This is a genomic window from Aciduricibacillus chroicocephali (genome assembly GCF_030762805.1).
GTDB lineage: Bacteria > Bacillota > Bacilli > Bacillales > Amphibacillaceae > Aciduricibacillus > Aciduricibacillus chroicocephali.
The window spans coordinates 2142559-2200229 of the sequence record NZ_CP129113.1; the positions used below are offsets into that span (position 1 = coordinate 2142559).

Annotated in this window: 62 protein-coding genes and 2 riboswitches (2 of these 64 only partly in view); of the genes, 5 read left to right on the forward strand and 57 right to left on the reverse strand. The window is 44.6% G+C overall.

Going from position 1 to position 57671, the window contains the following annotated elements; translation table 11 throughout:
* From QR721_RS11115 to QR721_RS11245, 27 genes are all read right to left on the reverse strand, one after another.
* Window positions 1–701, reverse strand: partial view of a S66 peptidase family protein gene (locus tag QR721_RS11115; RefSeq protein ID WP_348026936.1) — the 5' portion only. 220 nt of this gene lie to the left of the window's left edge; the window shows 701 of its 921 coding nt (coding positions 1–701); its start codon is at window positions 699–701; its stop codon lies off the left edge, out of view.
* A gap of 322 nt (window positions 702–1023) precedes the next feature.
* A complete protein-coding gene (gene murA / locus QR721_RS11120) occupies window positions 1024–2349 on the reverse strand; it encodes a UDP-N-acetylglucosamine 1-carboxyvinyltransferase (protein ID WP_348026938.1) in 1326 nt (441 codons plus the stop codon).
* Window positions 2350–2383: 34 nt separating this feature from the next.
* Window positions 2384–3100 carry a YwmB family TATA-box binding protein gene (locus QR721_RS11125; RefSeq protein ID WP_348026940.1) on the reverse strand — a complete coding sequence of 239 codons (717 nt, stop codon included), beginning with the start codon at window positions 3098–3100 and terminating at the stop codon, window positions 2384–2386.
* Between the two features lie 112 nt (window positions 3101–3212).
* Window positions 3213–3443: a DUF1146 family protein gene (locus QR721_RS11130; RefSeq protein ID WP_348026942.1), complete on the reverse strand. Its 231-nt coding sequence runs from the start codon at window positions 3441–3443 to the stop codon at window positions 3213–3215.
* 807 nt (window positions 3444–4250) lie between these two features.
* Complete coding sequence (locus tag QR721_RS11135) at window positions 4251–4649, reverse strand: F0F1 ATP synthase subunit epsilon (RefSeq protein WP_348026944.1); 399 nt, start codon at window positions 4647–4649, stop codon at window positions 4251–4253.
* 48 nt (window positions 4650–4697) lie between these two features.
* Window positions 4698–6110: a F0F1 ATP synthase subunit beta gene (atpD, locus tag QR721_RS11140; RefSeq protein WP_348026946.1), complete on the reverse strand. Its 1413-nt coding sequence runs from the start codon at window positions 6108–6110 to the stop codon at window positions 4698–4700.
* Between the two features lie 42 nt (window positions 6111–6152).
* Window positions 6153–7013 carry an ATP synthase F1 subunit gamma gene (gene atpG, locus QR721_RS11145; RefSeq protein WP_348026948.1) on the reverse strand — a complete coding sequence of 287 codons (861 nt, stop codon included), beginning with the start codon at window positions 7011–7013 and terminating at the stop codon, window positions 6153–6155.
* 39 nt (window positions 7014–7052) lie between these two features.
* Window positions 7053–8570: a F0F1 ATP synthase subunit alpha gene (gene atpA, locus QR721_RS11150; RefSeq protein ID WP_348026950.1), complete on the reverse strand. Its 1518-nt coding sequence runs from the start codon at window positions 8568–8570 to the stop codon at window positions 7053–7055.
* A 13-nt stretch (window positions 8571–8583) separates the two neighbouring features.
* Entirely contained in the window at window positions 8584–9129 is a 546-nt protein-coding gene (locus tag QR721_RS11155; protein ID WP_348026952.1) for a F0F1 ATP synthase subunit delta, read from the reverse strand.
* Entirely contained in the window at window positions 9122–9652 is a 531-nt protein-coding gene (gene atpF, locus QR721_RS11160; protein ID WP_348026954.1) for a F0F1 ATP synthase subunit B, read from the reverse strand. Before atpF ends, QR721_RS11155 begins: the two co-directional genes overlap by 8 nt.
* A gap of 86 nt (window positions 9653–9738) precedes the next feature.
* Window positions 9739–9957: a F0F1 ATP synthase subunit C gene (atpE, locus tag QR721_RS11165; protein ID WP_348026956.1), complete on the reverse strand. Its 219-nt coding sequence runs from the start codon at window positions 9955–9957 to the stop codon at window positions 9739–9741.
* Between the two features lie 61 nt (window positions 9958–10018).
* The gene (gene atpB / locus QR721_RS11170) at window positions 10019–10741 is read right to left on the reverse strand and encodes a F0F1 ATP synthase subunit A (RefSeq protein ID WP_348026958.1); all 723 of its coding nucleotides are present in this window, start codon (window positions 10739–10741) and stop codon (window positions 10019–10021) included.
* Window positions 10731–11132 carry an ATP synthase subunit I gene (locus QR721_RS11175; RefSeq protein WP_348026960.1) on the reverse strand — a complete coding sequence of 134 codons (402 nt, stop codon included), beginning with the start codon at window positions 11130–11132 and terminating at the stop codon, window positions 10731–10733. Before QR721_RS11175 ends, atpB begins: the two co-directional genes overlap by 11 nt.
* Before the next feature lie 257 nt (window positions 11133–11389).
* Window positions 11390–12166, reverse strand: a complete 777-nt coding sequence (motB, locus tag QR721_RS11180; RefSeq protein ID WP_348026962.1) for a flagellar motor protein MotB — start codon at window positions 12164–12166, stop codon at window positions 11390–11392.
* Window positions 12150–12953, reverse strand: coding sequence for a flagellar motor stator protein MotA (gene motA / locus QR721_RS11185; protein WP_348026964.1), 804 nt, complete (start codon window positions 12951–12953; stop codon window positions 12150–12152). Before motA ends, motB begins: the two co-directional genes overlap by 17 nt.
* A 131-nt stretch (window positions 12954–13084) precedes the next feature.
* Entirely contained in the window at window positions 13085–15322 is a 2238-nt protein-coding gene (locus tag QR721_RS11190; RefSeq protein ID WP_348026966.1) for a S8 family serine peptidase, read from the reverse strand.
* A 95-nt stretch (window positions 15323–15417) separates the two neighbouring features.
* Window positions 15418–16536, reverse strand: coding sequence for a non-hydrolyzing UDP-N-acetylglucosamine 2-epimerase (gene wecB, locus QR721_RS11195; protein ID WP_348026968.1), 1119 nt, complete (start codon window positions 16534–16536; stop codon window positions 15418–15420).
* A 38-nt stretch (window positions 16537–16574) separates the two neighbouring features.
* Window positions 16575–17204: a uracil phosphoribosyltransferase gene (gene upp / locus QR721_RS11200; protein WP_348026970.1), complete on the reverse strand. Its 630-nt coding sequence runs from the start codon at window positions 17202–17204 to the stop codon at window positions 16575–16577.
* A 313-nt stretch (window positions 17205–17517) separates the two neighbouring features.
* Window positions 17518–17787, reverse strand: a complete 270-nt coding sequence (locus QR721_RS11205; protein ID WP_348026972.1) for a DUF4176 domain-containing protein — start codon at window positions 17785–17787, stop codon at window positions 17518–17520.
* Window positions 17788–18572: 785 nt separating this feature from the next.
* Window positions 18573–19358 carry a hypothetical protein gene (locus QR721_RS11210; RefSeq protein WP_348026974.1) on the reverse strand — a complete coding sequence of 262 codons (786 nt, stop codon included), beginning with the start codon at window positions 19356–19358 and terminating at the stop codon, window positions 18573–18575.
* 24 nt (window positions 19359–19382) lie between these two features.
* Window positions 19383–20816, reverse strand: coding sequence for an LXG domain-containing protein (locus QR721_RS11215; RefSeq protein ID WP_348026976.1), 1434 nt, complete (start codon window positions 20814–20816; stop codon window positions 19383–19385).
* A gap of 53 nt (window positions 20817–20869) precedes the next feature.
* Window positions 20870–21148 carry a YwqI/YxiC family protein gene (locus QR721_RS11220; protein ID WP_348026978.1) on the reverse strand — a complete coding sequence of 93 codons (279 nt, stop codon included), beginning with the start codon at window positions 21146–21148 and terminating at the stop codon, window positions 20870–20872.
* Window positions 21149–21369: 221 nt separating this feature from the next.
* On the reverse strand, window positions 21370–22611 hold the full coding sequence (locus QR721_RS11225; protein ID WP_348026980.1) for a serine hydroxymethyltransferase: 1242 nt from the start codon (window positions 22609–22611) through the stop codon (window positions 21370–21372).
* A 310-nt stretch (window positions 22612–22921) separates the two neighbouring features.
* Window positions 22922–23494: a TIGR01440 family protein gene (locus tag QR721_RS11230; RefSeq protein WP_348026982.1), complete on the reverse strand. Its 573-nt coding sequence runs from the start codon at window positions 23492–23494 to the stop codon at window positions 22922–22924.
* A gap of 369 nt (window positions 23495–23863) precedes the next feature.
* A complete protein-coding gene (gene rpiB, locus QR721_RS11235) occupies window positions 23864–24307 on the reverse strand; it encodes a ribose 5-phosphate isomerase B (protein WP_348026984.1) in 444 nt (147 codons plus the stop codon).
* A 139-nt stretch (window positions 24308–24446) separates the two neighbouring features.
* Window positions 24447–25736, reverse strand: a complete 1290-nt coding sequence (locus QR721_RS11240; protein ID WP_348026986.1) for a methyl-accepting chemotaxis protein — start codon at window positions 25734–25736, stop codon at window positions 24447–24449.
* An 11-nt stretch (window positions 25737–25747) separates the two neighbouring features.
* On the reverse strand, window positions 25748–26308 hold the full coding sequence (locus tag QR721_RS11245; protein WP_348026988.1) for a low molecular weight protein arginine phosphatase: 561 nt from the start codon (window positions 26306–26308) through the stop codon (window positions 25748–25750).
* Between the two features lie 231 nt (window positions 26309–26539).
* Here QR721_RS11245 and QR721_RS11250 point away from each other — a divergent pair, with 231 nt between their 5' ends.
* A complete protein-coding gene (locus tag QR721_RS11250; protein WP_348026989.1) occupies window positions 26540–27343 on the forward strand; it encodes a histidine racemase CntK family protein in 804 nt (267 codons plus the stop codon).
* Between the two features lie 86 nt (window positions 27344–27429).
* Here the strand turns inward: QR721_RS11250 and QR721_RS11255 are convergent, their stop codons facing one another.
* On the reverse strand, window positions 27430–27990 hold the full coding sequence (locus tag QR721_RS11255; RefSeq protein ID WP_348026991.1) for a DUF4256 domain-containing protein: 561 nt from the start codon (window positions 27988–27990) through the stop codon (window positions 27430–27432).
* A gap of 135 nt (window positions 27991–28125) precedes the next feature.
* On the opposite strand from QR721_RS11255, the gene QR721_RS13920 reads away from it, so the two are divergent.
* Window positions 28126–28242 carry a putative holin-like toxin gene (locus QR721_RS13920; protein WP_431189502.1) on the forward strand — a complete coding sequence of 39 codons (117 nt, stop codon included), beginning with the start codon at window positions 28126–28128 and terminating at the stop codon, window positions 28240–28242.
* Window positions 28243–28437: 195 nt separating this feature from the next.
* Here the strand turns inward: QR721_RS13920 and QR721_RS11260 are convergent, their stop codons facing one another.
* The 3 genes from QR721_RS11260 to QR721_RS11270 form a co-directional block, all read right to left on the reverse strand.
* The gene (locus tag QR721_RS11260; protein ID WP_348026993.1) at window positions 28438–28920 is read right to left on the reverse strand and encodes a hypothetical protein; all 483 of its coding nucleotides are present in this window, start codon (window positions 28918–28920) and stop codon (window positions 28438–28440) included.
* Between the two features lie 62 nt (window positions 28921–28982).
* Window positions 28983–29225, reverse strand: a complete 243-nt coding sequence (locus tag QR721_RS11265; protein ID WP_348026995.1) for a hypothetical protein — start codon at window positions 29223–29225, stop codon at window positions 28983–28985.
* Between the two features lie 188 nt (window positions 29226–29413).
* Window positions 29414–29938, reverse strand: coding sequence for a ferritin (locus QR721_RS11270; RefSeq protein WP_348026997.1), 525 nt, complete (start codon window positions 29936–29938; stop codon window positions 29414–29416).
* 260 nt (window positions 29939–30198) lie between these two features.
* Between QR721_RS11270 and QR721_RS11275 the strand changes: the two genes are divergently transcribed.
* Complete coding sequence (locus QR721_RS11275; RefSeq protein ID WP_348026999.1) at window positions 30199–31245, forward strand: BMP family protein; 1047 nt, start codon at window positions 30199–30201, stop codon at window positions 31243–31245.
* A gap of 295 nt (window positions 31246–31540) precedes the next feature.
* Here the strand turns inward: QR721_RS11275 and QR721_RS11280 are convergent, their stop codons facing one another.
* From QR721_RS11280 to QR721_RS11305, 6 genes are all read right to left on the reverse strand, one after another.
* Window positions 31541–31831, reverse strand: coding sequence for an immunity 22 family protein (locus tag QR721_RS11280; RefSeq protein WP_348027001.1), 291 nt, complete (start codon window positions 31829–31831; stop codon window positions 31541–31543).
* Between the two features lie 420 nt (window positions 31832–32251).
* Window positions 32252–32701: an SMI1/KNR4 family protein gene (locus QR721_RS11285; protein WP_348027003.1), complete on the reverse strand. Its 450-nt coding sequence runs from the start codon at window positions 32699–32701 to the stop codon at window positions 32252–32254.
* A 32-nt stretch (window positions 32702–32733) separates the two neighbouring features.
* A complete protein-coding gene (locus QR721_RS11290; RefSeq protein WP_348027005.1) occupies window positions 32734–32955 on the reverse strand; it encodes an HNH/ENDO VII family nuclease in 222 nt (73 codons plus the stop codon).
* Between the two features lie 24 nt (window positions 32956–32979).
* A complete protein-coding gene (locus QR721_RS11295; RefSeq protein WP_348027007.1) occupies window positions 32980–33384 on the reverse strand; it encodes a T7SS effector LXG polymorphic toxin in 405 nt (134 codons plus the stop codon).
* 210 nt (window positions 33385–33594) lie between these two features.
* Complete coding sequence (locus tag QR721_RS11300; RefSeq protein WP_348027009.1) at window positions 33595–34407, reverse strand: ATP-binding protein; 813 nt, start codon at window positions 34405–34407, stop codon at window positions 33595–33597.
* Between the two features lie 12 nt (window positions 34408–34419).
* The gene (locus QR721_RS11305; protein ID WP_348027011.1) at window positions 34420–35235 is read right to left on the reverse strand and encodes a hypothetical protein; all 816 of its coding nucleotides are present in this window, start codon (window positions 35233–35235) and stop codon (window positions 34420–34422) included.
* A 358-nt stretch (window positions 35236–35593) separates the two neighbouring features.
* A riboswitch (Lysine riboswitch) is annotated at window positions 35594–35782 on the forward strand.
* A 131-nt stretch (window positions 35783–35913) separates the two neighbouring features.
* On the opposite strand from QR721_RS11305, the gene QR721_RS11310 reads away from it, so the two are divergent.
* Window positions 35914–37395, forward strand: a complete 1482-nt coding sequence (locus tag QR721_RS11310) for an amino acid permease (protein ID WP_348027013.1) — start codon at window positions 35914–35916, stop codon at window positions 37393–37395.
* Between the two features lie 66 nt (window positions 37396–37461).
* Here the strand turns inward: QR721_RS11310 and QR721_RS11315 are convergent, their stop codons facing one another.
* The 10 genes from QR721_RS11315 to QR721_RS11360 all read right to left on the reverse strand — a co-directional run bounded on the left by QR721_RS11315 (window position 37462) and on the right by QR721_RS11360 (window position 47042).
* On the reverse strand, window positions 37462–37917 hold the full coding sequence (locus QR721_RS11315) for a DUF2691 family protein (RefSeq protein ID WP_348027015.1): 456 nt from the start codon (window positions 37915–37917) through the stop codon (window positions 37462–37464).
* Between the two features lie 129 nt (window positions 37918–38046).
* On the reverse strand, window positions 38047–39150 hold the full coding sequence (locus QR721_RS11320; RefSeq protein WP_348027017.1) for a 5-methyltetrahydropteroyltriglutamate--homocysteine S-methyltransferase: 1104 nt from the start codon (window positions 39148–39150) through the stop codon (window positions 38047–38049).
* A 118-nt stretch (window positions 39151–39268) separates the two neighbouring features.
* Window positions 39269–39368, reverse strand: a riboswitch (SAM riboswitch).
* 125 nt (window positions 39369–39493) lie between these two features.
* A complete protein-coding gene (locus QR721_RS11325; RefSeq protein ID WP_348027019.1) occupies window positions 39494–40099 on the reverse strand; it encodes a LysE/ArgO family amino acid transporter in 606 nt (201 codons plus the stop codon).
* A gap of 248 nt (window positions 40100–40347) precedes the next feature.
* The gene (locus tag QR721_RS11330) at window positions 40348–40902 is read right to left on the reverse strand and encodes a manganese efflux pump MntP (RefSeq protein WP_348027021.1); all 555 of its coding nucleotides are present in this window, start codon (window positions 40900–40902) and stop codon (window positions 40348–40350) included.
* A gap of 119 nt (window positions 40903–41021) precedes the next feature.
* On the reverse strand, window positions 41022–42047 hold the full coding sequence (locus QR721_RS11335; protein ID WP_348027023.1) for an L-threonylcarbamoyladenylate synthase: 1026 nt from the start codon (window positions 42045–42047) through the stop codon (window positions 41022–41024).
* Window positions 42048–42348: 301 nt separating this feature from the next.
* Complete coding sequence (locus QR721_RS11340; protein ID WP_348027025.1) at window positions 42349–42750, reverse strand: hypothetical protein; 402 nt, start codon at window positions 42748–42750, stop codon at window positions 42349–42351.
* A 59-nt stretch (window positions 42751–42809) separates the two neighbouring features.
* The gene (gene spoIIR, locus QR721_RS11345; protein ID WP_348027027.1) at window positions 42810–43406 is read right to left on the reverse strand and encodes a stage II sporulation protein R; all 597 of its coding nucleotides are present in this window, start codon (window positions 43404–43406) and stop codon (window positions 42810–42812) included.
* Window positions 43407–43486: 80 nt separating this feature from the next.
* Window positions 43487–44347: a peptide chain release factor N(5)-glutamine methyltransferase gene (gene prmC, locus QR721_RS11350; RefSeq protein ID WP_348027029.1), complete on the reverse strand. Its 861-nt coding sequence runs from the start codon at window positions 44345–44347 to the stop codon at window positions 43487–43489.
* Window positions 44348–44349: 2 nt separating this feature from the next.
* Entirely contained in the window at window positions 44350–45420 is a 1071-nt protein-coding gene (gene prfA, locus QR721_RS11355) for a peptide chain release factor 1 (protein ID WP_348027031.1), read from the reverse strand.
* Window positions 45421–45587: 167 nt separating this feature from the next.
* Window positions 45588–47042, reverse strand: a complete 1455-nt coding sequence (locus QR721_RS11360; protein WP_348027033.1) for a SulP family inorganic anion transporter — start codon at window positions 47040–47042, stop codon at window positions 45588–45590.
* A gap of 145 nt (window positions 47043–47187) precedes the next feature.
* Here QR721_RS11360 and QR721_RS11365 point away from each other — a divergent pair, with 145 nt between their 5' ends.
* Window positions 47188–47730: a recombinase family protein gene (locus QR721_RS11365; protein WP_348027035.1), complete on the forward strand. Its 543-nt coding sequence runs from the start codon at window positions 47188–47190 to the stop codon at window positions 47728–47730.
* Between the two features lie 51 nt (window positions 47731–47781).
* Here the strand turns inward: QR721_RS11365 and QR721_RS11370 are convergent, their stop codons facing one another.
* From QR721_RS11370 to argS, 10 genes are all read right to left on the reverse strand, one after another.
* Window positions 47782–48414, reverse strand: a complete 633-nt coding sequence (locus QR721_RS11370) for a thymidine kinase (protein WP_348027037.1) — start codon at window positions 48412–48414, stop codon at window positions 47782–47784.
* A 223-nt stretch (window positions 48415–48637) separates the two neighbouring features.
* Window positions 48638–48880, reverse strand: a complete 243-nt coding sequence (locus QR721_RS11375; RefSeq protein WP_348027039.1) for a type B 50S ribosomal protein L31 — start codon at window positions 48878–48880, stop codon at window positions 48638–48640.
* 504 nt (window positions 48881–49384) lie between these two features.
* Window positions 49385–50656: a transcription termination factor Rho gene (gene rho / locus QR721_RS11380; RefSeq protein WP_348027041.1), complete on the reverse strand. Its 1272-nt coding sequence runs from the start codon at window positions 50654–50656 to the stop codon at window positions 49385–49387.
* Between the two features lie 267 nt (window positions 50657–50923).
* Complete coding sequence (gene glpX, locus QR721_RS11385) at window positions 50924–51889, reverse strand: class II fructose-bisphosphatase (protein ID WP_348027043.1); 966 nt, start codon at window positions 51887–51889, stop codon at window positions 50924–50926.
* Window positions 51890–51950: 61 nt separating this feature from the next.
* Complete coding sequence (gene murA / locus QR721_RS11390) at window positions 51951–53237, reverse strand: UDP-N-acetylglucosamine 1-carboxyvinyltransferase (protein WP_348027045.1); 1287 nt, start codon at window positions 53235–53237, stop codon at window positions 51951–51953.
* 66 nt (window positions 53238–53303) lie between these two features.
* The gene (fsa, locus tag QR721_RS11395; RefSeq protein WP_348027047.1) at window positions 53304–53945 is read right to left on the reverse strand and encodes a fructose-6-phosphate aldolase; all 642 of its coding nucleotides are present in this window, start codon (window positions 53943–53945) and stop codon (window positions 53304–53306) included.
* Between the two features lie 235 nt (window positions 53946–54180).
* A complete protein-coding gene (locus QR721_RS11400) occupies window positions 54181–54549 on the reverse strand; it encodes a response regulator (protein WP_348027049.1) in 369 nt (122 codons plus the stop codon).
* A 285-nt stretch (window positions 54550–54834) separates the two neighbouring features.
* Window positions 54835–56439: a CTP synthase gene (gene pyrG, locus QR721_RS11405; RefSeq protein ID WP_348027051.1), complete on the reverse strand. Its 1605-nt coding sequence runs from the start codon at window positions 56437–56439 to the stop codon at window positions 54835–54837.
* 192 nt (window positions 56440–56631) lie between these two features.
* Window positions 56632–57159, reverse strand: a complete 528-nt coding sequence (rpoE, locus tag QR721_RS11410; RefSeq protein WP_348027053.1) for a DNA-directed RNA polymerase subunit delta — start codon at window positions 57157–57159, stop codon at window positions 56632–56634.
* A gap of 195 nt (window positions 57160–57354) precedes the next feature.
* Window positions 57355–57671 carry the end of an arginine--tRNA ligase gene (gene argS / locus QR721_RS11415; protein WP_348027055.1) on the reverse strand. 1354 nt of this gene lie beyond the right edge of the window, so 317 of the gene's 1671 nt are visible here — the last part of the coding sequence; its start codon lies beyond the right edge, outside the window — the gene reads right to left on this strand; its stop codon occupies window positions 57355–57357.

Here is a 57671-nt window from a genome sequence, read left to right on the forward strand (position 1 = left end):
CCTGCAGCTTCGGCGAATTTGCCAGCGTACGTCATCTGTTGCAGCATACTGTCTATTTTATATGGCGGTTCATTAACGTCTTCAAGGAGAATGATTTTATTCGTTGTGTCCAGTTCAAAAGGGGTACCGAGCATGCTGGCAATTACACTTAAGTTACCGCCGACAAGTTCACCTTCAGCCTCGCCACCTGCAAGTATGTATAGAGGGTTGCCTTCTGAATGTTCGATAACTGTCGGTCTTGGTACGAATAACTGATGGAAGCTCGTGAGTACTTCAAGTGGGTGTTCACTCCTGCCGAGGTCAGAGGCAATCATCGGACCATGGAAAACGGCAAGACCAGAAAGCTGGCGAATAGCTGACAGCAAGTAAGTCATGTCACTATAGCCCCAATAGATTTTTGGATGCTTTCGGATGAGACGGTAGTCGATAAGTGGAGCGATACGTCCGCTTCCATAACCACCACGGGCGAAGAATACGGCACGGATTCTAGGATCTGCGACCATCGTATGAAAGTCTGCGAGTCTCGCATCATCAGTCCCAGCAAGATACCCGGCCACTTCATATATATGACGCCCCGTTTCCACTTGCAGTCCAAGAGATTTAAGCAGGCAAATGCCCCTTTCCAGTTCTTCTGGACATGGCGGGCCCGCTAATGCAACGACGCCAACATGATCCCCTGGTTTTAACCGTTCCGCCAGCATATGTGCATTCCCCTCCCACTTTTTTTGAGAAAATCTGATTCTTATGTTTATAATCTGGCAATCCGGCAATAATGGCTAAAGAAGCCGGACGCATTCCCCCTTGCTGAATCCGGATCAAGGCAGATCTGCAGACACTCCCCCTGTCTCCTGATCTGCCTTTTCTTCTATCAAATCATATGAAACGATTCAACTAGATATGCGCACAACAAAAAACAGATGGCGCATCCGGAAATGCTCCACCTGTTCTGATGTTTCTGTATATGCTGTATGAATGATAGCAAAGTTATGGTAAAAGTCGTTTCGTAATCGTTGGAATAGATGATTAGGAAAGTTCAGGAGCAATGTTAAAACCCACATCAATACCAGGTTTTCCTTCAACTTCTTCCTCATTCTCACTGATACGTTCAATATCAGCACCAAGGCTTGCCAATTTACCCGCAAAGTCCACATATCCACGGTCTAGATGCTTCAGTTCTGTAACACGTGTTACCCCATCAGCTACAAGTCCCGCAAGAATTAGAGCTGCTGCTGCACGCAAGTCTGTTGCTGCAACTTCAGCACCTTGCAAATCAGATGGACCTTCGATGATTACACTTCTGCCTTCGATACGTGTCTTCGCATTCATGCGACGGAATTCTTCCACATGCATGAAACGATTCTCGAATACAGTTTCAGTAATGACGCTCGTTCCTTTTGAACAAAGCATAAGAGCCATCATCTGAGACTGCATATCTGTCGGGAAGCCAGGATGCGGCAATGTTTTGATATCAACTGCTTTCAATGGTTCAGGAGCAGTGATACGAAGACCGCCATTTTCGTTTTGAACTTTTACATTCATTTCTTCAAGCTTGGAAATGACAGAACGTGAATGTTCCGCAATCGCATTCTCGATGAAAATATTACCGCCAGTAATCGCTGCAGCAACCATGAATGTGCCTGCTTCGATACGGTCAGGAATGATCGCATGTTCAGCACCATGAAGCTTCTCCACACCATCAATGCGGATTGTTTCTGTACCGGCACCGACAACTTTTGCTCCCATTTTATTCAGGAAGTTTGCAAGATCGACGATTTCCGGTTCTTTTGCACAGTTTTCCATAACTGTTTGGCCTTCTGCAAGTGCAGCTGCCATAAGGATGTTCTCCGTAGCTCCGACACTCGGCACATCAAGATAGATCTTGGCGCCTTTCAGACGGCCTTCTGATTCCAGTTCAACAAATCCGTTGCCGACATGGACTTTTGCACCCATTGCTTCGAAACCTTTCAAATGAAGGTCAATCGGTCTTGTGCCGATTGCACAGCCACCAGGCATGGCCACATTCGCATGGCCATAGCGCGCCAATAGTGGACCCAGGACGAGTACGGATGCACGCATCTTGCGTACATATTCGAATGGTGCTTCTGTTTTTAGTTGACCAGAGGCATCAATGACACAAGTATTGTCGGCAAATTCCACCTCAGCGTCCATATTGCGCAAAACTTCATTGATTGTGTACACATCAGCCAGTTCAGGCACATCAGTCAGTACACTCTTTCCCTCGCTAGCGAGGATGCTTGCAGCAATGATCGGGAGCACAGCATTCTTTGCCCCTTCCACTTTGACAGTGCCGTTCAGTTGCCGCCCGCCTCTTACAATGATTTTATCCATAGTCCAGATCTCCTTCAGAAACTCTTGTCACTTATTAGTATTCATGCAGCAGGATAGGTGTGCCTATCACGAGCTTGGAGCCGCTGCCTTTATTGTTTGTTATTACCGCTTGCATATTCATTCGTTGTTCCGCTATTGTCAAGCTTGCGGGCCACAATGGTATATACCCATAAAATATTTTTTTATTCACAGTGTTGCCAATGTTTTCTTCCTGCTCTGTCAACTCTTTTATGTTAAGTTTGTCTTTTAATTTGGTTAAAATTTCTCCAGCATCCATAATACCATCATTTGCGGCTACCAGACAAGCAAATGACTTGACACTGTCCGTAAAAAACTCATTTAATCGCCTATTTTTGATATTTATGTATTTCTGGGCCGACTTTTCGTCCCAATGCTCACCTCTCAATTCAATTGTCAGTTCAATTTGTTCGCCATTCGACGGAACGATGACAATAAAGGATTCGGCATACCCTTCTGCTTTGTGTACGTTCTCAGCAAAATATTTGTCTGCTTTTTTTCCTTTTGTCTTAGTAACTTTCGCATAACGCTCAATGTTATCAATTATACTATATAATTTTTTTTCGGGGATGCTTTCTTTGAATGTCATTCTCCATTCTTCAATCCCCATATCCAGTTCGTTTGCAAGCATTGCCATATCGTCTATTTCGTTCACAGCTTGCTCTTTTTGTGACCATGCAGCTCCTATAAGTACAAAGCAGGCAATCCCTGCTAAAATGATTGCTTTTTTCATAATAAAAACCCCCTGTTCATATCTGTTAAACAGTATGAACAGGGGGCTCAGGCATCATACAAAACAAATCCCGACAAAAGAATTCGTTTCTTTACTATGGTCATGTCTTAATTTAGAACAGATAAGTAAGATCGCGCGACCATTGTAAGAAATCGAGGAAAAAGCGACTCACTCCTGTGCCGACTACAATTGTGACAAGCAGGATCAGTACCTGAGCCTCTTTTTCCCTTCCTCTGCGGATAAGCGGGTCGAAATTGATACAGATCATGAGCCGCCACGTTATATAAATGAAAAACAGATGCGAAATCATGCTGATTATCGCCGTTTGTCCGATTGAGAACATCGTTGCACCTCGCTTTTATGGAATTCAAGTAAGACATTTGGTTGATTCAGAGACTTTACGTGCTGTTTGCACCTAGGCAGCCTTAAGCTCAAAAAGAAAAAGATGCTTTAACTAAATTAAAAACTCGCTGTCAAAATACATCAACATATATTTAGCTATCAAGTTGAAGTCTAGTGCGCTGCCGGATTTCCGCTCCAGGCGAACGCTTTAACCCAAGGGCTCAAGGGTGACATCTGTTCAAGTTCCTTTCACAGTGTCTACTTTGCCACGGGCATGGCTTCTGCTTCCGACGAATAGGACATTCTAGTGTCGATGGTGTCACAGGACGTGACGGTCACCATCGACCTCGCAGGCAAAATAGCCCTACTGCGGGATCTTCAGCTCATGCTATTCCCGCGACGGACACGATGTCCTAGTCCACAGGACGTGGCGTTATGTCGGCTAGGAGTCGTCGCCTTCCGCTACAACCGTGGACAATAGAATAACTAAGCGGAGAAAAGAGCCGAGACTCCCGCGGGAGATGGCTAACATCGGTCGCATCCTGCGACCAACACCATCACTAGGCAAACTGCCGTCGAAACAAGCGTACTGAGACCCTGCAGGAGAGTAGTGACGAAGCGGCTCAGTGCTTGCCTGCAGGTAAAGAAGACACTGATAAAGCGACTGAAAAGGAAGCTTGAACAGATGTCGCACTTATGCCCATGAGTGAAAGCGAGATTCTTTTCTGAGCGACGCCTATTGTAACCTCTTAATTCTTTTCAAAACAGAGAAAACCCTCATACATAATATGAGGGTTTTCCTGTTGTATCAGCTTCTGCCGACGTTGAGCCGGTTGATTGCTCTTCTCAAAGCGAGTTCAGCCCGATGGTGATCGATGGCGTCCTTCTGACTTTGCAAGCGTTCTTCGGCGCGTTTTTTGGCAGCTTCGGCTCTTGTCAGATTAATATCTTCCTGCTTCTCCGCGGCTTTAGCCAGGATCGTCACCTGGTTGTCGCTCACTTCGAGAAAGCCGCCGCTTACTGCAATACGTTCTGTTTCATTGTCTCTCTTCAATCGGATGGCACTGATGGCGAGCGGGGCAACGAGCGGGGCGTGCTTCGGCAAGATACCGAGTTCGCCGCTCTCCGCCTTACAGCTCACCATATTGAAGTCCCCTTCAAGGACCGGACCATCCGGAGTTACCACACTGACCTGGAGTGTGCTCATCTGAATCCCCCCTCGGGCCAATTGATTATCGGTCGAAAAACAGCCCGATTACTGCTGCATTGCGCCCGCTTTTTCGATTACTTCTTCAATCGGACCGACGAGACGGAAGGCATCTTCCGGTAGATCATCGTACTTGCCGTCCAGAATCTCGCGGAAGCCGCGGATTGTTTCTTTTACAGGAACATAAGACCCCTTCTGCCCTGTGAACTGCTCGGCAACGTGGAAGTTCTGTGACAAGAAGAACTGAATGCGACGTGCACGTGCAACCGTCTGTTTGTCTTCATCAGACAATTCATCCATACCGAGAATTGCAATAATATCCTGAAGCTCTCTGTAACGTTGCAATGTTCGCTGCACTTCAGTCGCAACGGCATAATGCTCTTCTCCGACGATTTCCGGATCGAGTGCTCGTGAAGTCGATGCGAGTGGATCTACCGCTGGATAGATACCTTGTTCTGTCAATTTACGATCGAGGTTCGTTGTTGCATCAAGATGCGCAAACGTTGTAGCCGGAGCTGGATCCGTATAGTCATCCGCTGGTACATAGATTGCTTGAATTGATGTAACAGAACCTTTTGTAGTTGAAGTGATGCGTTCCTGAAGCTTACCCATTTCCGTTGCCAATGTTGGCTGGTAACCTACCGCGGATGGCATGCGTCCAAGAAGTGCCGATACTTCAGAACCCGCCTGTGTGAAACGGAAAATGTTATCGATGAACAATAGTACGTCCTGGCCTTCTTCATCACGGAAGAATTCCGCCATTGTAAGACCTGTAAGGGCTACACGCATACGTGCACCAGGCGGCTCATTCATCTGTCCGAATACCATTGCTGTCTTCGCAAGTACGCCGGAGTCTTTCATTTCAAAGTAAAGGTCGTTTCCTTCACGCGTACGTTCCCCAACACCTGCGAATACGGAAATACCACCGTGTTCCTGGGCGATGTTGTTGATCAGTTCCTGAATTAGTACTGTTTTACCAACACCCGCTCCACCGAAGAGGCCGATCTTTCCGCCTTTTATGTAAGGAGCAAGAAGGTCAACGACTTTGATGCCTGTTTCAAGAATTTGCGTTTCTGTTGCAAGTTCGTCAAACTTTGGCGGTTCGCGGTGAATCGGATCTCTGCGTGCCTCAGCCGGAACTTTATCAACAAGGTCAATTTCTTCACCAAGCACATTGAATACACGTCCGAGTGTTACATCGCCAACTGGCACAGAAATCGGTTTGCCAAGGTTTTCAACAATAGCGCCTCGCTTAATGCCATCTGTTGAAGACATTGCGATTGTGCGTACAGTGTGATCACCCAAATGCAGAGCGACTTCCAGTGTCAAAGTGCGTGCTGCTTCGCCTTCTTTTGCTTCTCTCACAATTGTCAGCGCATCATATATTTCCGGGAGCGTGCCTTCGTCAAACTTGACGTCAACGACAGGTCCCATTACTTGTGTTACATGTCCTGTACTCATAGGCTTTCCTCCTCCAAACCTTTTCCGCTCCTATGAAAGGAACTATTCAAGCGCTGCCGCTCCGCCAATGATCTCAGTAATCTCCTGAGTGATGGCTGCCTGGCGAGCTCTGTTATAGGAAAGGGTCAGATCATCAATAATTTCATTCGCATTGTCAGTCGCACTCTGCATTGCAGTCATGCGTGCTGCATGCTCACTCGCCTTGCCATCGAGAAGCGCACCATAAATGAGGCTCTCAGCATATTGAGGAAGCAAGGATTCCAAAATCTTCTCTTCGCTCGGTTCATATTCATAAACACTTCTTGCACCGCCGCTCGCTTCCCAGGATTGTTCAATCGGAAGAAGTGTCTTCTTCGTCACTTCCTGAGAAATCGCGCTGACATAGTGATTGTAGATAATTGATAGTTCATCAATCTCTTCATCGACATACATCTGGACAGCTTCTGATGCAAGAGAATTCACGTCATTGTAACTCGGATGGTCAGAGAGACCGATCATGCTCTTGATGACCGGCATATTGCGTTTGCGGCAATATTCATAACCAATTCGACCGATGACGATAATTGAATATTCATCCGGGCTGGAGTGCTTTTCACGGATTGTCTGCTGCAATTTACGCAGTACGTTCGCGTTGTACCCGCCAGCAAGCCCTCTGTCCGACGTGATAAGCAAGTATCCCGTCTTCTTCACATCACGCTTTGTGAGCATTGGATGCGAGTGGCTTGAATGGGATGCGATATGCGCGACGACTTGGCGAATTTTCTCACTATATGGAATGAACTGCTTGGCGTTCTGTTCCGCTTTGTTCCGTTTTGACGCGGAAACCATGTGCATGGCTTTTGTAATCTGTTTCGTCTTCTTCGTTGATTCAATTCTATTTTTAATATCGCGCAACGATGCCATGGGCTTAGTCCCCCTTTCAGCCGAGGTTTTGCCGATTGCTTACTGTGCAGATTCCGTTGTCAGGAATGTGCGCTTGAAACCTTCAATCGCCCCGTTCATTTCCTGCTCTTCAGGAAGATTGCCCGTCTTGTTGATGGAATCAAGCATTTCTTTATGATGCTCATCAAGATAATCGAAAAGCTCTGCCTCAAAACGCTCTACATCATGAACTGGTACATCATCGATATAGCCATGAGTAAGTGCGTAAATGATTGCGACCTGCTTCTCAACTGCAAGTGGTTTGTGCAATCCTTGTTTCAGTACTTCAACTGTACGTTGACCGCGGTCGAGCTTCGCCTTAGTTGCTTTATCCAAATCGGAACCGAACTGAGCGAATGCTTCCAACTCACGATAAGAAGCGAGGTCGAGACGCAATGTACCGGCTACTTTTTTCATTGCCTTGATCTGTGCAGCTCCCCCTACCCGCGATACGGAAAGTCCGGCGTTGATTGCTGGACGAACGCCTGCGAAGAAGAGATCGGACTGCAAGAAGATCTGGCCATCTGTAATGGAAATAACGTTCGTCGGGATATAAGCGGAAATATCTCCTGCCTGAGTCTCAACGAATGGCAATGCTGTTAGCGAGCCGCCGCCTTTTTCATCACTGAGTTTTGCTGCACGTTCAAGAAGACGTGAGTGCAAGTAGAAGACATCCCCTGGGAAAGCTTCACGGCCTGGCGGTCTGCGAAGAAGCAAGGAAAGTTCACGATATGCGACAGCCTGTTTTGAAAGGTCATCATATACGACGAGAACGTTCTTGCCGTTGTACATGAATTCTTCACCAATTGCTACTCCGGAATATGGAGCAAGGTAAAGAAGCGGTGCCGGCTCTGATGCACCAGCTGATACGACGATCGTATAATCAAGAGCACCATAACGGCGGAATGTTTCAACTGTGCTTCTTACTGTAGAATCTTTCTGACCGATGGCGACATAGATACAGATCATGTCTTTGCCTTTCTGGTTCAGAATCGTATCAACAGCAAGCGCTGTTTTACCTGTCTGTCTGTCACCGATTATCAATTCACGCTGACCGCGGCCAATTGGTACAAGGGCATCAATTGCCTTGATACCTGTCTGCAATGGCTCACTTACTGATTTACGGTCCATGATGCCAGGTGCTTCAGCTTCAACAGGACGAGTCTTGGAAGTGTTGATTGCGCCTTGACCGTCAATCGGCTGACCGAGCGGATTGACGACGCGGCCGATCATTTCTTCACCTACAGGCACTTGCATGATGCGGCCTGTTCTTCTTACTTCATCGCCTTCTTTGATCTCTGTATATGGTCCAAGAATGACGACACCGACATTGGATTCTTCCAAGTTCTGTGCCATCCCCATGACACCATTGGAGAATTCAATAAGCTCCCCTGCCATGACTTCATCAAGTCCATGGACACGGGCGATTCCGTCACCGATTTCAATGACAGTTCCGATATCTTTTACTTCGAGATCGGATTCGAATGTTTCGATCTGCTGCTTGATCAGAGAACTGATCTCTTCGGCTTTGATCGCCATAATGTCACCTCGCTTAGATTTTGCGCGTGCGAATCAATTGACTGAGACGGTCGAGCTTGCCTCGTACCGATCCGTCATAGATTGTATTGCCTACTCTTACTTTCAAACCGCCGATAAGCGACGGGTCTATTTTGTTCTCAATTTGTATATGCTGTTTTCCCAGTCGCTTTTTAAAAGCCTGGACAAGCTCATCTTTATTGCGATCATCCACTGGCTTTGCAGAATAGACTTCAAGTCTTGCAATCCCGCTTTCTTCCAAGACGCGTTCCTCGAACTGCTCTGCAATCAATGGTAGATTGTCAATGCGATGGCGCTCAATAAGCAAATAAACAGTGTGAAGCAAATCTTCGTTCAAGCCTGCAAAGATTTCACGGGCAAACGCTTTCTTCCTTGCTTGTGATAAGCTCGGATTCCCGAAAACTTGGACGAGCTCTTTATTCTTTAGAAAAACGTCACGCAGAACATTCAGCTCTTCGTGAAATGTTTCAAGCGTGCCGCGTTCTTTACCAAGTTGGAAAATGGCTTCAGCATAGCGGTTCGCAACTGTAACATCACTCATTTGTCTCACCCAGCTGCTTCACATAATCGTCGATGAGACGTGCCTGATCTTGGTCGGACAGCTCTTTTTCGATGACTTTTGTTGCAATGAGTACAGAAAGTGATGCAACTTGATCCTGCAATGCCTGGATGGCCTTTTCCTTTTCGTTGCGGATATCGGCTTGGGCCGCTTTCTTCAAACGTTCCGATTCCAGACGCGCCTGTTCAATGATTTCCTGCTCCTGCTTGCTTGCAATCGTGCGTGCATCATCGATAATTCTCTGCGCATCCTGTTTCGCTTCCTTCAGACGCTCTTCCGATTTCACGGCAAGTTCGGCCGCTTCCTTGCGACTTTTTTCAGCCGCTTCAATTTCGGAAATGACATAGTCCTCGCGCTTTTTCATCATATTCATGATTGGGCCCCAGGCGAACTTTCTTCCGATTACAAGAAGAATGAGGAAACAGATGAGCTGAACGAGAATATCGCCGATATGCAGGCCACCAAGACTTGCGAATATGTACGGCGTTCCAATCGTTGCGGACATGGGTGTCGCTCCCTTCTCTTGTTACAATATTTCCAAAAAACGGCTGAAGGCAATGGTCCATGGGAGGGCCATTGCATCACGCCGGCTTATCTGAATACGAACATGTCAAGAAGGGCAACAACGACGGCGATGATCGGCAATGCTTCAACAAGACCGATACCGAGGAACATTGTACCTTGCAATTGGCTCTTCAATTCTGGCTGACGGGCGATCCCTTCAATTGTACGACCTACGATTAGACCGTTACCGATACCGGCACCGACCGCTGCGAGGCCGATTGCGATTGCAGCTGCTAAAAGTTCCATAATATAAAATCCTCCCTTTTTATCTTAAAGCGATTTGTTTCAATATTTGTATGAAAACGGTTTAATGTTCGCTTGAAATCTTGTGCGAAATATAAACCATCGTCAACATTGTGAAAATATAAGCTTGGATTCCACCAATGAATATGCTGAATCCTTGCCAGGCGAGCATTGGAATGGCTCCTCCGATGAGTCCGAATATATTCGTCGTCATCAGGCCGGCTAGCAGGGTAAGGAGTACTTCCCCGGCATAGATGTTACCGAACAGTCGCAGACCAAGTGTAAGCGTGTTCGCAAATTCTTCAATGATGTTGATCGGCAGAAACACCGGGTATGGCTGGAAATAGCTTTTCAGATAATTCTTCGTGCCTCTCACCTTGACCCCGTAGTAATGGGATAGAAGTATTACAAAAACAGCTAGAGACAACGTGATGCCCGGATCGGATGTCGGCGATTTCCACCATAGTTTGTCACCTATAGAAACCATTGTGACAACTCCAAGCAGGTTGGCGGTCAGTATGTATGTGATGAGCGCCAATCCAAGTGGCAGAAAGACTTTTGCCATCTTCCAATCCATCGAGTCGCTAATGAGCCCTCTGACGAACTCAAGGATCCATTCCATGACGTTCTGGACACCTTTTGGCCGCATTTGCAAACTACGTGCACCGAGAATGATCAGCACGAGCACAATCACCGTTGTCACAATGATCATGAGGACATTGGACAAGTCGAATGAGAGCCACGGAATGCCGAACGCATTTTCCACTATCGGTGCTTCATGTTCCATTTGATTCACCTTCTTTTATTTTGGATTTGTGCAGCTCAAACAGAAGATAGTCCGCGACGATGACAATATATGACGTGAGCAGACCAAGGATGACAGATAGCACATCCAAATGCATAACATACTTGCCTGCAATCGCTATTGCCGCAACTGCTGAAGCGAATCTCGCTGCTGTACCGAGCCCTTTTGGCCTTTCGTTCCGTTCGACGGCATCACCTAAATACTTCACCCTGCGCTGCAAAAGCCACATATTGTAGAAGCTGAAAACAGTACCAAGAAGAAGCCCGAGGAATATTCGGTGGTAAGGGGTAAAACCTGCACCCAGAACGAACAAGGCCAGAAGATAGAACATCCATTTCCGCTGTCGAGCGGCCATCGTATCAAAATGTGACATGGCGTCCCTTCTCCTGATTCATTCCCTAGAGCAAAAAATATATGCTGGCAGGAATGTTTTTGTCCGAATTCAAAATCATCCGTCTTATTGGAAGAAAAAGAAATTCGGCAACAGACCTTGCAAAAATAATTACAACGGTCTTAATTTTCACGATACAACAGCACCATTTCAATGTCAATTTAATTTAGTTACATCAGAAAATTGAGACAATCTCCTTGTAAAATGCCCCTTTAAATGCCAAAAAAGGCAGAATGCGATCATTCTGCCTTTTGTGTGATTGGAAGTACTAGAATCTCAACTCTTCTGTTCTTCTCTCTTCCCTCTTTAGTTTTGTTGGAGGCGATCGGCTGGTACTCACCAGAACCTTTCGCGCTGAAGCTTCGTGGATCCAGCTTCTTATTCTCAAGAATCAGTTTCATGAAATTGACCGCCCTGCTCACACTAAGATCCCAGTTCGAATCATATTCGGAGTTCTTAATCGGGATGTTATCCGTATGACCGCTGATGACGACCTCACGCTGCGGATCCATGAAGAGCAAATTAGCCAATTTCTTGGCAGTCTTCTTATCGGAATTACGGACATCGGCACTTCCCGAACCGAAGAGAGCATTGTCGCCGATTGTGATCAAAAGACCTTCGTTTGTCAATTTTGTGTCAAATTCATCCGCCAGCTTATTATTGTCGATGTACTTGTCCACTCGTTCCTTGACCTTCGTCAGTTCTTCCTGCTCCTGTAAAGAATAGTCAAATTGCTGATCCTTCTTGTCCTTGTTCTGTTCATCTTCCTTTTTCGTCGGGATCTCAGTGCTCGGCGCCTCGCCCGGAGGCAGTTCACCTTGCTCAAGTATTCCCTTCTCTCCGACAAAGACCGTGTTGAAGACTTGGGACAGCTGCTGGAATTTCTGGGCATCAACTGAACTCATCGCGAATAGAACGATAAAGAGCGCCAGCAACAACGTCAGAATATCCGCATAAGGAAGGAGCCAGGACTCATCAATATGATCATCATGCTTCTTCTTATTCCTCTTCGCCATCGCTTTCATCCTCCGATCCTGCAAGAGCAGCTTGGCGTTCGCTCACTGGAAGATACGAAGCGAGCTTCTCCTCAATGACACGCGGCGGTTCCCCTTCAAGTATAGAAAGGATACCTTCGATCATAATTTCCTTTGTCTGTACTTCAGCCAATGATTTGCGTTTCAGCTTATTAGCGAACGGGTGCCAGAACACATAACCAGTGAAAATACCGAGCATTGTCGCTACGAATGCAGCTGCAATCGCGTGACCAAGTTCATCAGGGTTGTCCAAGTTACCAAGCGCCGCAATAAGACCGACTACCGCTCCAAGTACCCCAAGTGTCGGTGCATATGTGCCCGCCTGCGAGAAGATGGATGAATTCCCGGCATGGCGTGCTTCCATTGCTGAAATCTCTTCGCCCAAGATGTCACGGATGTACTCCGCACTCTGTCCGTCAACAGCGAAGCGCAGACCGCGTCTCAAGAACGGGTCTTCAATCTCTGCAATTTTGGCATCAAGAGCAAGCAGCCCTTCCTGTCTTGCAAGCTGAGCCAATTCTGAGAAAAAGCCGATCAACTCGCCCATCTCCATCGTCTTCTGATTCTTCATGATGATGCCAAGCAGCTTCGGTACCTTTTTTACTTCTGAAAGTGGAAAAGCAATCAGAATAACGGAAATCGTTCCGAGAATGATGATGAGAATTGCTGCCGGGTTGATCAAAGCAGTCAAGCTGACACCTTTCAACACCATCCCGACAAAAACTGCAATCAGACCGAGTATTATACCAACTAAAGATGTTATATCCATATTTTTCACCTGTCCCTCAAAAGTCCTATGTAATCATTATCGGTTGTTTTTTGGAAAAGTTAAGTAGAATACTGTTGAAAATGTGAACGAAAAAAGACGTTCCGATTTCACTTCGGAACGCCTCTGAACAACTATTTAACTTCAATCCAACTCTCACTCGACTGGAAGCTGCCGTCTTCCATCTCTACTGTGATCAGTGCGAAATAGATACCTTCTGCAGGTGCTTCCTTCTGCGGAATCTCTCCTTCATTCATCCCTTCGATCGGCTTGTCGATTACAAGTAAATCCTGTACGCGGACGAGTGAATCAGGATTGTACAGACTGACCTCAGCCCGCTTAACGCCTGCACCGAGGTTGAGCTGATACGTATACATATCATTTTCAAATGGCTTAAGGCTGAATTCCAGCCCGGATGCCTTCGGGTCATCAGCTGTCTTGTTGATGAACATGTACGGCAACTGGATCGTTTTGCCGTTGCCATGACTTAGCTCAATCCAGCCTTCATTTATACCTTCCTCGATTTCATTCGTGCGTAAATCAAGACCGATCTCCACTTTTTTCTTGCCACCTGCGGGAATGGTGAAAGTTTGCGGCAAATGCCAAATGAGACCTTGCTTCTTGTTAGGAACACGCAGTTGAATTGTCCGTGCCTCTTTTGTAAGGTTTTCGATTTTAATGGAAGCACGGCGCTTTTCGATCGGTTTTTCCGCTTTACCGAAAGAAAGGAGCGATTCGTCTATGATTACTTCAGCATTGATTGCAGCCGATGGACGGACTTTCCCCATTCCTTGAACGTTTGGCGCTAATGGTACCCCGTCACCTTTCAATTGTTCCGCTGTCGATTTCATTGCGCTGACGATTTTTTCATTGGACCAGTCAGGGTGCGCCTCTTTCATAAGCGCCGCTACACCTGCAATATGTGGTGTTGCCATACTTGTCCCTTGGAGCGCTTCATAGCCATTCGGGACTGTGCTGACTATATTCGTCCCTGGCGCAATGAGATCAGGCTTAATTCTCCAATTCATCGCAACCGGACCTCTTGAACTGAAAGCAGCTGTTCCGGCTTTTATTTTCTCTTCATGCAAATTCAGATACAGTTGGTGCTTCCTGCTAATTTGACTGGAAAGCCATTCTCCGGACTCAGCAGATAACGAAGCGACAGGTATGAGAAGCACTTCCTCCATCCCATCAACCGATCCTTGGAAATCTCCATCCTCATTGTTGTAAATAAGCACCGCTGCTGCCCCTCTTTCCTGGGCTTGTATTGCCTTATCAGCAAAAGGAATCTTGTTGCCGCGGCGCATCAGTGCAATTTTCCCGGTGAGATCTGCTCCAGGGTCGTCCCCATTAACTGCATACAAACCCCGGTTCAACGACCAAGGCGGGGAACCTGAGAGCAGATTAATCGGAAACTTCCTGTTGTACAATGTTTCCTCAAGAACCGGTACTGTTTCCTCATGGCTTGCGGCTCCTACACTTAATGAAAAGTTCGCTGTCGCTGGTGATCCGACCGTCCAATCACTTGGACCGTCATTTCCATTCGCAACGACGACGAGAACACCAAGTTCGCGGGCTCGGTTCACCGCAAGGCTCGTCGGATAGTCCGGTCCATTTACTGTGTTGCCCAGAGACAGGTTCATAATATCAACCCCGTCTTTTACCGCTTCTTCCATCGCCGCGATTACTTGTACAGATGTCCCACTACCGCCTGGTCCGAGTGCCCTGTAACCATATATTTCGGCATCCGGCGCAACTCCCTTTAGATTGCCATTCGCCCCGATAATGCCCGCAACATGAGAGCCATGCAGTGTCGGAATGCCTTGGTCCGGCTTTGTTTCCATTGGATCACGATCAAGGTCAACGGCGTCAAAACCGCCTTTAAAATTACGAGCAAGATCAGGATGCGTATAATCAATTCCCGTATCAACGACACCGACTTTGACACCTTTACCAGTGAACTTCGTATCATTGAGCTCATTAGGAAAAACAAAAGGCTGCGTCTTCATCGCATTTAGCTGTCTGGCCAAAGACCTTTTCTGAAACATTGGAGAAGTCTGTATGGAAGTTGTTTTGTACGTTTGCACCGGGTGCACAGCCGCGATGAAATCAAGGGAGCGAACTCTGCCCATTTGTGACCTATGCCCTTTAATCGCCAATCCTTTGAAGAGCTTTTCATAAACCGCTACGACACGGATTCCCGGATAATGCCTTTCAAAGTATTCTTTATGGACGTTCGGGTCGCCTTCCACTTCCACAATAAGTGATATATCCGCATTTTTCTCTTCACTTTCCACAGCTGCCTTGCTTTCGGGTAAAGAGTATAATGCCAACATGCATGCCATGATCATCATGATGCCGATTCGCCGCATGTCAAAACTCCTTTTTTGCTTAGAGTGGCTTTGCGAACAGCAAAACATACATGGAAAAAGACACCGTTCCTTAGGAATCGGTGTCTCTCTGATGTTCATTTATTAAAATAAGCAGCGATATGATCGCAAATTCTGCGGGAAGCTTCACCATCACCATACGGATTCGCGGCCTTTGCCATTGCCTCATGCTTCGCAGAATCGGATAGCAGCTCATCAGAAGTGCGGAAAATTGTTTCCTCATCTGTTCCAACAAGCTTCAATGTTCCTGCTGCGACACCTTCAGGGCGTTCAGTCGTATCACGTAAGACAAGAACCGGCACACCGAGTGAAGGCGCCTCTTCCTGAACACCACCCGAATCGGTCAAAATGAGATGAGAACGGGCAGCGAAGTTATGGAAATCAATGACGTTAAGCGGGTCAATGAGCTTGATTCGTTCATCACCAGCAAGAATCTCATCAGCGACTTGCTGAACAAGCGGATTCAGATGCACCGGGTAAATGACCTCAATATCATCATGCTTTTCGACAAGACGCTTCACAGCGCGGAACATTTGACGCATATTCTCACCAAGATTCTCGCGACGATGTGCCGTCATAAGGACAAGACGCCGGTCACCGAGCTGTTCCAAAAGAGGATGCTTGTAGTTTTCCCGGTCAACCGTTGTCTTCAAAGCATCAATCGCCGTGTTCCCAGTTACGAAAATACGATCTGCCGGTTTGTTCTCTGCAAGCAGATTGTCCTGCGCCTGTTCGGTCGGAGCAAAGTGCAAATCCGCCATGACCCCAGTCAGCTGACGATTCATCTCTTCCGGATACGGAGAGTATTTGTTCCACGTACGCAATCCCGCCTCAACATGTCCTACAGCAATCTGATTGTAGAACGCAGCTAGTGAAGCTGAAAATGTCGTCGTCGTATCTCCATGGACGAGGACAATATCCGGTTTCTCTTCACGCATGACCTGCTCAAGTCCTTCAAGCGCACGTGTTGTCACTTGCGCAAGGGTCTGCTGTTTCTTCATGATGTCAAGATCATGATCCGGCTTAATCTGGAAGATATCAAGCACCTGATCAAGCATCTCTCTATGCTGGGCGGTAACTGTAACAATGGATTCAAATTCCGCATTGCGTTTCTGAAGCTCCAGAACGAGCGGAGCCATCTTGATCGCTTCCGGCCTCGTTCCAAAAATCGACATCACTTTGACCCGTTTCCCCATAACGTTCACTCCCGTTTCCCTTTTTAAAGAGCAAAACCTTACTTAGTTCCGAACAGTCTATCTCCTGCATCACCGATACCTGGCACGATATAACCATGATCGTTCAAACCTTCATCAAGTGCACCAAGATAAATATCAACATCCGGGTGATTTTTCTCGATCAATTCGACTCCTTCAGGTGCTGCAACGAGGCACATAAGGCGAATTTTCTTCGCGCCGCGCTTCTTCAATGATTCAATCGCATCATTTGCCGAGCCGCCAGTCGCAAGCATCGGATCAATAACGATCAATTCACGTTCAGAAATATCAGAAGGAAGCTTAATATAATATTCAACAGGCTTCAATGTTTCCGGATCACGGTAAAGTCCGACATGACCGACTTTTGCAGCTGGAATGAGATTAAGCATACCATCAACCATTCCAAGGCCCGCACGCAAAATTGGGATAAGACCGATCTTCTTTCCGGCAAGAACTTTTGTTTTTGCTTGCTGGATCGGCGTCTCAACTGTAATGTCTGTAAGCGGAAGGTCGCGCGTAATTTCGAAAGCCATAAGCATGGCGACTTCATCAACCAATTCACGCAATTCCTTCGTACCTGTATTTTTGTCTCGAATGTATGTCAATTTATGCTGAATCAGCGGATGATCCAATACGACCACTTTTCCCAATGTCGGTCACTCCCTAAAGTTAAAATTAAACCTAACGAAAATTGTAGCTGAAATAATGTGTCGTTTCAAGTTGGATTGTGTTGTCGCAATAATGAGAATGCGTATACAGCTCATTTTCTCTTTCCCTTTAAGAGGTGAATTCATACCGTAAGAACTAAAAGAAGATGGCGATGAGCCATGCAGTATATATTAAAACTCTCCTATTCTTTTCTAATTTTTTAGTTTTTTGAAACAGCTTAGCAAATCAAAAAACGCACACCCATAAAGGGAATGCGCCTTTTTCTCGGAAATTGAACACGTGCGAATTCGCATGTCAGGACTGTTCTAGCACTTCCTGGAAATTCTCTTCCTCTTCATTTTCAAATCCTCGGAAAATGACTTCAACAACATCGGAATGATTGAACACATATGTATACTCTGGACTGATATAGCCTTCAGGATAAGGAACGCCGATATAATCATACTGCTTTCCTGACTCTTCACCTTCATTTTCGGTAACGAGCTGCTTCCTGCCATAAATCATGAGTTTCTTGTTGCCGCCTTCCAGCGATACAATCGTGCCATTCGGAAATAAAGTTGTCATGGGAGCCTCTCCTTTTTTAAAATTTACATGAATTAGGACAAATCACGCACAATATAGGGGCGTCATGCACTTCCATACTTGTCGTATATCAGGAATTTTTCAGCCTTAGCTGATTATCCTGGTTTCAGCACAAAAGCTAACATTCGCATTTCTCATTTAAGCTTTCGTTTCCCCTTGCACATACTCTTTTATATAGACTGACTTTGGTGGTGTTTCCAGATAAACAAACTGCGGGTTAGCCTTCATTACAAGGAGACGGTAAATTTGATGCCTGCATATGAAAATATGGTTAAGAAGCAGATAATCAAAACAGATGCCGCACCTGTCTCGCTATGTTTCATACTCTGGGCAATTAGATAACCGATTGCCGTAACATAGAGAATAATCGCCATTTACTTGTTTACATCAAGCCATCCATTCTTTTTATTCTTTTTCCTGTCTGGTTTTCTTCGCGCTGAACGGAATATGGGTCGCGTACGATAATCCAGATACCCCACAAGTTAATGAAGACAAGGGGCGGAAGCAAAACATACAAATATATAGGGATAAGCGGGAAAAACAGCGGAATGGCCATGAAGAGATCGATCATTAAAAATATGAAGATTGCGATACTCGATCTAATATTGAAAACATCTACAAAATCCAATTGATCTAATATATAGTTAGGCAGTTCCTTCCTTCTTAGTTGTTATCTATTTTCAGCATTGGATCACCGCGCTTCTACTTTAACGTTATTTGCTCAGTCGCCTATCCAGTTTCTTCATTAAGAACATCCATCGTCTTTCTCACTTTATCTTCTGGTCCCTCTTCACAATGCCATTTCTATATTTTGATTTGCTTGGAGTACGCAATACAACCAGTTGCGGATTCGCTTTCATCATGAAGAGACGGTGGGTGAATTTGATCCCTGCATATGAAAAGAAAGACGCAAGGCCTAGGAAGCTTAAGATTAGAGTAATTGCGACACCTGCCTCATTATGTTTAATACCCTGGGCAATCAGATAGCCGATAGCTGGAACATAAAGAATAATAGCCATATATTTGTTTCCATCAAACTTTCGGTTCCTCGCCCCTTTTCCTCTGAATTGCTCCCCCTCTTCTTTCTTCCATTTTACCAGCGTTTCATAGCTCAAATCTTTAAAACGGTTTAAACGGTATTGCAAGATCCATAGAGTTGTTATCACATATACTAGTGTTACGATGACATAGTAGCTCCAACTATGGATACCTGCATGGTAATAGGCCATTTTATGCGCGAGAATTAGATAGGTGGGTGATGCAAAAATCCCCATTGCAGCCAGTATCAGAATCGTCTCATATTGGACGGAATATGGATTGCGCACAATAATCCAAACACCCCATATATTGATGATAATTAGGGGTGGCAGCAATATATACAAATATATGGGCACAAGTGGGATTAACAACGGAATTATCATAAATAGATCAACCATCACGAATACAGCGATTGCTATGCCAGCTTTTATATTGAAGATGTCCACAAAGCTTAATTGCTCTGATATATATCTAGGTAATTCCTTCCATTTTATTCGTTCATCTATTTTTAGCATTGAATCACCACAATTCATTCGAAATCATTTCTTTTTCTTAAACCATCCAGCGACAGTTTTTAGACCTTTTTTAGTTGCACCGACACCAGCTTTGACGCCACTTTTCAGGTGATTGGAAATACTCTTATTACCTATCTTGAAACCGTCCGCAAACATGGATACTCCTATCGAAGCACCGAGCGCTAAGCCTGCACCGACTAATAAGGGTGCCCCGAAAATACCAACTGCTGCAGCAGAAACCACCGCACCCGTTGCCATCGAAACAGCACCAATTCCCATATCTACACTCGCGTTCCCTGCTAAATCTGTTAATGATGTTCCATTTCTGTAATCGCGCACGGCATTTCCTGCAGCACCGACGACATTGCCGACCCAGCCTGCTTTACTTGCAAGTCCTGAAACTGCACCGCTCCCTATTTTTACATATTTTCTAAACTCTAGTTTCTTTCCGCCCTTAGAATCCATGTGGCTTTCATGGAAAATTTTGGTGTTTCTACCCTTCTTCTTTTGTTCACCAAGCCCAAGCAATTCCGGTTTATGAGCCTTAAATCTGACTTCTCTTGATTTATTCTCAATTCTTTCGATTTTCGCCCCCTGTTTTACCTTCCTTCTCATATCCTCAAAATCTTTAACCCCCATACCAGCACCCACTACACCCGATGGTATCCATTGATCTTTTTCCCAATCATATATAAAGGCAGAAGGGTCAACACCAAAATTGCCATCCTTGGTCTTCTTGGCTTCGTCCCCTTTATTTTCAAGCCGCTCCGACCCTTTCGGCGCTTGCCGAGATACTTGTTCCATAATTTTAGCGTGTGTCGGGAGACCGCTGACTGATTCAACTTTGAAATTCGAAATGGAGATACCGCCGTCGTTTACTTTGCTCTTCAGCTCGCTCAAATAGCTTTCCAGCGTTTTGAACTCGGCAAGCACTTTATCAAGTGCAGCTGTCTGGGATTGATCAAGACTGTGCAGGTCCTCAAGAGTAGACTTAGCTTTCTTCTTACCCGTCTGGATTCCTTCAAGCAAAGGGCCATCATCTAATTTAGGCAAAGATACAATGTCAGATACGCTGGAGACGACGTCATTCGCCTCGTCTGTCAAACCGGAAGCTGTTTTCTCTATGTTTTTCAAATCAGAAGGCACGTCCTGATCAAGAAAGGCTTCTTTCACATAAGCAGTTTCAACAGGATCGAAGCTTGTAATCGCATCTCCTGCTTTTTTTAATGTATTTTTGTATTCAGTAAGTGTCTGATACATGTTGACGAGATAAGGCTGGTGGCACACATTGTAAAAATTGCGGATCGCACTCCCCATCTTACCTTCAAGTGCATCACCAAGCTCTGTCATGCCGGCGACACCTTTCTGAATTGCTGTAATTTCACCATGTGTCTCTTCAATATCATTTATAGTCGATTGAATTCCCTTACGCAAATGCAAGGCATCCAATACTTTCAAATTGATCACCCCATCTAAGTAACTGCTTCGCCAGGCTAATGGCCTGTGAATGCTTATTCCACCAATCTTGTTGCCCTGCTAATTTCCTCATCCTTTTCCTTCATTGTATGAACCGCCTTTTTTGTCGATTGAATATGACTGAGAAGGATGTCCTTATAACTTTGCTTAATACTTTCGTAAAGGCTGTTAATTTCTTCAATCTTGTCAGCCATGTCCATTTGGTTGTCGCCGTCCATTGTCTTTCCGAATCCGGCGCTGAATCCGTCTGCCTGAGAATTCAGATCATTTAAAGCCGCTTGGATCTCTGACTCTTGCAAATTTATCTTAGTCAATTGGTCTCCTCCCGCTCTCAAGTATGTTCGTGCACTATACTGGAAGATAATAATAACTACTCATCTTCTTCACCTAGAGGATATGCCTTATTTCGCTGCCTGCTTTCTATATGTTTTCAAGCAATTCTTTGACCTGCCTAAACTCGGGTTATGAACCGTACAGATATCTGACCACACAAAAAAGCACACTCCTGTTTCCAGGAATGTGCTTTTTCTATAAATTAAGCGTAAAGAGGGAATCTGTCAGTAAGTGCAGTTACGCGCTTAGCAGCCTCTTTTTGTACAGCTTCGTCATCGAGGTTCTTAAGAACAGAAGCGATGATTTTGCCGACTTCTTTGAACTCTTCTTCGCCGAAACCGCGTGAAGTCGCAGCAGCTGTACCAGTACGGATACCGCTTGTAACGAATGGAGATTCTTGATCGTAAGGAATTGTGTTTTTGTTTGTAGTAAGACCAACAGCGTCAAGAGCTTCTTCAGCTACTTTACCAGTGATTCCAAGACCAGACACATCAAGCAACACGATGTGGTTGTCTGTACCACCAGATACGATGCGGATGCCTTCTTCCTGAAGTGTAGCAGAAAGAGCTTTCGCATTGTCGATTACTTGCTGAGCGTACTTCTTGAACTCAGGAGTAAGTGCTTCGCCGAAAGCAGCAGCTTTAGCAGCAACAACGTGCATCAAAGGACCACCCTGCATACCAGGGAAGACAACTTTGTCGATTTTCTTAGCGAATTCTTCTTTACACATAACCATACCGCCACGTGGGCCGCGAAGTGTTTTGTGTGTAGTTGTTGTAACGAAATGAGCATGCTCAACAGGGTTCTGGTGAAGACCTGCAGCTACAAGACCAGCGATGTGAGCCATGTCTACTAGCAAGTAAGCTCCTACTTCGTCAGCGATTTCGCGGAATTTCTTGAAATCGATTGGACGTGAGTAAGCAGAAGCACCAGCTACGATAAGCTTAGGCTTAACTTCAAGAGCTTTTTCACGAACTACATCGTAATCAAGCAATTCAGTTTCCTTGTCAACACCGTAGTCTACGAAGTTGTAAAGGATACCAGAGAAGTTAACTGGGCTACCGTGAGTCAAGTGACCACCGTGGCTAAGGTTCATACCAAGTACAGTATCGCCAGGCTGTAGGATTGTGAAGTATACAGCCATGTTAGCCTGTGCTCCAGAGTGTGTCTGAACGTTAACATGCTCAGCGCCGAATAGTTCTTTCGCGCGGTCGCGTGCAAGATCCTCAACAACGTCTACGTGTTCACATCCACCGTAGTAACGCTTTCCTGGGTAACCTTCAGCGTATTTATTTGTCAAAACTGAGCCTTGTGCTTCCATTACTGCCTCGGAAACAAAGTTCTCAGATGCGATTAGCTCAATGTTGTTCTGCTGGCGTTTCTTTTCGTTCTCGATTGCCGTAACCAAAGACGGGTCGGACTTCTTCAAGTGATCCAATGCCATTTTAAAAGACCTCCTATGTATGTATCATTATATTTTTTGCTGCATGTTCTCATATTCTACTAAAATAATAGATATAAATGCAACTGAAGCATATCTATCTTACTAAAACTTCTCCCTAAATTGCAAGTTTTTCTAATATTTAATACAATTCACGGAAAAACTTTGACAAAATTCTTATTTGAAACGTGTCGAGCAGACTGTAAAAAGAGGCTGACTCCGACTATAAGAAACTCGTACATTAGTGAAGACGGCTCGCAGTGGCTCGCCCTTCAGCGGTACCCTCTCGATTAAAATCAAAACAACCACTGCATCATGTGCAGCGGTTGTTCATTCTTGTATTCTCGTAATTAGCGCGTTTGCCGCCAATCAGTTTCGGACGTGTACGTGCACCTGATACATGGGCATCACCAATCGACTTTTGCTGGAAACGAAGCGGTACGGCAACGTGCTTCAGCTGCATGCCGATCATCGTTTCTCCAATATCCATGCCCGCAACTGCCTTAATATGCTCGACGACAACCGGATCATCCATATTTTTATAAGCATAGGCCGCCATGGAACCGCCTGCTGTCGGAACCGGGATGGCCGACACTTCCTCATAACGCTCGGTCTGCATAGTTTCACGCTCGACGACGATAGCACGATTTAGATGCTCACAGCACTGGAAAGCAAGACGGACGCCCGTACGCTTCTGCAAATCCTTCATCGCGCTGAATATTTCCGCAGCGATTTCTTCACTCCCGCTCGTGCCAATATGCTTGCCGGCTACTTCACTCGTTGAACAGCCAAGCACGAAAAGTTCCCCTTTATGGAGAAATCCGGAACCCACCCACTCATCGATCATTTTCCCGAGGTCTTCACGTACTCTTTCTTTCAAATCCATCTCATCAAGCCTCCCGTACATTTTGACATGCATATTACTATTCCCGTTTCACCTTGTAAAAAATCGGCATCTGCCAGACTTTTCATGGAAAAGCAGGACATATGCCGAAACTGTAGTTAGGAATTTTTTTCTGTCTAGTTCAGACGACTAGGAGCTTGCGTCACTGCCAGTCGCTGCGACGGTTGCTAAGACCCGCACCCTTTGCATCGCCTGCCTATGAGCGGCGCTCCTGAACGAGCCGTCTTTACATTTCGCTCTGTCAAGTTCTAAAGGCTGAAGGCTGCCGACATAAGCCGCCTTACTACAGGCTGGAAAGGACACCAGCCTTCCGCAATTCTGCTTATGCGTTTGCCTCCGAACGAGCCTTTATCACATTTCGTCTTCATACTTGGAAATTTTGCCGATGCGGTTTTCGTGACGTCCGCCATCGAATTCTGTTTCGAGCCAGATTTTTGCGATTTCACGAGCAAGACCTGGTCCGATGACGCGCTCGCCCATCGCAAGGATGTTGGAGTCATTGTGCTGGCGTGTCGCTTTTGCCGTGAAGCAGTCATGTACGAGTGCACAGCGGATGCCTTTTACTTTATTCGCTGCGATCGACATGCCAATGCCTGTCCCGCAGATAAAAATGCCACGATCAAATTCGCCGCTTGCCACACGCTTTGCAGCAGGAAGGGCGTAGTCCGGATAATCTACAGAGCTTTTGCAGTCGCAACCTGTATCTTCGTATTCGAAATTCAATTCTTCAAGCAATGAAATAACCTCATTGCGGATTGCCATGCCCGCATGATCAGCAGTCAAAATGACCTTCATGGATGTCTAGCTCCTTTATAAAGAAAATATGTTCTATCCTCATTCTACTACATTTACCGTACACGCTTCCAGCAACAGTAGATAAAAAAATCCGCAAATCTGAGTAAGGTTTCCCTTATTCAAAATTGCGGATACTAAACTAAATATGGAATTGTTTGATTTTCCCGGATAAGTTCTCCGCCTGCTCCTGAAGACTAAGCGACAATTCATTGACGTCCTTAATAATGCTTGTTTGTTCATCAACATTTGCATTCGCTTCTTCAGATGCCGCTGAAGTCTGTTCCGCAATCGCGGCAACTTCCTGTGACTGGCGCACTGTACTTTGGATTGAATCCAACTGCTTCTTCACTAGCTCCCCAATCAATTCGATCTCCGAAGCGACTTCTGTAACGGATTCGGACATTTCACCAATTGCCTTGTTCGTTTCACGGCTATTGCCCGCTTCCTGAGCAGCACGTTCAACATGCACTTCAATCTTCTCAACAACTTGGCGAACATCTTGCTGGATCGTCTTAATTAACTCTGAAATCCGTTTCGCTGCATCAGCACTTTCATCTGCCAGCTTGCGTACTTCCTCGGCAACAACCGCGAAGCCCTTACCTTGTTCACCAGCACGCGCAGCTTCAATTGAGGCATTGAGTGCAAGCAAATTCGTCTGCTCAGCAATGCTTCCGACCATTGTGATAATTGAAGCGACCTGTTCGGCGTTGCGCTGCAAGTTGTTCACATCATGAAGCGAACGTTTCTGCTCATCGGCGAGCCATTCGATTCCTTGGGAAAGCTCTGCCACTGACTTCTCACTGCGCTGCAATGTTTCCAGCATAAATTCCGACTTTCCACGTGACTGCTGCGCCTTCTCCTCAACCTGTTCAGCAAGCTCCGTCGCTGCCTCGACAGCGCTGGCCGTATCCTGCATAGAAGCTGAGGCGTTTTCCGCCCCTTTGGATATATCAGAAATCGCTGCTTCAATCATCTGCGCCCGCTCCGCCGCATTGTCTGTCATGTTCTTCATCTGCACGACAGAATCATTCGTAAGCGTAAAGTGATCGTCAATCTGATGTACCATGCCAGTGAGATTATCGAGCATCTTCTGGAATGAGACCGCAAGCGCTCGAATTTCATCATCTGAATGCGGAATCTCGACTCGTTCATTCAAGTAACCTTCCGCAGCTCTCGTTGCCGCATGTTCAAGCCGTTGGAGCGGTCTTACAATGAAACTCGCTGCAAAATAAGCAAGCAGACCGGACCAGAAAATCCCCGCAAGCAAAGTCAAAATCGTGAACGTATTCTTGGAAATATCCCAGAAAGGTTTGACAAAATCATAAATGACGTACAGGAAAAACGCACTGCATGAATACGTGATAATGGCGAGCACCGTCGTCAAGAGCACAAGCTTGAGACGCAAACTGAAAGAAAACCTTCTTTCCATCCATAATCCCCCTACTGACGCTTCAATTTGTCGGAGAGCAGTCCCAGATGCCGATCAAGCTCCTTCAAAGTTTCCCGATATAGTTCAATAGGCCCTCCGAATGGGTCACTAATATCGTAATTAATGAGCTTACTTTCCAATTTGCCAATCTCTGCGAGCAGCTCCGCTTTCCTTTCAGCAGAGAGCGTCGCCTGTTCTGTCTCCAGTTCAGTTTGAAGTTTCTTTAAATGAGTCCATACTTCTTTATCGGTCTCGGCAGTGTATTCCTTTAGGGTAAAATACTTATTCTGATAGCCTGGATACTGCATAATGAGCGATTGCTTATGCCCCGTCGTCATTGTCAGGACAAGATCTGCCCACTCCAGAAGTTCCGGCGTAACGTTCTGTGACTGGTGTGGCGCGGCAATACCAACCTCCTCCAGCGCGGCAATTGCCTGAGGAGCTGCCCCACTCCCATTATAGGCAAATATACCCGCAGAAAGAACATCAGCCTCTCCATATTTTTCTTTCATAAGTGCTGCCGCCATCGGACTGCGGCAAGTATTTCCCGTACATACGAACAAAATATTCATCTGGCATTCCCCCGTTCCAGTAGTTGCTGTTAATGATAACATAGGAACGTGCAGATGCAGAACGCAGCGTTCCTCATTATGCTTCATCCCGTACTTTTCTTAAAAAATAAATACAGCTCCTCCACAATACAAGCTATACTATTCAAAAAACTGGTTTACGTCGCACCATCATTGCTTACTTTCGCGAACCTAACAGAACAAACACACAACACTAAGTAGGAGAGGAATTTTATGAAACTCGATTACGTCAAAATCAGCCCTTCACAAAATATGACAGCACTTATAACAAGTAAGGCTAATCCTGCCGATTATGCAAAAATCGCCAGTATGATGATGGACTATGAATACGTCAATGCTGAACAGGCCGGTTTCCTTATTGATCCGAAAGACAAAAATGCGATTCTCCGTCTTGAGATGTCCGGTGGCGAGTTTTGTGGGAATGCCGTTCTCTCCGCAGCTGCCTATGGCAAGTATAAAGGCTGGTGCACAGACAACAGCTTTTTAATGGAAGCATCCGGTGCCGCCTCGCCGCTCGCCTGTGAAGTTAAAATCCTTTCCCCTGTTCTATTCGAGTCTAAAGCAGAGATGCCGAAGCCGCTCTCAATTGAAGAAATCTCTATTACATACACCGGCGAAACCATCTCCGGCTCTGTCGTCCGTATGGAAGGCATTACGCATTTCGTTACAGATTGCTGGCTGGAAGAAGAAGAATTCCCTGCTCTTCTTGAAGCAATCAAGGAAGTAATCCAAGATAAAGCAATTGGCATCATTCCATTCAAGCACATCGACGGAACAGACTACGAAATCCGCCCCTATGTCCATGTAACTGACACAGGGAGCACATTTTTTGAACGCGCTTGTGGTTCCGGTACCCTGGCTCTTGGCGCTTATTTGTCCAGTCAATTAGAGGAAAGCACATTCAGCGTCCAGCAACCCGGCGGCACAATCCATGTAGAGTCCGGTAGCAGCTATTCCATTTCAACAACAGTACGTATTACGAGCGAAGGAACGGTTTACCTGCCGTTGGATGAGTAATTTTTTAACCACGTCCTCAAAAATATACCGCAATATATAAAGCGAGCACCGGAACGTCCTAAAGACATTCCGGTGCTCGCCTTTTTTCAAACTCTTAACGATCCACGGAACCCTCTTGCTGCATAGTACGAATCCACTCCGTTATGATAGACAAAAACATGCCCATAACGCCTGTCGCAAAAAATAGCCCCGCCTGCTTTTCTAATATCTTCAGGTGTCTCAATCCAGCTCGATGTTTTCAAGTCAAACTCACCAAGCTTCTGCAGCTCCCGGTATTGTGCTTCTGTCAGCAATTCAACGCCCATGGCAGCTGCGACGTCTTTCACACTGTTCCCTGGCTTATTTTTCTTCCTTGCATCAAGCGCTTCACGATCATAACAATAACTCCGGCGGCCCTTTGGACTTTCCTTCGAGCAATCAAAGAAAATATATTCCCCCGACTCTTCATCAAATCCGACAATATCCGGCTCACCTTCTGTACTTTCCATTTCATTAAGCGACCAGAGCTTGTCCGTGCTGGCCGTCAATTTCTTTTCAACTTCAGTCCACTCAAGCCCTTCATGTCGATTCATATTTTCTTCAAAACGGGCTTTTAATGTGTCGAGCAAGGTTTCACGTTCTTCTTGGGACAATTCAAATTTTGCCATTTCAGTCCTACCTCATTTCATATGGATTCCAGGTCACTTATGTTCAGTTTGCATTTAGAACTCTATGCTATAATGACGTTTGTACAATAGAACGGCTCGCTCAAGGGTGGTCTGGCTCATCCTCTTACAAAGGGGGTGAGGCCTATTACGACATACGAAACATTAAGTATTCTTGCGCAGTTTAGCATCGTACTAATCAGCGCCCTAACCTTAATCGTTACAATCGTCGTGATTTTAGACAAAAAGAAATAGACCTCCCTTGAGCCTGGAAACTTTGGGGGATTGGTCTATATCTCTTTAGATCCGAGCCAGCCGCTCTTGAAGCAGCAGCTATTGTATCTGGCCGCAAGTGTATCAGCACTTGCGGTCTTATTTTTATTCTCTTCCCTATCGTATTCATTATACACTCGAGCTGATTGGACTTCAATGTATCAACCGCTAGAAGGGTCAGTCTTTTGAATCTTTTGCAATTGAATATATATGATCCTCTTTATCTTTTAAAATTAATGTATCATTACGTTTTAGGTGCTCTTGTTTAATATTGAATTCACGTGAATAAAATACAATATCCTTCACTACTTTGTCCTCGTTAACAAAAATCATTTCCATTCTTCCATCATCTTGAAGCGAGAAATCAGTTATATCAAAAAGATATCCCAAAAAAGACTTTTGAGGTATCCACTTTACTTTAACTTTCTTTTCTATAGACTCACTAGGCGTATATGCTTGAAAGACATAAGCGTCCGTCCATTCAAAAGAAAATGCATCCTTTAAATAAATAGGGGATTCATTTTTTGTTAAAACCTTCGTTATTTCTTTTTCAGTATCCCCATTTTCTACCGAATATTTTTTAAATATAACATATTTGTAACTTACAAAAATCAAAACCAAAAGTACGATCACTAATGAAATCCGCTTAATTATCTTCATCTTTTTCACCTTTATCTCAATATACTTTTTTAACCTTAGTCTTCACCTATGTAAAGCGTGCCTCAAATCATAACAATTCCAAGTACTACAAAGGATATCCCGGTAACGATAACAATTCCCTTCGCCAGTCCTGCAGGTAGCCTGTTGAACGTTTTTGATACAAGCTCCAATTCAATGAAGCCGCTTGTACCAATTGTGCCGTCATCTTTATAGTCCGGATTTTTCATTTTAAACAGCACAGAGAAGAGAATGAAAATTCCCCACAGTATTAGAGCGATTCCAAGAAACGCTTTCAAAAAAAGCACCTGCCCTTCCCTTTGTCCACAATCCATATTGTACCATAATTGGAATGTCTGATTTAACAAATGTAAAAAATCTTGAAGCTCACTAATTGCCTTCAATAAGATTTCCAGAAATGAAGTTAGCGTAGGAAAAGACACCCCACCAATGCTGACTGTGGGATGTCTTTAGATCGGCCAACCAACCGTAGTATTTAACCAGCCGGAGCCGGAGCAGGTCCGGCAGCTGCACCACCTTTTCTTTGGCCAAGTTCCTGATCAAGAAGCAAAAGTGCCGAAGTATTGTTTCCTGCCAATCTCAAACGTTCCACTATGGTCAGGGATTGTGCTTCCTCATCAATCTGTTCTCTTAGGAAATCTTGAACAATGACTGCTGTCTGTGGATCGATTGGTCTAATGTAGTCATAAGCTTGGCGATACGCATTCGTAACGTAGCGTTCATGATCCAAAACCTTTTGGAATGTCTCAAGAGGTGTTCCAAAGTCACTCGGTTGTGCAGGAACAGCGTCTAACTTCACGACACCATCTTTTCCAGCTAAATAATCGATCAGCGTCAACATATGCCTGCGCTCCTCTTCAGACTGAATCCTTAGCCACTTTGCCATTCCCGTGTAATTTTTACGATCCATATAAGCTGACATCGCCAAATATAACGTGCTCGATACGTGTTCAATTTGGATCAGATTATTAATGAGCTGCTCAACCTCTTTTTTTACCAATTCATACACTCCTATTCGTTTGTACTCTCGATATAGGATATGTGTAGATTATCGCCCTGTGCGGATTCACCAATTTTTTAATTATTAATAATACACATCTAAAAGCACCCTAATGTATAAGCGTTTTAGTGAGATACATAATAAAGCGTCACCTTTCAATGTTTATTAAATATAAACAAGGGTATCGAAGAACCTATTCTGAAAACCTCATAGAAAACGCTTACATTAATCAAAATCACTGTTTTGAAAGGAGTTTTTTTATGAAGAAAAGATTTTTTATGGTACCGATTATTTTGGGGCTATTATTGCTTACAGCATGCAGCTCAGATGAAGCAGCTGATAAGAAATCCAGTAAAGAGAAAAATCCAAACAAACAAAAGCAGGAAGCTTTAAAGATCAGTATGGTGATCCCCGGTAACATTAAAGACAAAGGATTTATGGAATCTGGTTACAATGGTTTGATGAAGATTAAAAATGATTTAGGGGCTAAAGTTGATTATATAGACAAAATAAAACCCGAAAAGCAATCAATGACCAATGCTTTGGAACAATTAGCTAAAAAACAGCCAGACATGATTATTATGCATGGTGGACAAGGCTCTGAAGCGACAGAAAGTGTCGCTAAAAAATATCCGGATATTCAATTTGTCGTAACACAAGGTCACGTAAAAGGCTCGAATTTATCTAGCTTTGAGGTATTACAAGAAGAATCAGCATACTTGGCTGGTGCAGCCGCAGGTCTACTTACAAAAAGTGAAACAGTCGGCCATATGTCAGGGATCAGGGTAGTTCCAGGACTTAAAGGCAGAGCAGCATTTGCAGATGGTTTGAAACAAACGAACCCCGAAGCAAAACTTCTTACAAGCTTCATTGGTGATCAAGATGATAATGCTTTATCCAAAAAATATGCCGAAGCTCAAGTTGAAAAAGGTGCCGATATTATATTTACAATGTTAAATTCCGGTAGAGAAGGCGTAACGGAAGTACTAAAAGCTAAAAAATTAAAGCATATCGGTAATGTGAAAGACTATGTTAAAGAGGATCCTCAAGTATTCATAGCATCAGCCGTAGCGGATTCAGGAATGGCAGGCTTTATAGCTGCAGAAAAGCTTAAAAACGGCACATATAAGCCAAATGTAAATGAACAAATTGGCTTGGAGAACAGTAAAGCAGTCAGACTCAGCCTGTCTCCTGATGTCCCTAAATCTGTAAAGGACAAAATCGATAATTTAAAGAAGAAAATAGAAAGTGGAGAAATAAAAGTTAAAGTAGATTATGATGGACCTGAATTCAAATTGGAGAAGTAATGGGCCCGCCTTAGAAGGATGATATAAATCCTTCTAAGGCTTTTTGGTAGATACAAAGCCCATGCTTTTCTATTGCTGAGTACACTTTCAAATATATACAAAATATCTTGAATAGCATTTAAGTCTCTTGATATTATAAAGCAAACCTACCAGATAAGAATTTCTGAGTTAACCATTAACTAAATCAATTCTCCATACCTTTAAGATTTATCTTACTCATATTTTGTAGCAACAATAAAATCAAAAGCCCCCGTTGAACTAATCTCATTTTTATATTGAAAATTATATAATAAAATTATTGCATTATATGTTTTTTTAGGTTTATACTTTTCTGGACTTTTGGGATGACAATTTCTTCATACGAACACCCTTCTAATAATGCTGAAATATCTCTACTACTACTCGTATAGACCGCTTTTTCTATAGTGTCCTCATCTGTTTCAGCCATACCAATATTAAAATCGATAAAGAATTGGGATGGAATAGACTCGCCATCCTCATCATACGTTAAATCAACATACTCTCCTATTGAGTCCTCATCGTTAATATTCCCTAACCAAATTGAAACCCATCCTTGTTTTTCCATTATAGTAGCCTCCTACTTTAATCTTAGACCTTGTAGTAAAGATGAAACTCCACCCTCTAATCTATAATTAGCCCAATTATTAAGTCCTCTAACAAATGTAATATAGTCGCTAGAAGTATCTATTATTGCTAATAAAGCATGCAGCGCCCGATTTCCCTGTTTTTTTGTTCCTTACCTTTCCCATCAGAGCCAAGAAAACAGGCGCAATCACCGCAAATCGAAAAACACCTGTTACCTAGGCAATCAAGTGCTTTTTAAGTTAGCTATATAAAATACTTCTTAGATTAAAACGACATCTCGCATAATTATATTGCAATCTTTTATAAACAAAATATCATTATAAAAACTCTTAATGGTACCGCCATCAAGAGTTTTTGATTTTCTTTAATCTCATTTATAATTTCTTTCTATTTATCTATCTTAGCAATCTTCTTCCCAAGCTTCTTTTGCATCCAATAACCTTTGTGATAAAAACTCATAAAAATTTCCTGCCGTATTATAGTCATCAAGTCCTCCTTGCTTATTCCACGCTATTACTGGGCACTCATTATTCTCCATATTGCTTGTATCTAAACAATAAGCATATTCATCTATATCTTCAATAACTATTAAATTCTCACTCATTCCTAAATCTCTATAACTCTCCGTTTCAATAACAACAGTAGCAATATTAGACTTAGCCACTCCTAAAATATCTATACCATATAAACCACCAGACCCATAATTTTTTAAAAACCAACTATAACTTTCTGGCAATTTTAACTTTAGGGTATCTTGAACATAATCAATCTGTTTTCCATCTACTCCCCCGGTAAAATCATCGGGTTCCATATTTTCTTTAATAAAATTTGTTAATTCCTCTTTATTCATTCAGAATTACTCCTTTTACAATTCACCTTTATCTATTTGTTTAGCTCTCCATCTCCAATATTTCGATCTAAAGTTTTCATATTCTTTTTTAAAACAGGATCACTTCTAAAGCTCCCTCTATTCTCCACTAAACCATGCAATATTTTATCATATTCTTTATGCATACTACTCGGGAGCTCCACCATTGATCCAGGTTCAATTGACCATGCTGGATTCGGCATTGAGCTCTGTATTTGGGAAAGATAGTCTTTCATGACCGTGAACTTTTCCTCAGGTGCCTACAATCTCATTGCTTTATAGTGATCGAGATCAAGCAGCTGTTCAACTGTTTTCTTGCCCTTCTCCTTCTCATGACGCACGGAAGTATTGAATTCCCAGGTTTTCAGCTGTTCCAGAGCTACGATATCTGACACGCTTGTCATGATGTTATTCGCTTCATCTGCTAGATTTTCAGTCTGGTCTTCAAGCTTATCCAGTGCTTTTGCGACGTCCTGTTCAATGAATTTCTCGTTTATGTATCCCTTCACATGCGGTCCATAGGAATGAATGGCTTCCTTTATCTCACTAAGTACTTTGCTGTATTCGCTTAAGAACTCCAGCATATAGGTTAAAAACATCTCATGACATAATCTATAAAATGAAAAGATCGATTCTGCTGTTTTACCTTTGAATGAATCTTCCAATGACGTCAGAGCGTTTATGGATAATAATCATAAGGTCCTTTCAACCAATCTCTCCACCAACTCATCTAGTTCCTGTATTGCCCGTTCTCTACTATTCTTCACGCACTCCGGATTTTTGCACGGATAGAAGTTCACTCCGAACGAATGCACAATTGTCATTCCGTTTCTTCCTCCGCAGTTTTTGCACTTTCCTGCTGATTCACTAACCATCTATGAAAATCCCCTTCGCCTGTAATCAGGTCCAGACATATGAATAATCTCAGTCCGCTCCAGCACACGGGACAAGTTGCGGTCATTCAATCTCTGCTTCAGACCCGCACCATTCAAATTCGTCGTATATATTGTCGGTTTGCCAGCACGCGCGTCAAGCACTTCAAATAGCTTCGTCTGCACCCAACTATCGCCTTCCTGCTTCGGATTCATATACTCTGCCCCCAGATCATCAAGTACAAAAAGCTCGACCTCACCGATGACCTGAAACAACTTAGCTTCACTAAAATTGCTACTCTCCCGAAATGCATCTTTAATTTGCGTAAGCAGTTTTGGCAAAGATAAAAACAAGGCACTGTGTCCTTTCTCGATAAGCACTTTGGAAATTGCCGCTGACAGATGGCTCTTTCCCACGCCATAATCCCCATACAGAAGCAAATTTCCAGATTTGTTCACATCAAAGCTCTCCGCATAGTTGACCAGCCGCTCCTTCACCCGCTGTAGCTCTTGCGTCGGCGCCGTGTAACTCTCAAACGTTGCTCGGCGAAGCGCCTCATTCAGCAAGGATTGTTGTCCGAAGGCCTTTTCCATTCTCCGCATCTTCAAACGGCTTGCCTGAACAACAGCCTGTTTCGCAAGACGGATATTTTCACATTTACAGCCAAGATTCGCAACAATCCTTTCTCCTTTTCGCGGCCCGAACGGAATTGTCAGTTCCTTGCGTTGCACCTCTCTGCCACATCCGCCGCAAGTAAACTCTTCAAGCAAATCACCTGCAAGCCCGCTCCCAATCTTGTCCCGAATATGCAACATGACCATATCCCCCTAGAAACCGTAATCGTATTCGTACTTGGTTGCCGCTATCGTCTCCACTGGCGCTGGCTGACGCTTCTGCTGTCTCACCTTGATGACTAGCGCATCAAAACGCTTACGAAGCTTTGCCGGGGACAGCACGACAGACATCTCGAAGTCATCCTGCTGTGCCCAATCAATCAAGTATCTGATCTGCTCCTCCGTCCGCTTATCAAGCTCCATCATCTTGCGAATATCATCAGCCCATTTTTGTAGATCCGGTTCCAAATGTTCCGGATTGTTGCGTTTGATCTGTTCGTAGAAATGCTGGGCAAGCTTATAATGCATAGAAGAAACGTCGTAAACGCGTTTGCGACGAATAATCTTTTGATCTTGATCTTTAGCCTTATTAGCCTGTATAGCCTTATTGTTATACTTCTGGCTAAGTTCGCCATCAATTTGAGATTCGTTCAGTCTAATTTCCGCAAATTTTTTTGGCTGTTTATGAGGTTCCTGATATTTTTCATAGTTCAATACTGTAAAAAGCGTTCCATGACTCACTTCTTTTATAGAAATCCGCTTAGCTTTCACCAATTTCTGAACACAGGTGTATATAGTTTGTTTTGAATATGCCTTATGGCCACGTCCAACTTTATAAGCAAGATCCTCAGCCAATTTTTCATACGACCTTACATATTGCCCCTTCTGCAAGCGAATCCCAGCCGTTCTTGTCCCATCCTGATGGGTTGCCTTTCCAATTAGTAGCATGAACAAGCGAAATGTCGACACATCATGCCACAAGTCAGATTCAAAAATATGACGTGACATCTTGAAATAATTTATATGCATTTGAAATGCACCTCCTACTACCATGAATCGAAACGAATTGGTTAGAGGGGGCGTCTTGCATGAATTTTTATTAAAAAGAAACTGACCCTCTATCTGCTAGAGTCAGTTTCTTTAGTGAATATTTTTCTAAATTATTGAGGCCTTCCTATTCTCATTTATTCTTGAAAATCCTTAAACTAAACTCCCATTTTACCGGGCTGGTCTCATCTTCTCTCAAAAGCTAAGAGCTCATTCCTCTAGATGTAGATCTTAGAAAAACAATCTGGAAACTATCTCCCTTTTCCCACTAGATATTGACTAATTTAAAATAGAATTTATAATAGTTACATCAATTGCATAATAAAAACCCTCATCAAACCGATGGGGTAGAGGTTGCGGTTTTTATGAGTAAGGCGGACGAGATGCAGAGACATTGACTGACTCCGCTTGAAAGGAAAAACTGCCGAAGTGTGCTTTTATCTCTGAATGAGCACGCTGGGGCTGTCTCCGAATAGGAACAGAACTGTCACGATTGGTCACCAGCCGTTCGTGTTGAGCTATCTTCAGGAAGGTAGGATGCGGGCTGTCAATCATGTCACCTGAATCTGCTTCGGTGGCATTTTTTATTGCAGGCTCCTTCCAGATTTGAATAGCTAAATGGGCTTTCAGCTCAATCCAGCTAGAAAAGGAGTATCATCTATGCATTCAACAGAAGAAAGTAACAATCATTCCGCTGCTGGTACGGTTCCTGTCCAGAAAGAAACGAATGACCTTAAGCGTAATTTAAAAGCACGTCACTTAACGATGATTTCCCTCGGTGGAACAATCGGAACAGGACTCTTCCTTGCAAGTGGCGGCGCGATCCATACTGCCGGTCCCGGTGGAGCAATCGTCTCCTATCTCGTAATCGGGATCATGGTCTATTTCTTAATGACGAGTCTTGCGGAAATGGGCGCTTACATGCCTGTTGCCGGAAGCTTCAGCACATATGCCACCAAGTTTGTCGACCCTTCATTCGGGTTTGCCCTTGGCTGGAACTATTGGTATAACTGGGCAATTACGATTGCTGCAGAATTATCAGCCGTTACAATGATCATGAAATTCTGGTTCCCTCACACCCCCTCCATTATTTGGAGTGCTCTATTTCTCGTGATCATGTTCTTATTGAACTATTTGTCAGTAAGAGGATTCGGGGAAGCTGAATATTGGTTCGCCTTGATTAAAGTAATTACCGTAATCATCTTCCTCATCTTCGGAGCATTGATGATCTTCGGAATTCTCGGCGGCGAGACGATCGGCGTCAAGAACTTTACAATCGGAGATGCACCGTTCCATGGCGGATTCATGGCGATGCTCGGAATCTTCATGGCAGCCGGTTTCTCATTCCAAGGTACAGAGTTGCTTGGTGTTGCAGCTGGTGAAACAGAAGATCCTGGCAAATCCATTCCAAAAGCTGTAAAGACTGTGTTCTGGCGCATTCTGTTATTCTATGTACTTGCGATTCTTGCCATCGGCTTGATCATCCCTTATACAAACGGGAACCTTGCTAGTGACGATGTAACAGTAAGTCCGTTCACAATTGTCTTCCAAAAAGCAGGAATTGCCTTCGCTGCTTCTGTCATGAATGCAGTCATCCTGACAGCTGTCCTATCTGCAGGGAATTCCGGAATGTATGCTTCAACACGCATGCTCTGGAATCTAGCCCGTGAAGGAAAGGCACCTGCATTTCTTGGTAAACTCGATAAACGTGGCGTACCTGTCAACGCCCTGATCATAACATCCTTGGTCGGAACACTTGCCTTCCTTGCTTCACTGTTTGGTGATGGTACCGTTTATGTTTGGCTCCTGAATGCATCAGGAATGTCCGGATTCATCGCGTGGCTTGGCATCGCAATCTGCCACTACCGATTCCGTCGGGCTTTCGCTGCTCAAGGTAAGAGCCTGGATGTTCTGCCATACAAGGCAAAGCTGTTCCCGTTCGGTCCACTATTCGCGTTTGCGGTTTGTGCTTTTGTCGTACTCGGACAGAACTATTCAGCCTTTATGGGTGACCATGTCGACTGGTATGGTGTCATCGTTTCCTATATCGGGATTCCGCTATTCTTAGCATTATGGCTTGGCTACAAATTTACGAAGAAGACAAAAATGCTTCATTTGAAAGACTGTGATTTGTCCAATTAATTACAAAAGCACGCCCTGAGTGGCGTGCTTTTTATTTTCTGCTCAAAGTGCCTTTATATCCATCATCTACCAAACTGTCATCCTTGTTCTCCCATCATTTTCTTCTGTTATATATTCGACTTTTTCTATACTATTTTTCAATGCATTTTCATATATATCTTTCAATAAAACAAAATCTTTGGCATAGATTTCTATGTAGGCGCCATCAGCAACAAGGATAATGATTTCGCAAGCACTTTCCAGAAAGTCATGATAAGTCTCAATTTCCAACATATCAGCTTCACTTGGAAAAGCCTTCATGTCTAAAAAATAAATAGTATAGGAGTCTCCATGTTTAATTGAGTGGTTCACTTCTTCTCCATTAATTGTATCTTCCAGCGGGAACAAAGACTGATCATTTTCACCATAAGATTCATCACGGTCTATCTTCCAGCAATATGCTGAGAAGTTCATAGGCTCAAGCAACTTTCTGATTGAAACACCATCACTCTCTGACAAGCTAACATTTACTCCACGCAGCAATTTTTATCCCTCCTTTTGCATGCAAGTAACTGGAACTTCCCACTCGCCCTGCTCACTCAAAAAATGCGTACCCAACCCAAATACTCGGATCAGACACGCATTTATTTCTAAACAAAGTTTATCAGAAACTTATCCCCAAATCTCTTTCGCAATATCTACAACATATTTCAACTTCGCCCACTGTTCCTCTTCAGTCAAAATGTTTCCGTGGTGAGTGGAAGCGAAACCGCATTGCGGGCTGATGCACAATTGTTTCAATGGCACGTATTGTGTCGCTTCTTCCACACGGGCTTTGATGTTTTCTTTATCTTCCAATTTGCCGTGCTTTGAAGTGAATACGCCGAGGACGACACGAGGACCGCCATTTGGAATGTGTTCCAGCGGAGTGAAATCACCGGAGCGGTCATCATCGTACTCAAGGAAGAACCCGTCCACTTTTTCCTTAGCGAACAAAGTTGGCGCGATTTTCGCGTAGCTGCCTTCGAACGCCCAGTTGGAGCGGTAGTTACCACGGCAGAGATGTGTTGTAATCGTGAGATCTTCCGGCTTGCCTTCAAGTACACCGTTCGCAACGCGCAATGCCAATTGAATAAGCTGTTCACGAGTATAGGCACTGTCATTGAAGGGAATTTCCGGTGCGTTCAGGCCAGCGATATATACGTCATCAAGCTGCAAATAGCGGCAGCCCGCATCATAAAAAGCCTTGATTGCATCGCGGTACGTCTTGATGATATCCTCTGCGTATTCTTCAATATCCGGATAAATATCTTTGTTGCGAATGCCCGCGTTGAACAACTGGTTCGGGCTTGGAATGGTCTGTTTGGCAACAGCACGGTCCCCAACGATTTCCTTGAACTCAACAAATTCCTTAATATGCGGATGATCTGCGTTGAATGAGATTCTTCCATTTACTCGAATATCGTAGCGTTCCGTTTCTTCTCCTTTGAATTTGAAGCCATGTTCAGGCACATAGCCTTCTACGCCGTTCAAATGCTCAAGGAAATCTGTATGCCAGAATCTGCGGCGGAATTCACCATCTGTAACGGCCTGCAGTCCGACTTCAATTTGCTTATCAACAATCTTCTTAATTTCTTCTGTTTCTATCAGATACAATTCCTCGGAAGTAATGCTGCCTTCCTGGAAATCCTTTCTTGCCTTATGGATTCGCTCCGGACGAAGCAAGCTCCCTACATGATCTGCTCTGAATGGCGCTTTCGCTGCTGTGTTTGTCATTGAAGTACTCCCCCTCGTCTTATCTGATAACTCTCTTAATGCGAACCAGCAAGGTTTAAAACAGCCCCCTCTTCTTAGTTAGAAGAGGGGGCGAATGTGATTAACGCATGACCAGCTCTTCTTATCTTCCGCATGATTTTCTGGAATTGGCACAGTACTTGAACAAGTCCGCTGCCGAGGCTTCAAAGGGCCAGTCCCTCCACCTCTCTGGATAAGAATATTTAGAATTATCAATTTAAAATAACTATAGCTTCCTAAAGGTAAGTTGTCAACTAAAAATAACACTGTTTCAAATAGTCTATATTTAATATAACCGGAGGCCTTGTCCCTTTTGACGTTTCAGTCAACCGACAAGCCCAATTAGAAGATAAACAGCCGTTCCCCAAATGAAAAGAGCGGAGCATTTATTGAAAATAGTCATCAAATTCCCTGATCTTTCGAGCCGCTTCATTGAGTTGCCCGCCAATGTCAATGCGAAGAACCAGACCCATGATACGGCGATGCACGTAATTGTGAAGAGGATTTGATCTGTACCGGCGTATTTCAATGCGCTCGTACCAATCACACCAACTATATCGATGATGGCGTGAGGATTCAGCAAGGATACAGACAGGGCGAAGACGATCTGTTTGTTAATTGGCAGCGCCTTCCCCACTGTTGAAGTAGAAGGACTGGATCGCCAAATTGAATAACCCATATACATTAAAAATAGTATGCCTGCGCTCATCAACCCAAGACGCAGCCACTCGAACTGCAAAACGATTACCGATAACCCGAACACAGCGACAAGGATGAGGAATGTGTCACAAATGGCGGCTGTAATCGTTGCAGGAAATGCACTCAGCAGCTTTGGCTGTGTAGCTCCTTGTGTAAATACAAAAACATTTTGGACGCCAAGCGGCAATATGAGTCCAAATGCGAGAATGACTCCATGTATCATTGCTTCCATTTTGTCATCTCCTTTCCCACTATTACTTTATATGTTTTTTCTCTCAATGAAAATAAGTCTCCGCAAAAATGGCTGCTTTCCTGCTCTATTACTTAAAACTGTTTAACACAAAAACACTTTGGAACCCCCAATGTCCAAAGTGTTTTTGTATACTCATATGTTTACTTACAACTCGCACATACAGCAGCATCCCCTACAAGAAAAAACAAGCAGCCCCAAATAAGAGCCGCTCGCCATATACAAGATATCTATCCAAACATCGTAAACAGACCGAAACCAGCCAAAATGCTGCCCCCGAGCAATTCACTATATCTTCCAAAGAACCCGCGTACTTTTCTGCCGATCAAAAGACCGAGCCACGTTAGCAAAATACTCATAACTCCAAAGGCCGCGATGACAAATAAGGTCTTTGATTGCGATAGTCCAAGACTTAATCCTGCCGAGAAGCTGTCGATGCTCACTGTGAAAGCAAACAGCAGCAAGCCAAAACCGGCCGGCTGGAACAGCATCTCTTCCTGTTCGCGAAATGCTGAGAAGAACATTTGAGCACCAATGCCAAGCAAAAGCAAACCTCCAAGTAACTCCGCCCATTCGCCGAACCTGCCTGAGATAACCTGTCCAAGCAGAATCCCTATGTATGGCATGGCCATATGAAATAAACCGATTACGAAACCGATAATTGCAATTCGTTTCAGACGCAGCTTCTGCATGCCAAGTCCAAGGCTTACACTGAAAGCGTCCATGCCAAGTGCCCCGGCAAGTAGAAGCAATGAAACCATTTCCCTCAAATCATTAGAATCCATCCGACACACTCTCCCCTGACCATATATGCTTGTTCATTCTATGCCTGTCCGTCAGAGGTTATGAGCATGAAAAAAAGCCCTCCCAATGACGGAAGGACTTCAACTCTCAAAGTCGATTACTATAGGATCATATGCTTTTCAGCAGCTTTTGCAAGCCGGTTCATAATCGCTTCACCAATACCTGAACGAGAGAAAGCTTCGCAAATTAGAAGATCGGCATCTTTTTCAGTATAATGGCGCAGTGCTGCATAAAGGTTAGCCGCAATTTCATTGGGCTCTGTGCCAAGCACTTTGACATGAGGAAGATCCAAATGATCCGCAGTCGATTTGCTCGCGAGCACAGCAACACGTTTGCCTTCTGATTCTACTTTTCGCACAAACTCCTTAATTTTAGAAGCATCGCCTTGGACAAGTATAAGCGGAAGAACAGGAGCATAATGACGATACTTCATTCCAGGTGCTTTCGGCTTGTCCGATTCAGGGATTCCGTTCGTTGATGCAAGTTTCTCCCCGATCGCCTCTTCAATCATTTCCTGCGTAATGCCGCCAGGTCTAAGCACAACAGGCAGCTTACCAGTACAATCAATGACAGTTGATTCCACACCAATTCCAGTCGCTCCACCATCGACAATGCAGGCAATTTTGCCATCAAGATCTTCAGCGACATGAAAGGCTGTCGTCGGACTTGGCTTGCCTGATGTATTCGCGCTCGGTGCCGCAATTGGACAACCACTCTCCCGGATCAGGGCGAGCGCGAGCGGATGGTCAGGAATTCGGATGCCGACTGTCGCAAGCCCTGCTGTTACGTTATCGGCAAGGCCACCTCTATGCGGAAGAACATATGTGATTGGCCCAGGTGAAAAGCGGTCCATCAGCTTCTCTGCATAATCAGGAATTTCCTGTACGAGTTCCCGACAATGTTCCACAGATGCAACATGGACAATAAGAGGATTATCCTGAGGTCGGCCTTTCGCAGCAAATATTCCACTCACTGCCACTTCATTCGCCGCATCCGCTCCAAGCCCATAAACCGTCTCAGTCGGGAATGCAACAAGTTCCCCTTTCGCCAACAGGGCAGCTGCTTTTTTTATTTTTTCTTCATCTATATGAATATCCGTTATCTTTAAATGTTCTGTTTTCATCATATCCGCTACCTCTTTTCCTTCTTACATTTTAGCGGATTGACTTTGTTTGTGCAAAAAAGCATCCAGCTCTAAATCCAATTCCCAACTTATTCACATTATCCACAGAAAAACAGCTAAAAACAAAACTGCCCATGCATTTTATACACAGGCAGTTTTTTAAGAACGCTGATTTTATCGGATATTATTTTATCAAAAAGTAATTATACACATTTTGTCGAATTTTTACACAACTTATTCACATGGCTATGTGGATACTGTGCATAGTTTTCTGAATTCAATCTTATTCATGAAAACTGTCCACTTAGCAAACTTGATAAATCCACCAATTGCCAATCTTTTCACCTGTTTGTCCAGAGCTTGCTGGGGATTCTTGTGGACTGAATTGCAAAGCTTCCAACAAGATATCCAGTGCCGGCTGATGACTGTGGACATGTACTTGCCTCGTTTGCTGCTCTCTTGCCAGAAGAAGAATCGCTTCAAGAATGTATGGCAATCTTGCAGCTTCTTCTCTTTCAATGAATAGTTGCTTGAGCCATCGGTCTTCGAAGCTCTGCTTTTCCAGAACAAAGCAGCCGATAATCTTGCCCGGAATTCTAATAACATATCCTTCGTTCGCAAGCGTACGTACATCAATTGACCGGTTCTTCGTTACAAAAGATTGCAGCTCTTCAAAAATCGCCTCATTGGCTTGGATCAATTCCACGATTTCCACCTCTTCTATAAGTTTGTCATTTGCTAGATTGTATGCGGCAATCTATCTGTTCATGACAAACCGAGCCATTCCAATAGGAAAAACTTCACTTTAACTTCCTGTTTCGGTTGTTTCGGCAGGCCGTCTTCAGAAGCAGTTGTCGTACCGAATGAGAAGTCTAGGAAGCAGAGCGGCGGGAAGAGAACACACCACCAGTTGGCACCTTCGCCTTTGCCAAGTGTAATGAGTACTGCCTCATATTCACCTGCAGGATATACATAGTTTCCGTACATTTTAACCGGGAACTGAATGTTCTTTCCATACTCTACCTTGACCGTCTGACTGCTCTTCTCTTCTGCTAGTACTTCGGCTGCCATTTGCTGAATTGTATCTGTTTTAGAAGCAATCAGCTTGCGTGCTTCTTCAATGTCATCAATATCTTCAACCCATACTGCGATCTCTTCACTAATGCGATCGCGGACTTTACGCTTTAATCTCTGGTCTGCATCATTGTCACTGTTAGCGAGAATGCGCAAACGAATTGCTTCATCCGGGATGACCTGATAATCTTCTGCATTTGCTTTATCTGTATTTATAAGAGAAAGTACGTTCACGATTATAAAATAAATAACAATAATTGCGATTGAGTAAGTAATTAGTTTTTTCATTTGCCAGTACCCCCTGAACCTTTGTAAGAGTCAGTATGGGCACGCTGGCAAAATATTAAACTCACAAATTAAAAAATCTATTAATCTTTCTTTTGCATTGTTACGATTCGGTCTTTGCCATTGATGTCTTTTAAGGTCTGTATGTGAGCCTCTGGGAATTTGTTTCGGATAATCGTCGGCACCGTTTCTCCCTGATCATGGCCGATTTCGAACACGATACCACCTTCTGGATTCAAGACTGCGCTTGATTGCTGCACAATTGCTTCATACGCAGCAAGCCCATCGTTCTCTGCAAACAAAGCCATCTCCGGGTCGTATTCAGTTACTGTCCGTGAGAGATTTGGTTTTTCATTATAGGGAATGTACGGCGGGTTCGAAACGATGAGATCGACTTTTTCACCCGCTTCTATTAACGGCTCCAGGAAACTTCCGTGCATGAATCTCACATCCGCTCCAAGTTCAGCAGCATTTTCCCTGGCTACATGAAGTGCTTTTTCGGACAAATCAATAGCCATTACCTCGGCTCCAGGCAGTTCAAGCGCCAATGTAATGCCGATAATGCCGCTCCCTGTCCCGACATCGACAATGCGGAAAAAATCGTTATTCATTGTCTTCGCTATCCGTATGGCTTCTGCAACAACTTCTTCTGTCTCAGGTCTTGGAATAAGCACGTCGCGGTTCACTTTTAACATGCGACCATAGAATTCCTCCATGCCGATCAGATGCTGGACTGGAACTCCGGTCTGAGCATGGTTTTCCACATCATTGTGAAAGTGAGCGAGCTTTTCCTCATCAACCGTTTCACGCATTTTCATGAAAAAATCATTGCGTGAAAGACCTAAATGATGCTGCAGAAGAATTTCTGCAACACGTGGTTCCGCTCCGTTCTTTTCCAAAAAAAGAGAAGCCCGTTTCAGGACTTCATACAATTTTGTTTCCATTCTTATTCTCCGATCTGGGACAGGCGCTTCGTCTGGTCTTCCATGACGAGTGCGTCGACGATTTCATCCAGCTTGCCTTCAAGAATCTGGTCAAGCTTCTGAATTGTCAAGCCGATGCGGTGATCCGTCACGCGGTTCTGAGGGAAGTTGTACGTACGGATACGCTCAGAACGATCCCCTGTACCGACAGCCGATTTACGAGCATCATCATACTCAGCTTGCGCCTCTTGCTGGAACTTATCATAGATACGGGCGCGAAGAACTTTCATCGCCTTTTCCTTGTTCTTGATCTGAGACTTCTCGTCCTGGCATGATACAACAATGCCAGTCGGAACGTGTGTCAAACGGACTGCAGACATCGTCGTGTTAACACTCTGTCCACCCGGGCCGCTTGATGCAAATGTATCAACTCGGATATCTTTTTCATGAATGTCGACTTCGACTTCTTCCGCTTCCGGCATAACGACAACTGTCGCTGTTGATGTATGAATGCGGCCGCCTGATTCTGTTTCCGGCACACGCTGTACGCGATGCGCTCCGTTTTCGAACTTCAGACGTGAGTATGCACCTTTTCCGTTCACGATGAAAATGATTTCCTTATATCCACCGACACCTGTCGTATTCGCATCAATAACTTCCGTCTTCCAGCCATTTGCCTCGGCATAACGGGAATACATGCGGTAAAGGTCTCCTGCGAACAATGCCGCCTCGTCTCCGCCAGCCGCTCCACGTACTTCCATAATAACGTTCTTCTCATCGTTCGGATCCTTGGGCAAGAGGAGAATTTTCATCTCATCTTCAAGTGCTTCCTTACGCTGTTCAAGCTCATCGATCTCCGCTTTGGCGAGCTCGATCATTTCAGAATCCGACTCTTCTTCAAGCATCTCTTTCGCATCTTTCAGTCCAGTCGTCACATCTTTATATTCGCGATATGCTACTACGACATCCTCCAGGCCAGACTGCTCCTTGGAGTATTCACGCAACTTGTTCGTATCACTGATGATCTCAGGATCACTCAGCATTTCATTCAATTTATCATAACGGTCTTCCAATGATTGCAATTGATCAAGCACAATTGTCCACCTCTCTCATTAACAGTCCTATTATAGTATACCCGCTGTACAAGGGTCAAAGTAATGTTTGAATAGCACTTTCTCTTTTAAAAAATTAAGGCATGCAGAATCGCTTTGAACTGCATGCCTTGCTTTCGCTGTCTGTTTATTAAAAATGAAGCCTGTTATTAAGAATGGTTCGTTTTTGTTTCGTGTATAGCGAGCCTGTTCAACAATTTACGACTCGATTCATTCACTCCCAATACAGTAACCTCATTCTCTTTTTCCTTATACTTCATAATCACTTTATCGACTGCGCCTACTCCGGAATCATCCCAAATATGCGCTTCTGTGAAGTCGATAATGATTTCTTTATTAGTCAGATCCATATCAAATGCATCAACGAATGATTCGACTGAAGCGAAGAACAATTGACCTTTTATTTTATAGATAATCTTGCTGTTCTGCAGTTGTTCGGTAACTTTGATTTTTGAGATTTTCGCAACAAATGTAATCGCGCTGAGGATGACTCCGGCAATGACTCCTTTGGACAGATCATGTGTCATTAGGACAATAACGACTGTAACAACCATAACCACCGCATCAGACTTAGGAGCTTTCTTCAAATAAGCAAAAGAACCCCAGTCAAATGTGCCGATACATACCATAATCATGATTCCTGCAAGTACCGGCATCGGAATTTTTACAACGAGGTCACCAAGAACGAGAATGAGGAATATTAGGAAAGCCCCAGCAACAAATGTGGAAAGTCTCTTTCTCCCGCCCGATTTTACATTGATGACAGACTGACCAATCATTGCACAACCGGCCATGCCTCCGAAGAAGCCATTGATAAAGTTCGCAATCCCCTGACCGCGTGCTTCTCTATTCTTATTACTCCCTGTATCTGTCATGTCATCGACAATGGATGATGTGAGTAATGTCTCAACTAGCCCGACTATAGCTAGAGAAATAGAATACGGGAAGATGATTTTGAACGTCTCCCATGTAAATGGAACGTCCGGAATAAGGAAACTAGGCAAAGACTTTGTAATTTCTCCAAGGTCTCCTACTGTTCGTAAATCCAGATGGCCGTATACCGCAATCGCTGTCAAAACGACGATCGCGATGAGCGGTGCCGGAATTGCCTTGAAGAACCTCGGTACGATGTATACAATCAATAGAGTGACCGCTACGAAAATATAAGTCATATTCGAGATATTGAAGAAATGCGGCACCTGAGCCATGAAGATCATAATGGCCAAAGCATTGACAAATCCAATCATGACTGCGCGCGGTATGAATTTCATCAGCCTTGCAATTTTACAGGCACCGAAGATGAACTGAAGCACTCCTGTCAAAATCGTCGCAGCAAGCAAATATTGAAGCCCAAATTCCTTTACGAGCGGAGCCATGACGAGTGCCATCGCCCCTGTCGCAGCCGAGATCATTGCAGGTCTGCCGCCCGCGAAGGAAATAATAATCGCAATACAGAAAGATGCATAAAGCCCAACCATCGGATCGACTCCCGCAATGATTGAGAACGCGAGTGCTTCCGGTATAAGGGCCAATGCAACGACAATTCCAGACAGAATATCTGCCCGGACATTTGAAAACCATTCCTGTTTTATTTTTTCAACCATGATGTGTTCTCCTATCTATTCAGTAAAATACTATGAAAGTATAAATTGATATTTCCCTCAAACAGTTTATCACCTATTTTCCCATAAAGGAACCATTTCGGGAAAATCAGTAGAAAGCTATGCTATTAATTATCTGGAGGATTTTATGATCATTGGATATATGCGGCCGAATTCCGAAGATGAGAACTGTGAGAAACAATTGACATTGCTAAAGAAACACGGTTGTGATGAATTTTTCGTGGAAACCCACGCTTCAGCAAAGAGAAGAGTGGAGCTGCAGTCGCTGCTGTCAAAGTTATCCCCTGGGGATAAGATTGTGTTCGAACGGCTCTTCACACTTGGGGATTCAACAAAACATCTAAAAGAAATGATTGATGAAATAGAAAGTAAATCCGCTTTCCTCCATTCCATTTGGGAAAAGATCGATACGAGCGATCAAACAGATTATCCATTTAGCGAAATCGTTCATCATTTGGCGAATTTCCAAAGCGATATGATTAGTGAAAGCACGAAAAAAGGGCTGTATGAAGCGAAGCAAAAAGGCACTTCTGCCGGTCGTCCCCGCAAACCGGACGAGAATGTAAAACGCGCAATCACAATGTATGAAAGCAAGAAATACACCCTTGAGGAAATTAAACAAGAAACAGGCATCAGCAAATCGACTTTATACCGTTATCTAGAAAAATGAATTTCCAAGTAAAAAAGGAGTGGCAAGATCACCACTCCTTTCTGTTCTGTCTTATTGCTTTTCTTGCAATGTACAAAGCTGGCTTTTGCTAAGCGGGTGTCCCGGCACATCATGATGGTGGCGACATCTCGGTTCATAGCTTTCCGATGCTCCAACGAGAATAATAGGATCTTCATAAGAAGCCGGCGCTCCATCAATAAGTCGCTGCGTCCGTGTTGCCGGACCACCGCAAATCGGGCAAATGGCCGAAAGCTTGGTCACAAATTCAGCAATCGCAAACAGCTCTGGCATTGGTCCAAATGGCTCTCCTCGAAAATCTGTATCGAGTCCTGCTACGATGACCCGGATACCTTCATCAGCAAGCTGCTGCACCGCACCGACGATCGCACTGTCGAAAAATTGGACTTCATCTATTGCGACAATGTCAATTTTCTTTCGCTCAGCTGCCAATTCCTTTAGAAGCTCTTCCGTATTATCCACAGGACGCGCCAATGTTTTTGTCCCATTGTGGGAAACGACGTCACTTTTTGCATAACGATCGTCAATTCTCGGCTTAAAAACCCGGATATCCAGATGTGCATAAGTCGCTCGCTTCACCCGACGGATCAGCTCCTCGGATTTACCAGAGAACATGCTGCCGGCAATCACTTCAATCCAGCCGTCCTGTTTCATATATTCCTGCATCTCTTCTTCATCTCCTGACAGTTAGATTCCGATTCATCTACATTAGCATATTTGGAGAGCTTGAAGAAGGAACATCTCCTCTGATTGGACAGATTTTTACCGTATGTTTTGGAAAAAATTCCGGACCCCTGCTTGCATTTTCCAAACAAAAGAAAAAACCGCGGAACAGAGATGTTCACGCGGTTTATCGGAAACTTGCGGCAAGCCGCATATTCCGTAATTATTAGAGATTGTATTTCTTTTTGAAACGATCAACACGTCCGCCGACTTTGTCAGCTTTCTGCTTACCAGTGTAGAACGGATGTGTGTCAGAGCTGATTTCAACACGGATTACAGGGTAAGTGTTGCCATCTTCCCACTCGATTGTTTCGTCAGAAGATTTAGTAGAACCGCTCAAGAATTTGAAGTCTGAGCTAGAATCAAGAAATACAACTTTGCGGTATTCCGGATGGATATCCTGTTTCATTATAATACGCTCCTTATGCCCTGAATCCTTTGGAAACAGAGTTGTTTTGAGAGTCTTAGGAGACATTAGGTCCACGTTCAACTCACATTTCTACATTATAACAGCGCAACTCAACCTTTGCAAGACATGTCAGAAAAAGAAAAACAGCTGAAATTGAATTGCGTCCAAGTTCTGGAGTGATATGCACGGGTTGCTGTTAGAAACCTGGTATCTATCCCGTGCGCTTGTTTGAGATAAGCCCGGTAAGCTCTATTTTATTTAATCCGGCTCTCCGGGCTAGGAGCTGGCGTCATAGTCAATCGCTGCGCCGGATGCTAAGAACCGCATCCTCTGCACCGCTTGTCTATGAGCGGCGCTCCTTAACGAGCCCGGTAAGCTCTATTTTTTAATCCGGTTCAACTGGCTAGAAACTTGCGTCATAAGTCTTTCTCCTACAAAGTCCAAAATCAGGACTTTTCCGGTGAAATGCTTATGAGCTGCGTTTCTGGAAGAGCCAGTTTCACACTATTTTTTCCTCTTCATTTCTTCCTCTACCTGCGCTAGGAAGTCTTCGTTGCTTTTTGTGTTGCGGAGTTTTTTCAGGAAGCGTTCGAGGAATTCATGGGAGTCCTGCATTGATTTGCGCATGGCCCAAGCTTTCTCGAGATCTTCTTTTGGCAGAAGTAGTTCTTCTTTTCGTGTCCCGGAACGCAAAATATCGATTGCCGGGAAGATGCGGCGTTCAGCGAGCTGGCGATCGAGATGGAGTTCCATATTGCCTGTTCCTTTGAATTCCTCATAAATAACGTCATCCATGCGTGAACCTGTATCAACAAGCGCTGTAGCAAGGATTGTCAGACTTCCGCCTTCTTCAATGTTGCGTGCTGCTCCGAAGAATCGTTTCGGACGGTGGAATGCTGCCGGGTCAATACCACCAGAAAGTGTCCGTCCGCTTGGTGGAATCGCCAAGTTGTACGCACGGGCGAGTCTAGTAATGCTATCCATAAGAATAACGACATCGCGCTTATGCTCTACAAGACGCATCGCCCGCTCCAGCACAAGCTCAGAAACTCGGATATGGCTTTCCGGTACTTCATCGAAAGTCGAGCTGACAACATCAACATTCGGATGAACGGAGCGCTCAATGTCTGTTACTTCCTCAGGACGTTCGTCAACGAGAAGGATGATCAGCTTCGTATCCGGGTGATTTGTTGATATGCTGTGGGCAATTTGCTTAAGCAAAATTGTCTTACCCGCCTTTGGTGCAGCAACAATAAGACCGCGCTGCCCGAAGCCGACTGGAGCCATCATATCCATAATTCGCGTCGACAATTGGTTTTGTTCCGTTTCCATCTTCATAAGACGATCCGGATAGAGGGCAGTAAGTGCCGGGAAGTGAACACGTTCCTTCGCTGAATCAGGATTCTGGCCATTGACTGCATCTACATGCAACAGACCGAAGTAGCGCTCATTTTCTTTAGGCGGACGCACTTTTCCGGAAACTTTATCCCCATTACGTAAATCAAATCGGCGAATTTGAGATGCAGAAATGTAAATGTCCTCTGCACTTGGCGCATAGTTGATCGGACGCAAAAATCCGAATCCTTCCGAAGGGATGATTTCAAGAATACCATCCATGAAGAAGAACCCGTCTTTTTCCGCCTGCGCTTTCAAAATAGCGAAAATGAGTTCACGTTTTGTCAGTTTGGCATAATACGAGACTTTGTACTCGCGTGCCAGATTATAGATTTCTTTCAAAGTCAAAGTTTCCAGTTTTGATATTGTCAATCCGCTCATTCTATTATCACGCCTATTCTTATGAGTTATTTAAAAAAGTGAGATTCGATTTCCAATTGGAGGATCAAACTGGCAGCAGAAGCTGTAACAGATTGATCGGTTGAAGGCAATTGTAGAAGCTATATGATAGAAGTTTGCAATCTTGCATTTGCCGGTGTAACAGGAACCGCTAATTCAATAAAAAAATCAGAAAAATGCCGACAGATAATGCGGCAACTTTCATGAAAAAGCAGCTGCAGCGGATGAGCCGCCGCAGCTGGTTCTTAATTATTCAATGACAAGGTTCGGTTTAAGATCGAGTCTGTGTTCACCTTCAATAAAACGAACTGTACCGCTCTTCGCACGCATAACCATTGTCTGTGTCTTCGCTTTGCCGCCTTTAAACTGAACGCCTTTAAGCAATTCGCCATCTGTGACGCCTGTTCCTGCAAAGATTGCATCATCTCCGCCACAGAAGTCGTCCATATAGAATACTTTGTTAATATCCTCAATGCCCATCTTCTTGCAGCGCTCGCGCTGTTCATCGTCTTCCGGCATTAGGATTCCCTGCATTTCACCACCAAGGCATTTCAAGGCTACAGCCGAGATTACACCTTCAGGAGCACCACCAGTACCGAATAGGATGTCAACACCAGTTGAATCAAAAGCAGTGTTAATTGCAGCTGCAACATCTCCTGCTTCAATCAGTTTGATGCGAGCGCCTGCTTGGCGGATTTCATCAATGATTTCCTTGTGGCGCGGACGATCAAGAATAGTTGCGACAACTTCTTCAATGTCCTTGTTCTTCGCTTTAGCAACTGCTTTCAAGTTATCAGTAACAGATGCGTTAATATCGATCTTACCTACCGCTTCCGGGCCTACTGCAATTTTCTTCATATACATGTCCGGCGCATGAAGCAAGTGGCCTCTGTCCGCAATTGCAATAACAGCAAGTGCGTTCCATGAACCGTTTGCCACGATGCTCGTGCCTTCCACTGGGTCTACTGCAATATCTACATCAGGTCCGGAACCAGTACCAAGTTCTTCGCCGATATACAGCATTGGAGCCTCGTCCATTTCTCCCTCGCCGATAACGACTTTTCCGTTCATCGGAATTGTGCCAAGCACTTTACGCATAGCTTCAGTTGCTGCACCATCCGCTTCGTTTTTCTGACCTTTACCCATCCAGCGTGCTGCTGAAAGTGCTGCTGCTTCCGTTACGCGTACAATTTCCATTGTTAGACTACGTTCCATTGATGATCTCTCCTTTAGTGCGTTCTCGCCACTTTCATGTTTTGGCTGGTGTACCAATCTTTTAGGAATTCTTCGTCTGTTCCTCTTCGTCAACCGTCATTTCATCACGCCATATACTGGCTCCAAGAGATGTCAGTTTGCCTGTCAAATCTTCATAACCACGGTCGATATGCTCAAGTCCTGTTACTTCAGTCACACCGCTCGCCATGAGCCCGGCAATGACAAGAGCAGCTCCAGCACGAAGGTCCGATGCCCTTACTCTAGCGCCTTCAAGCTTCGCAGGACCTGATACAATCGCAGATCCGCTCTCGACTTTGATCGGCGCATTCATCCGGCGCAACTCATCGATATGTTTCAGTCGTGCAGTATAAACTGTATCCGTCACGATGCCGACACCTTCAGCTTTGGTCAGAAGGCTTGTGAAAGGCTGCTGCAAATCTGTAGGGAATCCCGGGTAGACAAGTGTCTTGATGTCCACGCCTTTCAGCTTCCCGCCGCCAATGACGAGAAGTTGATCATCCTTTTCCTCAATGCGGACGCCCATTTCACGCAATTTTGCCAAGAGTGACTCAAGATGCTGGGGAATGACATTATCAATGAGCACTTCACCGCCGACAGCTGCAGCAGCGATTGCATAAGTACCGGCTTCGATCCGATCCGGGATAATCGTATGCTTCGTACCATGCAAAGATTCTACCCCTTCAATGCGGATCACATCAGTGCCTGCACCCTTAATCTTCGCTCCCATATTCGTAAGCAATGTTGCGACATCGATGATTTCAGGTTCCTTTGCAGCATTCTCAATAACCGTCTTCCCTTTTGCGAGAACGGCAGCAAGCATGATGTTGATCGTGGCGCCAACACTAACAATATCCAGATAAATTGTCGTACCGCGCAATTCCTCGGCACGCAGGTAGATTGCTCCCTGTTCATTCGTCACTTTAGCACCAAGTGCTTCGAATCCTTTAATATGCTGGTCAATCGGACGCGGACCGAGATAACAGCCCCCAGGCAGTCCGATTACTGCTTGTTTAAATCGTCCGAGCATAGCACCCATGAAGTAATAAGAAGCGCGTAATTGCTTCACATGTCCATTCGGCAACGGCATGGAAATCATCTTTGACGGATCGATATGGACAGTTGACCCATCCCATCTCACTTCACCGCCGATTTCCTGCAACAGTTCACTTAGCGCATTCATATCCGAAATTTGAGGCAAACCCTCTATTGTCACTTCGGAATCAGCCAAAATAGCGGCAGGCAGCAACGCGACAGCGCTGTTTTTCGCGCCCCCGATTTTCACTGTACCCGACAGTGTGCGGCCACCTTCGATTAACATTTTTTGCATGACTCGACCTCTTTTCAATCTATTGTTCCAAAATACAAAGCTGCGGTCAACTCATCACGAACTTAATTACTTGCGGTTGTTCCAGTCTTTCATGAAGATCTCAATTCCCTTATCAGTTAGTGGATGAGCTGCAAGTGTGCTCAATACTTTGAATGGAATTGTAGCGATATCCGCTCCATTAAGAGCCGCTTCCGTAACATGCTGCGGATGGCGGATTGATGCTGCAATGATCTGAGTCGGAATATCATGTATATCAAAAATATCAGAAATCTGAGCAATCAGCTCGACTCCGTTTTGTCCAATATCATCAAGACGTCCAAGGAATGGAGAAACATATGTCGCTCCTGCACGCGCTGCGAGCAAAGCCTGGTTCGCATTGAAAATAAGCGTTACATTCGTTTTGATCCCAAGATCGCTGAATGCTTTAACCGCCTTCAAGCCTTCCAATGTCATCGGAACTTTCACCGTAATGTTCGGTGCAATGGCAGCCAGTTCCTTACCTTCCTTAATCATGCCTTCAGCATCTTCAGCAATAACTTCAGCGCTTACTGAACCGGCAACCTCTTTTGTAATCTCACGGAGACGGTCATGGAAAGAGACGCCTTCTTTTGCCACAAGACTTGGATTCGTTGTAACACCTGCCAGAATACCAAGCTCATTGGCCTTTCTGATTTCGTCGATATTGGCTGTATCAATGAAAAATTTCATATTAGTCGCTCCTTTTGTTGCATGGACTGTGCCATATGTTCTTGCCACAACTTCTCAGGTTGTGACAGATCCTGGATTGCTGAATTGCAATAGTTCTGCAGCTGACAAGGGATGCACCCCATCCCTACACCAGTCAATCTGCAATTCCCATTTACCAATCAGGGTCGCAGTCAGTTTCTCCCACTCACTTATTAAGAATACCAACTCGCTCTGCATGGCGCAACATTTGACTGTATTAACTTGTTCCGCCTTCAATTATGTAACGTGCCAGGCTGCAAACATCCTGTAAATTGAATGGTTTTTCAATCACCGCTTCTGTCACTTGACCGAGCCAATCTTCGCAGGCAATCCCGTCACGCATGCCCGTCATAAAAACAGTCGGCACATATATTCCGAGTATCTGCATCTGCTCGATCACCTCAATTCCTGAGTAGATCGGAAGCTGATTATCAAGCATCAAAAGTTTATAAGTATGTTTCTGCAGCATATTCAGTGCATCCTGCCCCGTTGAAGCCGTATGTACTTCATACCCTTCATGCGTAAATGTTTCTTGCAAAAGCAAGCGAATACCCGTGTGGTCATCCACCACCAGAATCTCCGCCATAGACTATCATCCCCTGTTCTTCGTCCAATATATGTATGTTATTAGATGAATTGTCATTCAGCAAAAGAATTCTTGCTGAAAAGCTCTCTCTCTAGCTCTCTCGGCTTTTCCCTGCTTTTCTCTATTCTCGGCTTAATTCGACCTAGGGATGTACAATTCCTGCTTGACATCTGCATTAACAGACATATTGAACAAAAAACATCTCCGTCCTGTCTGACGGAGATGTTACTTGCCGGAATTAAGATACATTCCTCTATTGAATTGTTTTAGGAAATCTCTTGGATATTAACCTTGGTGCTTTACAGCTGCTCCTACGAAACCTGCAAAGAGTTCTTGTGGGCGTGTTGGACGAGACTTGAACTCAGGATGGAACTGGCAAGCGACGAACCAAGGGTGATCCGGAAGCTCGATTGTTTCAACAAGACGTCCGTCTGGGCTCGTACCAGAGAAGACAAGTCCTTTGCCTTCAAGCTGCTCGCGATAGTCGTTATTGAACTCATAACGGTGGCGATGGCGCTCATCGACCATATCAACGTTGCCATAAGCTTCTTTTGTCTTCGTACCATCAACAAGTTTGCAAGGGTAAGCCCCAAGACGCAATGTGCCTCCAAGATCGGAAATACCTTTCTGTTCAGGAAGCAAGTCGATGATTGGATGCTTCGCCTGTGGCTGGAATTCAGCTGAGTGTGCATCTTCAAGACCGGCTACATTACGGGCAAATTCAACAGTTGCCAACTGCATACCAAGGCAAATACCGAAGAACGGAATCTTGTTCTCGCGTGCATAGCGGATCGCTTCAATCTTGCCTTCAATACCGCGATCACCGAAGCCGCCTGGAACAAGAATACCATCAACGTGAGACAATTCTTCACGGATTGATTCGCTATCCAATTCTTCAGCATTGATCCAATGGATTTCGATATCTGTATCATATGCATAACCTGCGTGCTTAAGAGATTCAGCTACAGAAAGGTATGCATCTGGAAGTTCCACATATTTACCGACAAGGCCGATGTGAACTTTTTTCGACAAACCGCGTACTTTATCAACAAGCTGCTTCCACTCTTCCATATCAGCTGGTGCACAATCCAGACCGAAATGTTTGCAGACAAGATCATCCGCATGCTGCTCTTGAAGAGCAAGTGGTACTTGGTACAATGTATCAGCATCGCGCATTTCAACAACTGCTTCTTTATTCGTATCGCAGAACAAAGCAATCTTATCCTTGATGTCCTGGCTGATCGGATACTCTGTACGAAGCACGATCATATCAGGCTGGATACCGAGTGAACGCAATTCCTTAACGCTATGCTGTGTCGGTTTAGTCTTGATTTCACCGGCAGCCTTGATGAATGGTACGAGTGTGCAATGAACATACATGACGTGGTTACGTCCGATATCATTTTTGATTTGGCGAATCGCTTCAAGGAATGGAAGAGATTCGATATCACCAACAGTACCGCCGATTTCAGTAATAACGACGTCTGCCTTCGTTTCCTGGCCGGCGCGCAATACTTGTTCTTTGATTTCATTCGTAATATGCGGGATGACCTGAACTGTAGCACCAAGATAATCACCGCGGCGTTCTTTGGCAATGACACTGGAATATACTTTACCAGTCGTAATGTTGGAATACTTGTTCAAGTTGATATCGATGAAACGTTCGTAGTGACCAAGGTCAAGGTCTGTTTCAGCCCCATCTTCTGTTACGAATACTTCACCGTGCTGGTACGGGCTCATTGTTCCCGGGTCTACGTTGATGTATGGATCGAACTTCTGAAGTGTTACCTTCAATCCGCGATTTTTCAGCAAACGGCCCAGGGAAGCCGCTGTAATGCCCTTGCCAAGTGAAGATACAACGCCACCAGTGACAAAAATGTATTTAGTCAAAACTCATCCCTCTTTCTACATGCAGTGTATATATTAGGTTCAGGCAGCGAACTGCCGATTGAAATTTCATTCAGGTGGCAAACAAGAAAAGCGTTCCCCCGAAAAACAGGGGAAACGCTTGATTTTAAATATTGAGAGCCCAAGAAAAATTGTACTCATCTCACTATTAAAAGTCAAGAAGCGTTTTCCGCTTTACTCTTCGTCTTCCTCATCTGTATCAATGATATCGAAGCCTTCCGCGAATACGTTCGCTTCGTCATCTTCATCATCTTCGTCGTCGTCAAAGTCCTTGTTCTTGATTCGATCTGCTTCAAGGCCTTCTTCCTCTTCTTCCTCGTCACCGTCGAAACCAGCTTCAAGCTCAAGTTCTTCCTCTTCTTCGAATACATAATCTTCGTCGAAGTCCTCATCTTCATCCTTAACAGCTTTCTTGCGCTTTTTCGTAGGCGCAGCTGCAACTTCCTCATCAATCTGGTCGACCGGATACCAGCGCTTCAGACCCCATACGTTCGAACCGATTGTCATGAATCTGCCGTCCACATTCAAATCTGTGTAGAACTGGACAAGCTGTTCATCCTTTTCACCTTCTGAAAATCCTTTGATTTTGGCAATTCTATCAAAAGCTTCGTGGAAATCGAGAGCTTTTTTCTCATCTTTCATAAGCATGTTCGCCAGGTCAATCATGGCCACATTCTTCAATTCTTCTTGGCTGTGATTCACTTCCACACACTCCTCTTCATTCTCATTGTCGGGTGTTCTGCAAAACAGTCCGGGTTTTAGAAAAGCCAGGATTGCTGCCTGCCAGGTCGCAACGCCTGCATTAGCACGTCCTGTGAGTTAACGTTCAAAAAACAATACCACCCATTATACCCGAAAATGGGTGGCTTATGCCAGCTGTAATGAAAACTTTTTCCGTTACATTTGTTCAGGTGCTTTAACGCCGAGCAGCTTCAAGCTGTTCTGCAATGTAATGCGGACTGCTCTCATGAGTGCAATGCGGGATTGCGTCAATTCTTTGTTTTCCGGATCGAGTACTTTTTCTGCATTGTAGAAGCTGTGTAGTGCAGAAGCGAGTTCGAAAACGTATTGCGTCATTTTATGCGGCGCGAATTTCTCAGCGGCATCTGCTACTGCTTGTGGGAATGCCCCGAGCTGTTTCAACAGGTCGAGTTCCTTTTCAGAAGTAAGCAAGCTCGCGTCAAAATCGCCATCAACGTTAAAGCCTTTGCTCT

What these genes read in the sequence shown, in the direction of transcription:
- rpiB (WP_348026984.1), bottom strand. Translation starts at nt 24,307, where the DNA reads ATGAAGGTCATTTTGACTGCTGATCATGCGGGCATGGCAATCCGCAAT.
- QR721_RS11230 (WP_348026982.1), bottom strand. Translation starts at nt 23,494, where the DNA reads ATGGATTTGAAAGAAAGAGTACGTGAAGACCTCGGGAAAATGATCGAT.
- rho (WP_348027041.1), bottom strand. Translation starts at nt 50,656, where the DNA reads ATGAGCGGATTGACAATATCAAAACTGGAAACTTTGACTTTGAAAGAA.
- QR721_RS11330 (WP_348027021.1), bottom strand. Translation starts at nt 40,902, where the DNA reads ATGGATTCTAATGATTTGAGGGAAATGGTTTCATTGCTTCTACTTGCC.
- QR721_RS11240 (WP_348026986.1), bottom strand. Translation starts at nt 25,736, where the DNA reads ATGGAAAGAAGGTTTTCTTTCAGTTTGCGTCTCAAGCTTGTGCTCTTG.
- QR721_RS11335 (WP_348027023.1), bottom strand. Translation starts at nt 42,047, where the DNA reads ATGATGAAAACAGAACATTTAAAGATAACGGATATTCATATAGATGAA.
- QR721_RS11210 (WP_348026974.1), bottom strand. Translation starts at nt 19,358, where the DNA reads ATGCTAAAAATAGATGAACGAATAAAATGGAAGGAATTACCTAGATAT.
- QR721_RS11310 (WP_348027013.1), top strand. Translation starts at nt 35,914, where the DNA reads ATGCATTCAACAGAAGAAAGTAACAATCATTCCGCTGCTGGTACGGTT.
- QR721_RS11370 (WP_348027037.1), bottom strand. Translation starts at nt 48,414, where the DNA reads ATGCAGGAATATATGAAACAGGACGGCTGGATTGAAGTGATTGCCGGC.
- QR721_RS11280 (WP_348027001.1), bottom strand. Translation starts at nt 31,831, where the DNA reads ATGGAAAAACAAGGATGGGTTTCAATTTGGTTAGGGAATATTAACGAT.
- QR721_RS11260 (WP_348026993.1), bottom strand. Translation starts at nt 28,920, where the DNA reads ATGAAGATAATTAAGCGGATTTCATTAGTGATCGTACTTTTGGTTTTG.
- QR721_RS11365 (WP_348027035.1), top strand. Translation starts at nt 47,188, where the DNA reads ATGATCATTGGATATATGCGGCCGAATTCCGAAGATGAGAACTGTGAG.
- QR721_RS11290 (WP_348027005.1), bottom strand. Translation starts at nt 32,955, where the DNA reads ATGAAAGACTATCTTTCCCAAATACAGAGCTCAATGCCGAATCCAGCA.
- QR721_RS11285 (WP_348027003.1), bottom strand. Translation starts at nt 32,701, where the DNA reads ATGAATAAAGAGGAATTAACAAATTTTATTAAAGAAAATATGGAACCC.
- murA (WP_348026938.1), bottom strand. Translation starts at nt 2,349, where the DNA reads ATGGATAAAATCATTGTAAGAGGCGGGCGGCAACTGAACGGCACTGTC.
- QR721_RS11190 (WP_348026966.1), bottom strand. Translation starts at nt 15,322, where the DNA reads ATGCGGCGAATCGGCATCATGATGATCATGGCATGCATGTTGGCATTA.
- motB (WP_348026962.1), bottom strand. Translation starts at nt 12,166, where the DNA reads ATGGCGAAGAGGAATAAGAAGAAGCATGATGATCATATTGATGAGTCC.
- QR721_RS11250 (WP_348026989.1), top strand. Translation starts at nt 26,540, where the DNA reads ATGAAACTCGATTACGTCAAAATCAGCCCTTCACAAAATATGACAGCA.
- fsa (WP_348027047.1), bottom strand. Translation starts at nt 53,945, where the DNA reads ATGAAATTTTTCATTGATACAGCCAATATCGACGAAATCAGAAAGGCC.
- QR721_RS11305 (WP_348027011.1), bottom strand. Translation starts at nt 35,235, where the DNA reads ATGCATATAAATTATTTCAAGATGTCACGTCATATTTTTGAATCTGAC.
- QR721_RS11360 (WP_348027033.1), bottom strand. Translation starts at nt 47,042, where the DNA reads ATGGTTGAAAAAATAAAACAGGAATGGTTTTCAAATGTCCGGGCAGAT.
- atpF (WP_348026954.1), bottom strand. Translation starts at nt 9,652, where the DNA reads ATGTCCGCAACGATTGGAACGCCGTACATATTCGCAAGTCTTGGTGGC.
- glpX (WP_348027043.1), bottom strand. Translation starts at nt 51,889, where the DNA reads ATGGAACGTAGTCTAACAATGGAAATTGTACGCGTAACGGAAGCAGCA.
- QR721_RS11400 (WP_348027049.1), bottom strand. Translation starts at nt 54,549, where the DNA reads ATGGCGGAGATTCTGGTGGTGGATGACCACACGGGTATTCGCTTGCTT.
- QR721_RS11155 (WP_348026952.1), bottom strand. Translation starts at nt 9,129, where the DNA reads ATGAGTGATGTTACAGTTGCGAACCGCTATGCTGAAGCCATTTTCCAA.
- QR721_RS11130 (WP_348026942.1), bottom strand. Translation starts at nt 3,443, where the DNA reads ATGTTCTCAATCGGACAAACGGCGATAATCAGCATGATTTCGCATCTG.
- atpG (WP_348026948.1), bottom strand. Translation starts at nt 7,013, where the DNA reads ATGGCATCGTTGCGCGATATTAAAAATAGAATTGAATCAACGAAGAAG.
- QR721_RS11205 (WP_348026972.1), bottom strand. Translation starts at nt 17,787, where the DNA reads ATGACAACTTTATTTCCGAATGGCACGATTGTATCGCTGGAAGGCGGC.
- motA (WP_348026964.1), bottom strand. Translation starts at nt 12,953, where the DNA reads ATGGATATAACATCTTTAGTTGGTATAATACTCGGTCTGATTGCAGTT.
- QR721_RS11245 (WP_348026988.1), bottom strand. Translation starts at nt 26,308, where the DNA reads ATGAATATTTTGTTCGTATGTACGGGAAATACTTGCCGCAGTCCGATG.
- QR721_RS11225 (WP_348026980.1), bottom strand. Translation starts at nt 22,611, where the DNA reads ATGGCATTGGATCACTTGAAGAAGTCCGACCCGTCTTTGGTTACGGCA.
- QR721_RS11275 (WP_348026999.1), top strand. Translation starts at nt 30,199, where the DNA reads ATGAAGAAAAGATTTTTTATGGTACCGATTATTTTGGGGCTATTATTG.
- QR721_RS11325 (WP_348027019.1), bottom strand. Translation starts at nt 40,099, where the DNA reads ATGGAAGCAATGATACATGGAGTCATTCTCGCATTTGGACTCATATTG.
- QR721_RS11375 (WP_348027039.1), bottom strand. Translation starts at nt 48,880, where the DNA reads ATGAAACAGGATATCCATCCGGAATACCGCAAAGTTGTATTTCTTGAT.
- QR721_RS11135 (WP_348026944.1), bottom strand. Translation starts at nt 4,649, where the DNA reads ATGAGCACACTCCAGGTCAGTGTGGTAACTCCGGATGGTCCGGTCCTT.
- QR721_RS11320 (WP_348027017.1), bottom strand. Translation starts at nt 39,150, where the DNA reads ATGACAAACACAGCAGCGAAAGCGCCATTCAGAGCAGATCATGTAGGG.
- atpD (WP_348026946.1), bottom strand. Translation starts at nt 6,110, where the DNA reads ATGAGTACAGGACATGTAACACAAGTAATGGGACCTGTCGTTGACGTC.
- QR721_RS11175 (WP_348026960.1), bottom strand. Translation starts at nt 11,132, where the DNA reads ATGTCACATTTTGATACGATGGCCGCTCGACAGCGGAAATGGATGTTC.
- prmC (WP_348027029.1), bottom strand. Translation starts at nt 44,347, where the DNA reads ATGGAAACAAAATTGTATGAAGTCCTGAAACGGGCTTCTCTTTTTTTG.
- spoIIR (WP_348027027.1), bottom strand. Translation starts at nt 43,406, where the DNA reads ATGAAAAAACTAATTACTTACTCAATCGCAATTATTGTTATTTATTTT.
- murA (WP_348027045.1), bottom strand. Translation starts at nt 53,237, where the DNA reads ATGCAAAAAATGTTAATCGAAGGTGGCCGCACACTGTCGGGTACAGTG.
- atpB (WP_348026958.1), bottom strand. Translation starts at nt 10,741, where the DNA reads ATGGAACATGAAGCACCGATAGTGGAAAATGCGTTCGGCATTCCGTGG.
- wecB (WP_348026968.1), bottom strand. Translation starts at nt 16,536, where the DNA reads ATGGGGAAACGGGTCAAAGTGATGTCGATTTTTGGAACGAGGCCGGAA.
- QR721_RS11300 (WP_348027009.1), bottom strand. Translation starts at nt 34,407, where the DNA reads ATGTTGCATATTCGGGACAAGATTGGGAGCGGGCTTGCAGGTGATTTG.
- QR721_RS11125 (WP_348026940.1), bottom strand. Translation starts at nt 3,100, where the DNA reads ATGAAAAAAGCAATCATTTTAGCAGGGATTGCCTGCTTTGTACTTATA.
- atpA (WP_348026950.1), bottom strand. Translation starts at nt 8,570, where the DNA reads ATGGCGATCAAAGCCGAAGAGATCAGTTCTCTGATCAAGCAGCAGATC.
- atpE (WP_348026956.1), bottom strand. Translation starts at nt 9,957, where the DNA reads ATGGAACTTTTAGCAGCTGCAATCGCAATCGGCCTCGCAGCGGTCGGT.
- QR721_RS11255 (WP_348026991.1), bottom strand. Translation starts at nt 27,990, where the DNA reads ATGGCAAAATTTGAATTGTCCCAAGAAGAACGTGAAACCTTGCTCGAC.